The 57,008-nt window shown below is 47.9% G+C and carries 55 protein-coding genes, 1 tRNA gene and 1 rRNA gene; 27 read left to right on the top strand and 30 right to left on the bottom strand.

Going from position 1 to position 57,008, the window contains the following annotated elements; genetic code table 11:
- Positions 1 to 145: 145 nt before the first annotated feature.
- From msrA to KME11_03690, 4 genes are all read right to left on the bottom strand, one after another.
- Positions 146 to 811 carry a peptide-methionine (S)-S-oxide reductase MsrA gene (msrA, locus tag KME11_03705; protein ID MBW4514311.1) on the bottom strand — a complete coding sequence of 222 codons (666 nt, stop codon included), beginning with the start codon at positions 809 to 811 and terminating at the stop codon, positions 146 to 148.
- A gap of 110 nt (positions 812 to 921) precedes the next feature.
- Positions 922 to 2,394 (bottom strand): aminobutyraldehyde dehydrogenase, encoded by a 1,473-nt coding sequence (locus KME11_03700; GenBank protein ID MBW4514310.1) that lies wholly within the window; start codon positions 2,392 to 2,394, stop codon positions 922 to 924.
- Between the two features lie 187 nt (positions 2,395 to 2,581).
- Positions 2,582 to 2,911, bottom strand: a complete 330-nt coding sequence (locus tag KME11_03695) for a hypothetical protein (GenBank protein ID MBW4514309.1) — start codon at positions 2,909 to 2,911, stop codon at positions 2,582 to 2,584.
- Between the two features lie 270 nt (positions 2,912 to 3,181).
- On the bottom strand, positions 3,182 to 3,922 hold the full coding sequence (locus KME11_03690) for a DUF561 domain-containing protein (GenBank protein ID MBW4514308.1): 741 nt from the start codon (positions 3,920 to 3,922) through the stop codon (positions 3,182 to 3,184).
- Between KME11_03690 and KME11_03685 the strand changes: the two genes are divergently transcribed.
- Positions 3,911 to 4,588, top strand: coding sequence for a YbhB/YbcL family Raf kinase inhibitor-like protein (locus KME11_03685; protein ID MBW4514307.1), 678 nt, complete (start codon positions 3,911 to 3,913; stop codon positions 4,586 to 4,588). The genes KME11_03690 and KME11_03685 overlap by 12 nt on opposite strands.
- A 101-nt stretch (positions 4,589 to 4,689) precedes the next feature.
- Entirely contained in the window at positions 4,690 to 5,907 is a 1,218-nt protein-coding gene (locus KME11_03680; protein MBW4514306.1) for a HAMP domain-containing histidine kinase, read from the top strand.
- Positions 5,908 to 5,987: 80 nt separating this feature from the next.
- On the opposite strand, the gene KME11_03675 is transcribed toward KME11_03680, so the two are convergent.
- A complete protein-coding gene (locus tag KME11_03675; GenBank protein ID MBW4514305.1) occupies positions 5,988 to 6,860 on the bottom strand; it encodes a DMT family transporter in 873 nt (290 codons plus the stop codon).
- On the bottom strand, positions 6,857 to 7,129 hold the full coding sequence (locus KME11_03670; GenBank protein MBW4514304.1) for a hypothetical protein: 273 nt from the start codon (positions 7,127 to 7,129) through the stop codon (positions 6,857 to 6,859). The genes KME11_03675 and KME11_03670 overlap by 4 nt, the downstream gene beginning before the upstream one ends.
- A 183-nt stretch (positions 7,130 to 7,312) precedes the next feature.
- On the opposite strand from KME11_03670, the gene KME11_03665 reads away from it, so the two are divergent.
- Entirely contained in the window at positions 7,313 to 8,764 is a 1,452-nt protein-coding gene (locus tag KME11_03665; protein ID MBW4514303.1) for a PLP-dependent aminotransferase family protein, read from the top strand.
- Between the two features lie 35 nt (positions 8,765 to 8,799).
- Here KME11_03665 and KME11_03660 read toward each other — a convergent pair whose 3' ends face one another.
- A complete protein-coding gene (locus tag KME11_03660) occupies positions 8,800 to 9,531 on the bottom strand; it encodes a Uma2 family endonuclease (protein MBW4514302.1) in 732 nt (243 codons plus the stop codon).
- Between the two features lie 131 nt (positions 9,532 to 9,662).
- Between KME11_03660 and KME11_03655 the strand changes: the two genes are divergently transcribed.
- The 3 genes from KME11_03655 (at position 9,663) to KME11_03645 (ending at position 12,794) form a co-directional block, all read left to right on the top strand.
- Entirely contained in the window at positions 9,663 to 11,399 is a 1,737-nt protein-coding gene (locus KME11_03655; GenBank protein MBW4514301.1) for an ABC transporter ATP-binding protein/permease, read from the top strand.
- Positions 11,400 to 11,507: 108 nt separating this feature from the next.
- Positions 11,508 to 12,476 (top strand): sodium-dependent bicarbonate transport family permease, encoded by a 969-nt coding sequence (locus KME11_03650; protein MBW4514300.1) that lies wholly within the window; start codon positions 11,508 to 11,510, stop codon positions 12,474 to 12,476.
- A 3-nt stretch (positions 12,477 to 12,479) separates the two neighbouring features.
- A complete protein-coding gene (locus KME11_03645; GenBank protein ID MBW4514299.1) occupies positions 12,480 to 12,794 on the top strand; it encodes a P-II family nitrogen regulator in 315 nt (104 codons plus the stop codon).
- 13 nt (positions 12,795 to 12,807) lie between these two features.
- Here KME11_03645 and dnaB read toward each other — a convergent pair whose 3' ends face one another.
- Positions 12,808 to 14,160, bottom strand: coding sequence for a replicative DNA helicase (gene dnaB / locus KME11_03640; protein MBW4514298.1), 1,353 nt, complete (start codon positions 14,158 to 14,160; stop codon positions 12,808 to 12,810).
- A gap of 184 nt (positions 14,161 to 14,344) precedes the next feature.
- The gene (gene rplI / locus KME11_03635; protein MBW4514297.1) at positions 14,345 to 14,806 is read right to left on the bottom strand and encodes a 50S ribosomal protein L9; all 462 of its coding nucleotides are present in this window, start codon (positions 14,804 to 14,806) and stop codon (positions 14,345 to 14,347) included.
- A 127-nt stretch (positions 14,807 to 14,933) separates the two neighbouring features.
- Here rplI and KME11_03630 point away from each other — a divergent pair, with 127 nt between their 5' ends.
- Positions 14,934 to 15,407 carry a CRR6 family NdhI maturation factor gene (locus KME11_03630; GenBank protein MBW4514296.1) on the top strand — a complete coding sequence of 158 codons (474 nt, stop codon included), beginning with the start codon at positions 14,934 to 14,936 and terminating at the stop codon, positions 15,405 to 15,407.
- Positions 15,408 to 15,520: 113 nt separating this feature from the next.
- On the opposite strand, the gene KME11_03625 is transcribed toward KME11_03630, so the two are convergent.
- Positions 15,521 to 16,033, bottom strand: a complete 513-nt coding sequence (locus KME11_03625) for a hypothetical protein (GenBank protein ID MBW4514295.1) — start codon at positions 16,031 to 16,033, stop codon at positions 15,521 to 15,523.
- Positions 16,034 to 16,301: 268 nt separating this feature from the next.
- On the opposite strand from KME11_03625, the gene KME11_03620 reads away from it, so the two are divergent.
- The 3 genes from KME11_03620 (at position 16,302) to KME11_03610 (ending at position 18,701) form a co-directional block, all read left to right on the top strand.
- Positions 16,302 to 16,766 (top strand): CBS domain-containing protein, encoded by a 465-nt coding sequence (locus KME11_03620; GenBank protein MBW4514294.1) that lies wholly within the window; start codon positions 16,302 to 16,304, stop codon positions 16,764 to 16,766.
- Positions 16,767 to 16,852: 86 nt separating this feature from the next.
- Positions 16,853 to 17,512, top strand: coding sequence for a HEAT repeat domain-containing protein (locus tag KME11_03615; protein MBW4514293.1), 660 nt, complete (start codon positions 16,853 to 16,855; stop codon positions 17,510 to 17,512).
- Positions 17,513 to 17,633: 121 nt separating this feature from the next.
- Positions 17,634 to 18,701, top strand: coding sequence for a 3-deoxy-7-phosphoheptulonate synthase (locus tag KME11_03610; protein MBW4514292.1), 1,068 nt, complete (start codon positions 17,634 to 17,636; stop codon positions 18,699 to 18,701).
- Positions 18,702 to 18,817: 116 nt separating this feature from the next.
- Here KME11_03610 and KME11_03605 read toward each other — a convergent pair whose 3' ends face one another.
- Positions 18,818 to 18,994, bottom strand: a complete 177-nt coding sequence (locus KME11_03605; GenBank protein ID MBW4514291.1) for a hypothetical protein — start codon at positions 18,992 to 18,994, stop codon at positions 18,818 to 18,820.
- 266 nt (positions 18,995 to 19,260) lie between these two features.
- Positions 19,261 to 19,333: transfer RNA gene (locus KME11_03600), tRNA-Arg, on the bottom strand.
- 38 nt (positions 19,334 to 19,371) lie between these two features.
- On the opposite strand from KME11_03600, the gene KME11_03595 reads away from it, so the two are divergent.
- The 3 genes from KME11_03595 (at position 19,372) to KME11_03585 (ending at position 20,411) form a co-directional block, all read left to right on the top strand.
- Positions 19,372 to 19,863 (top strand): low molecular weight phosphotyrosine protein phosphatase, encoded by a 492-nt coding sequence (locus KME11_03595; GenBank protein ID MBW4514290.1) that lies wholly within the window; start codon positions 19,372 to 19,374, stop codon positions 19,861 to 19,863.
- Positions 19,864 to 20,100: 237 nt separating this feature from the next.
- The gene (locus KME11_03590) at positions 20,101 to 20,256 is read left to right on the top strand and encodes a hypothetical protein (protein ID MBW4514289.1); all 156 of its coding nucleotides are present in this window, start codon (positions 20,101 to 20,103) and stop codon (positions 20,254 to 20,256) included.
- Complete coding sequence (locus KME11_03585) at positions 20,253 to 20,411, top strand: hypothetical protein (GenBank protein MBW4514288.1); 159 nt, start codon at positions 20,253 to 20,255, stop codon at positions 20,409 to 20,411. Before KME11_03590 ends, KME11_03585 begins: the two co-directional genes overlap by 4 nt.
- A 126-nt stretch (positions 20,412 to 20,537) precedes the next feature.
- Here KME11_03585 and KME11_03580 read toward each other — a convergent pair whose 3' ends face one another.
- From KME11_03580 to thiD, 4 genes are read right to left on the bottom strand one after another with little or no spacing between them, the layout of a single operon-like run.
- Positions 20,538 to 21,719, bottom strand: coding sequence for a benzoate/H(+) symporter BenE family transporter (locus KME11_03580; GenBank protein MBW4514287.1), 1,182 nt, complete (start codon positions 21,717 to 21,719; stop codon positions 20,538 to 20,540).
- A 30-nt stretch (positions 21,720 to 21,749) separates the two neighbouring features.
- On the bottom strand, positions 21,750 to 22,550 hold the full coding sequence (rsmG, locus tag KME11_03575; protein ID MBW4514286.1) for a 16S rRNA (guanine(527)-N(7))-methyltransferase RsmG: 801 nt from the start codon (positions 22,548 to 22,550) through the stop codon (positions 21,750 to 21,752).
- 32 nt (positions 22,551 to 22,582) lie between these two features.
- Positions 22,583 to 23,251: an energy-coupling factor ABC transporter ATP-binding protein gene (locus KME11_03570; GenBank protein MBW4514285.1), complete on the bottom strand. Its 669-nt coding sequence runs from the start codon at positions 23,249 to 23,251 to the stop codon at positions 22,583 to 22,585.
- Positions 23,252 to 23,311: 60 nt separating this feature from the next.
- Complete coding sequence (gene thiD, locus KME11_03565) at positions 23,312 to 24,127, bottom strand: bifunctional hydroxymethylpyrimidine kinase/phosphomethylpyrimidine kinase (GenBank protein ID MBW4514284.1); 816 nt, start codon at positions 24,125 to 24,127, stop codon at positions 23,312 to 23,314.
- Between the two features lie 133 nt (positions 24,128 to 24,260).
- On the opposite strand from thiD, the gene map reads away from it, so the two are divergent.
- The 6 genes from map (at position 24,261) to KME11_03535 (ending at position 29,510) form a co-directional block, all read left to right on the top strand.
- Entirely contained in the window at positions 24,261 to 25,058 is a 798-nt protein-coding gene (gene map / locus KME11_03560) for a type I methionyl aminopeptidase (protein MBW4514283.1), read from the top strand.
- Between the two features lie 36 nt (positions 25,059 to 25,094).
- Complete coding sequence (locus KME11_03555) at positions 25,095 to 26,414, top strand: FAD-binding oxidoreductase (protein ID MBW4514282.1); 1,320 nt, start codon at positions 25,095 to 25,097, stop codon at positions 26,412 to 26,414.
- A gap of 2 nt (positions 26,415 to 26,416) precedes the next feature.
- The gene (locus tag KME11_03550) at positions 26,417 to 27,781 is read left to right on the top strand and encodes a 4Fe-4S dicluster domain-containing protein (protein ID MBW4514281.1); all 1,365 of its coding nucleotides are present in this window, start codon (positions 26,417 to 26,419) and stop codon (positions 27,779 to 27,781) included.
- Between the two features lie 112 nt (positions 27,782 to 27,893).
- Positions 27,894 to 28,043: a hypothetical protein gene (locus KME11_03545; GenBank protein ID MBW4514280.1), complete on the top strand. Its 150-nt coding sequence runs from the start codon at positions 27,894 to 27,896 to the stop codon at positions 28,041 to 28,043.
- A gap of 66 nt (positions 28,044 to 28,109) precedes the next feature.
- Positions 28,110 to 28,700: a TetR/AcrR family transcriptional regulator gene (locus tag KME11_03540; GenBank protein MBW4514279.1), complete on the top strand. Its 591-nt coding sequence runs from the start codon at positions 28,110 to 28,112 to the stop codon at positions 28,698 to 28,700.
- A 60-nt stretch (positions 28,701 to 28,760) separates the two neighbouring features.
- Positions 28,761 to 29,510, top strand: coding sequence for an SDR family oxidoreductase (locus KME11_03535; protein MBW4514278.1), 750 nt, complete (start codon positions 28,761 to 28,763; stop codon positions 29,508 to 29,510).
- Positions 29,511 to 30,542: 1,032 nt separating this feature from the next.
- Here the strand turns inward: KME11_03535 and KME11_03530 are convergent.
- Positions 30,543 to 30,944 carry a fasciclin domain-containing protein gene (locus KME11_03530; protein MBW4514277.1) on the bottom strand — a complete coding sequence of 134 codons (402 nt, stop codon included), beginning with the start codon at positions 30,942 to 30,944 and terminating at the stop codon, positions 30,543 to 30,545.
- Between the two features lie 538 nt (positions 30,945 to 31,482).
- Here KME11_03530 and KME11_03525 point away from each other — a divergent pair.
- Positions 31,483 to 32,205 carry a class I SAM-dependent methyltransferase gene (locus KME11_03525; protein ID MBW4514276.1) on the top strand — a complete coding sequence of 241 codons (723 nt, stop codon included), beginning with the start codon at positions 31,483 to 31,485 and terminating at the stop codon, positions 32,203 to 32,205.
- Positions 32,206 to 32,238: 33 nt separating this feature from the next.
- Here the strand turns inward: KME11_03525 and KME11_03520 are convergent, their stop codons facing one another.
- From KME11_03520 to ppc, 3 genes are all read right to left on the bottom strand, one after another.
- Positions 32,239 to 33,474: a hypothetical protein gene (locus KME11_03520; GenBank protein MBW4514275.1), complete on the bottom strand. Its 1,236-nt coding sequence runs from the start codon at positions 33,472 to 33,474 to the stop codon at positions 32,239 to 32,241.
- 19 nt (positions 33,475 to 33,493) lie between these two features.
- Positions 33,494 to 34,087: a rhomboid family intramembrane serine protease gene (locus KME11_03515; protein ID MBW4514274.1), complete on the bottom strand. Its 594-nt coding sequence runs from the start codon at positions 34,085 to 34,087 to the stop codon at positions 33,494 to 33,496.
- Between the two features lie 91 nt (positions 34,088 to 34,178).
- A complete protein-coding gene (gene ppc, locus KME11_03510; GenBank protein ID MBW4514273.1) occupies positions 34,179 to 37,283 on the bottom strand; it encodes a phosphoenolpyruvate carboxylase in 3,105 nt (1,034 codons plus the stop codon).
- A 138-nt stretch (positions 37,284 to 37,421) separates the two neighbouring features.
- Here ppc and KME11_03505 point away from each other — a divergent pair, with 138 nt between their 5' ends.
- Both KME11_03505 and KME11_03500 read left to right on the top strand, forming a co-directional pair.
- Entirely contained in the window at positions 37,422 to 38,717 is a 1,296-nt protein-coding gene (locus KME11_03505) for a recombinase family protein (protein ID MBW4514272.1), read from the top strand.
- 105 nt (positions 38,718 to 38,822) lie between these two features.
- On the top strand, positions 38,823 to 40,514 hold the full coding sequence (locus KME11_03500) for a DUF3352 domain-containing protein (protein ID MBW4514271.1): 1,692 nt from the start codon (positions 38,823 to 38,825) through the stop codon (positions 40,512 to 40,514).
- Between the two features lie 186 nt (positions 40,515 to 40,700).
- Here KME11_03500 and KME11_03495 read toward each other — a convergent pair whose 3' ends face one another.
- Complete coding sequence (locus KME11_03495; GenBank protein MBW4514270.1) at positions 40,701 to 41,294, bottom strand: hypothetical protein; 594 nt, start codon at positions 41,292 to 41,294, stop codon at positions 40,701 to 40,703.
- Positions 41,295 to 41,608: 314 nt separating this feature from the next.
- Here KME11_03495 and KME11_03490 point away from each other — a divergent pair, with 314 nt between their 5' ends.
- Together KME11_03490 and KME11_03485 are read left to right on the top strand one after the other, a co-directional pair.
- Positions 41,609 to 42,754, top strand: coding sequence for a hypothetical protein (locus tag KME11_03490; GenBank protein ID MBW4514269.1), 1,146 nt, complete (start codon positions 41,609 to 41,611; stop codon positions 42,752 to 42,754).
- 17 nt (positions 42,755 to 42,771) lie between these two features.
- Positions 42,772 to 43,737, top strand: a complete 966-nt coding sequence (locus KME11_03485) for an NAD-dependent epimerase/dehydratase family protein (protein MBW4514268.1) — start codon at positions 42,772 to 42,774, stop codon at positions 43,735 to 43,737.
- 47 nt (positions 43,738 to 43,784) lie between these two features.
- Here the strand turns inward: KME11_03485 and KME11_03480 are convergent, their stop codons facing one another.
- The 4 genes from KME11_03480 to KME11_03465 form a co-directional block, all read right to left on the bottom strand.
- A complete protein-coding gene (locus KME11_03480) occupies positions 43,785 to 44,429 on the bottom strand; it encodes an ABC transporter ATP-binding protein (GenBank protein ID MBW4514267.1) in 645 nt (214 codons plus the stop codon).
- A 423-nt stretch (positions 44,430 to 44,852) separates the two neighbouring features.
- A complete protein-coding gene (locus tag KME11_03475) occupies positions 44,853 to 46,094 on the bottom strand; it encodes an ABC transporter permease (GenBank protein MBW4514266.1) in 1,242 nt (413 codons plus the stop codon).
- A gap of 126 nt (positions 46,095 to 46,220) precedes the next feature.
- Positions 46,221 to 47,768, bottom strand: a complete 1,548-nt coding sequence (locus KME11_03470) for a mercuric reductase (protein MBW4514265.1) — start codon at positions 47,766 to 47,768, stop codon at positions 46,221 to 46,223.
- A gap of 49 nt (positions 47,769 to 47,817) precedes the next feature.
- Entirely contained in the window at positions 47,818 to 48,579 is a 762-nt protein-coding gene (locus KME11_03465) for a TVP38/TMEM64 family protein (GenBank protein MBW4514264.1), read from the bottom strand.
- 369 nt (positions 48,580 to 48,948) lie between these two features.
- On the opposite strand from KME11_03465, the gene KME11_03460 reads away from it, so the two are divergent.
- Positions 48,949 to 50,259 (top strand): hypothetical protein, encoded by a 1,311-nt coding sequence (locus KME11_03460; protein MBW4514263.1) that lies wholly within the window; start codon positions 48,949 to 48,951, stop codon positions 50,257 to 50,259.
- On the opposite strand, the gene KME11_03455 is transcribed toward KME11_03460, so the two are convergent.
- The gene (locus KME11_03455; protein ID MBW4514262.1) at positions 50,252 to 50,905 is read right to left on the bottom strand and encodes a response regulator transcription factor; all 654 of its coding nucleotides are present in this window, start codon (positions 50,903 to 50,905) and stop codon (positions 50,252 to 50,254) included. The two genes, KME11_03460 and KME11_03455, sit on opposite strands and share 8 nt — an antisense overlap.
- A 377-nt stretch (positions 50,906 to 51,282) precedes the next feature.
- Between KME11_03455 and KME11_03450 the strand changes: the two genes are divergently transcribed.
- Complete coding sequence (locus KME11_03450) at positions 51,283 to 52,278, top strand: Gfo/Idh/MocA family oxidoreductase (GenBank protein ID MBW4514261.1); 996 nt, start codon at positions 51,283 to 51,285, stop codon at positions 52,276 to 52,278.
- A gap of 93 nt (positions 52,279 to 52,371) precedes the next feature.
- On the opposite strand, the gene KME11_03445 is transcribed toward KME11_03450, so the two are convergent.
- From KME11_03445 to KME11_03430, 4 genes are all read right to left on the bottom strand, one after another.
- Positions 52,372 to 53,616: a trypsin-like peptidase domain-containing protein gene (locus tag KME11_03445; GenBank protein ID MBW4514260.1), complete on the bottom strand. Its 1,245-nt coding sequence runs from the start codon at positions 53,614 to 53,616 to the stop codon at positions 52,372 to 52,374.
- Positions 53,617 to 53,957: 341 nt separating this feature from the next.
- On the bottom strand, positions 53,958 to 54,845 hold the full coding sequence (gene glyQ / locus KME11_03440) for a glycine--tRNA ligase subunit alpha (GenBank protein ID MBW4514259.1): 888 nt from the start codon (positions 54,843 to 54,845) through the stop codon (positions 53,958 to 53,960).
- A 329-nt stretch (positions 54,846 to 55,174) separates the two neighbouring features.
- Positions 55,175 to 55,756 carry an ISAs1 family transposase gene (locus KME11_03435; protein ID MBW4514258.1) on the bottom strand — a complete coding sequence of 194 codons (582 nt, stop codon included), beginning with the start codon at positions 55,754 to 55,756 and terminating at the stop codon, positions 55,175 to 55,177.
- On the bottom strand, positions 55,681 to 56,253 hold the full coding sequence (locus KME11_03430; GenBank protein ID MBW4514257.1) for an ISAs1 family transposase: 573 nt from the start codon (positions 56,251 to 56,253) through the stop codon (positions 55,681 to 55,683). Before KME11_03430 ends, KME11_03435 begins: the two co-directional genes overlap by 76 nt.
- Before the next feature lie 388 nt (positions 56,254 to 56,641).
- On the opposite strand from KME11_03430, the gene KME11_03425 reads away from it, so the two are divergent.
- Positions 56,642 to 57,008 (top strand): 16S ribosomal RNA (locus KME11_03425); the annotation flags it as partial.

Genomic DNA, 57,008 nt, shown 5'->3' with positions numbered 1-57,008 from the left:
CCTTCTGTTGAGTATTGGTAGACACCCATATAAGCTCAAACCCAAGAATGCGGGTTATGAGGTTTTCCTCTAATCAATAGATCAGCCCTGCCCCAGAATGGGGGATTTAGGGGGCGGTTCGGGGCGTTATTTAATCGCAACTCCCTTAGCTTTCGTAACGAGTGACCATGACAGGGCAAGAAACATTCGTGCCGCCTAAGCCACAGTAACCACCGGGGTTTTTCGCCAGGTATTGCTGGTGATATTCTTCAGCGTAGTAAAAGGTGGGAGCGGCTACGATTTCGGTGGTAATCTCTCCGTATTTTGCTTCTGTCAATGCTTTTTGGTACATTTCTCTAGAAACCTCTGCTGCTTTGCGCTGAGCCTCAGAATAGGTATAGATGCCCGAACGGTACTGAGTTCCTCGATCGTTCCCCTGCTGCATTCCTTGGGTAGGATTGTGGCTTTCCCAGAAAACTTTCAGCAGATCTTCGTAGCTCACCACTTTGGGATCGAACGCCACTAAGACAACTTCATTATGTCCTGTCATGCCCGAACAAACTTCTTGATAGCTTGGGTTAGGCGTGATTCCGGCAGCATAGCCTACGGCTGTGGTGTAAACGCCTTTGACCTGCCAGAACTTACGTTCTGCTCCCCAGAAGCAGCCTAGACCAAACACAGCAGTTTCTATGCCAGCAGGAAAGGGCGGCTGGAGCGGATTGCCGTTGACAAAATGTCGAGCCGGAACAGGTATCGCTTCTGACCGTCCAGTCAGCGCTTCTTCAGGAGTAGGAAGCACTGACTTTTTGTTAAACAGTCCAAATAAAGACATGGGTTCCTCAGGTTTCGATATGTATCTTTACATTATCTCCCATGTTACGTTGCCAAGCTGAGCGATCGCTGAGGAGAGGATAAGGGATATCCGAATTTGAGCGTCGAAATTTAAGCGTCGAACACTACCGAGTGCCATGCTTTTTTAGCGTCGCCTGTAATGTCGAACATGACATGTTTAACAACGGTGTATTCTTCCAGGGCATAGTGCGACATATCTTTGCCGTAACCACTTTGCTTCAATCCGCCGTGGGGCATTTCACTGGCGATCGGCAAATGATCGTTAATCCACACCGTCCCGCACTCCATTGCCGCTGCCATGCGCATGGCTCGCTGCACGTTTAGTGTCCACACACTTCCTGCCAAGCCGTAGGGCGTATCGTTTGCTAATTGAACCGCTTCAGCCTCATTGTTAAATCGATTGACCACAATGACGGGCCCAAAGATTTCGTCCTGAACGCAGCTTGAAGACTGGGGTGCTTCCGTTAGAATAGTTGGCGGATAAAAATACCCTGCATCGGTCGGCATGACTCCACCTGCCGCAATCCTTACGCCCTGTTGCTGCGCTTCTTCAACAAAACTATGCACCTTTAGCCGATGGGTTTCGCTGGTGAGCGGCCCAATATCGGTGTCTGCGTGGGCGGGATGACCGACTTTGAGCGTATTTGTCAGTTCAATTAAGCGGTTGAGGAATTGATCAAACACTTCATCTTGCACATAAATGCGGGTGGCGGCGGTGCAGTCTTGTCCCGTGTTCATAAATGCCGCTGGAATTGCGCCTCTGGCGGCGGCTTCCAGGTCAGCATCGGCAAAGACAACGAAGGGAGCTTTGCCGCCCAGTTCCAGGCTGACGCGCTTGACGGTAGAACTGGCTAAGACGGCAATACGTTTGCCTGTACGGGTGCTGCCTGTAAAGCTAATCATGCCCACGTCGGTGTGGGTACAAAGGGCTTCACCCACTTCTGCGCCGCCCGTAACAACGTTGATTACGCCTGGGGGCAAGCCACATTCCAATGCAATTTTTGCGAGTTCAATTGTAGTTGTAGGCGTGTTGGGAGCAGGCTTGATCACGATCGCGTTACCTGCGGCGATCGCTGGGGCGATTTTCCAAATCGCCATCATAAAGGGGTAATTCCAGGGCGTAATGGCACCGATCACGCCAATGGGTTCCCGCCGGATCAGGCTGGTGTAGCCACCCACATATTCGCCTGCTGCTGTACCATCTTGCCGACGTACTACGGCTGCAAAATAGCGCAAATTATCGATCGCAAAAGGAATATCTCCGCCTGCGGCTAGCTTCATGGGTTTGCCCGCATTTTGGCTTTCTAGCTGTGCCAGCATTTCGCTTTTGGCTTCTAGCGCATCGGCAAACTTCATCAGAGCGACACTTCGTTCGCCGTAGGACATTGCGCCCCAACCGACTTGCGCTTGCTTTGCAGCAACAACGGCGCGATCGACATCAACGGGAGTTCCCCAGGCAGTGGTCGCAAAAGGTTTTCCGGTAGCAGGTTCAATCAAGTCTTCGTTGCCTGTCGTGACGAGTTCGTCACCAATCACCATAGGATAATGAGTCAGTTTGTCCATAATTACCTCTGTCAAGAGCTTCTGAGGAACTAAAATATTTAACGATAATATTTAATGATGTTGATCATCTGGAGGACAAGGACTAAGGACTATTGTACTGACTATAGACGGGCGATCGCTTATGTAAGATTAACCGACAAGATTAACCGACTTCTAGGTACCGCTGCTCTAGTTGAAGCTCATGAAATTATGAAGGTGCAGAGTAAAAGGCACTGCCGTATTTATAGCGAAAATATCGCGTAGGAATTAAGCGAATCGCGATCGCGCCTATGGTAAATAACAACACTTGCCAACCTAACTGCGGCAACTGCAAAATTCCTACAAACAATAATACAATTGCAGAACTTTCTGACCAAACGCCTTGAATTGAAAAGGTTTTGAGACTCTGACGCATGGTTTTGCGTTTGGATTTTAGAAATTGAATCAAAGTGTTCTGCGCTATCACTCGAACCTGGAATTCCACAGGCATTGACGTATATGCTGGCGACTCCTGAGCGTCAACGTTCGTATATGGCATGGTTACTAATGGGAGTAACTTTATCTTTCTCAAACTCGTGCACCAACCCATTCCAAGCTATGCCTTGTCAGAGGAGTTTATTCTTAGACGAACAGGTGATTTATTCACCGTATTACAAGTATTGAAGCGGTTTGCTGAAGTCATTTAGCTGATGAAAGTGGATCACTTTTCCAAGCTCAACTTCTTAGCTTAGATTTCTTAGCTTAGAGATAGGACAAAGATGCAGGTGAGCATTACCTACTTGCATCTTTGTCATTGCCTACAAACAGGTTACACTTTTACCTTTGCAGTGCTCAAAGCTTCAACCAAACTCCGCACTACGGCAATCATTTCAATTTCGCTGCTGAGTTTGTTGATTGCCGAGCCAACCCCAATGCCCGATGCACCTGCTGCGATCGCCATCGGTGCCGTTACGCTCGATAACCCAGAGGCACACAGTACAGGCACATTAACCACGTGAGCAATCTCAAAGGCGGCGGCTAAGGTGGGAGCAGCTTTTTCAATTAACCCTAAGGTGCCTGGGTGGGTGGGTAGGCTGCTGGTGCCGCCTTCGGTTTGAATGATGTCGGCTCCTGCTTGAACGAGGGCTTCAGCTAACTGCACTTGTTGATCGAGCGGGAGAATATGAGGGACGGTGACAGACAGGGTTGTGGTCGGGAGGAGCGATCGCGTTTGGCGAGTTAGCGCTAGGACTTCTGCCGCCTCAAATCTGCGCCCTTGAGCATAAAAGGCATCAAAGTTACCAATCTCAACCAAATCGGCTCCGGCTGCCACGGCTGCTGCCAGCTGATGGGGTTCGATCGCGGATACACAAACAGGAAGGTTAGTGAGTTGCTTCGCTAGACGCACCAAATCAACATCTGCTGCAATATCTACAAACGTTGCGCCGCCTCGATCTGCCGCTTTAACAATAGTGGCAACATTGGCTGCATCAAAGTTAGTTAAGCCACTGATGACTTTCAAAGCCTTTTTCTGCTGAAAGGCAATTTGAAGAGTGGGATGAATCGCCATAAAGTTTTCCAAATTCGACAGTTCATTTTGACATTAACCGAATGCTTTTGCGATGGAGCCGCTAGTATTGGGTCAATTAATTCAGTTGAATGGGACATGAGACAGCAAATTTTAACAGTTGGCATGGTTTTGTTGGCTAGTGTGGCGATCGCAGCCTGTGATCCTACGACTGCTGCCAATCTTAGTCCGCCTCAAGGTTCTGAACCCATCCAGATCACGAGCACTGCCTTTGCTCCAGGGGCGCTGATTCCGGTTCAACAGACCTGCGATGGCAAAGATCTGTCGCCCGACCTAGCTTGGGAAGGTATTCCGGCTGATACTAAAAGCCTTGTCATTATTGCCCAAGACCCAGATGCCCTATTTAAACCCTTTACTCACTGGGTGCTTTATGATCTGCCACCCAACACTCGCCAGATCCCGGCAGGCTTGCCGCCTCAGCCTTTTTTGACAACGGGGGGCGGACATGGCAAAAATGATTTCGGTCGCTATGGCTACGGTGGCCCCTGCCCACCAAACGGCACCCATCGTTATATATTCAAGGTGTATGCGCTCGATAAGCTGCTAGATCTGCCAGCCGGAGCAACGAAAGCAGAGGTGTTGGCGGCGATCGGCGGACATGTCAAAGCAACAGGTGAATTGATGGGAAAATACAGCCGAAAGAAATAGCCACTGCAAAAACGAAAAGATTGTTACAGGATTGAAATACGAATGTCAAAGCAACGCAAAATGCAGAAGGCAAAATAAATATAACTCCCCTTTCTTCACCCATGGCTAAAGTTGGACTGCGCGCCCGATTATTTCTTTCCCATGTCGTAGTGATGATGGTGGGGTTGCTAACGCTATTTGCGATCGCCAAAATCTCGTCTCCCCGGTTCTTTGCCCTGTCTCTGCGCCAGTTTGAGGTGGGTGGCTTTAGCGTAGGACAAGTTCGTACTCAACTCATTCGTAGCTTTGAAGATGCTTGGAACCAGGGAGCATTTTGGTCGATGGTAGTTGGTGCAACGACCGCAGGCGGGTTGAGTTATCTGGTGACTCAGCGCATTGTAAAGCCGCTGATTCAGATGGAAGAAATCACCCAAAAGTTTGCTGAAGGTCATTTGAAAGAGCGAGTTCCGGCGAACGAAATTCCAGAAGTGAATCAGCTTGCTCGCAGCTTTAACCGCATGGCGGCAACGTTAGAAGGGGTTGAGCAACGCCGTCGAGAATTAGTCAGCGACCTCACCCACGAACTGCGCACGCCGCTAACAGTGCTAAAGGGATATTTGGAAGGATTGGCAGACGGGGCGATCGAACCTTCTCCCGACACTTATCAACGTTTATCTCGTGAAATTGTGCGAATGCAACGGCTAGTTAATGATCTGCAAGAGCTTTCTAAAATGGAAGCAGGTTACTTACCCATTAATGCGCGATCGCTTGATTTAACGCCCTTACTTTCGGCAGTGGTACAAAAATTTGCTGACCAGCTTTTGGCAGAAGATAGTCCCCAAGTCTTGCTGGATTATCCTCCTAATATGCCCTTAGTTTTGGCAGATCCAGAACGGGTTGAACAAATTTTGGTGAACCTAATTGGGAACGCTTTGCGCTACACTCCCCATGGCTCTATTACCGTCCAGGTGCGCCTTCCAGTTAAGCCTGAAACAGACAAACTTTGGATTGCCGTGATCGATACTGGAGTGGGCATTGCGGCGGCAGATTTGCCCCATGTGTTTGAGCGATTTTGGCGAGCCGATCGATCGCGCGATCGCAACTCTGGGGGCACAGGCATTGGGTTAGCGATTTGTCGGCGCTTGGTGGAGTTGCAAAACGGGTCAATTGAGGTAGAAAGTCAGGTGGGGAAAGGCAGCACGTTTCGGTTTTCGCTACCGATTTCCGCTAAGAAAGGAGCGGGCGATCGCAACTTAGCGTTACGACGGCAGGATGCAAAAGAGACAGGCGGTGCAAATCCTGTTAATTCGATCATTAGAATCACAATGGATAAAGGTTAACTCATAAATATTTAGGTGAGTACACTCTTCGGGATATATTCAAGGAATCGTCTTGAGATACCTATAAAAGAGTGCTAAACTTATTCCCTGATAACCTTTGCTTTCCGCCCAAAATGAACAGAAGTCAGAACGATCGCTAATACCAAAAACATCAATGGCGAAATTTGTTCTTTGAACAGAATTGAAGATGCAAAAAACGTCACGAATGGCTGCAATAATTGCACTTGACCAATCTTGGCAATTCCACCCATTTGCAGACCTTTGTACCAAGCAAAGAACCCAAAAAACATACTAATTACGCTGACATAGATAAATCCAATCCAGGCAGGTAGCACATTGTATTGAGAATTCATTTCAGAATACAGTAGTGTAACAGGTAAAGTAATGGGAAGTGAAATGACTAAGGCATAGCAAATGACACGCCAGCTTCCTAACTCTTTTGCAAGCCTCGCCCCTTCTGCATAGCCGATCGCCGCACTAATCACAGCTAGTAACAGCGCTGCATCGGCAATGTGCAAAACGCCACCCCCTATATAAATGGAATAGCTAATAATAGTTCCACTTCCGACTAACCCTGCCACCCAATACCCAGCAGAGGGCTTTTCTTTCGCTAACAAAACGCCCAATAGTGCTGTAAAGAGCGGAATTAACCCTGTAATAATTGCCCCATGGGAAGCCGGAATAGATTTCATGGCATAGGCACTAAAAAAGGGAAAGCCAAAGACTACGCCTAATGCCACGATCGCCAGCCTCAAAAGCTGCTGTTTTGTGGGTATTTTGCTGCGGGTTGCAACCAGCAAAACTAGCCCTAAAATGCCAGCAATCACTGCCCGTCCTAAACCCACTGTGACAAATCCAAATAAGGGAACTGCGGCTTTAGTTGCGGGTAATGTTAGTCCAAATGCTACTACTCCTAACAACCCCCAGAGATAAGCTTGTGTTTCCTGTTTCATGAATAATAGCGACGCTCCAACCAAACTCTAGCTTCATGGGTCGTTTTGAAGGTGTGAGTTTTGCGAGATGCGGGATCGTACACTTCTAGGTAAGAATATCCCTGGCGATCGCGCCGATGATAAACCTTGGGTTCCCGATCGCCAGATAACAGACTGACCAGTTTTTGAGCCATTTCCCCTAGCCCAAAGCCCTTCCAAGGGCGCAACGTTGGCGTTGAATGCTCAGTACTGGTAGCGCGAATAGATGGTAATAAATTTTCTAGTTTCATCAACTCTCCCTCCAAATTCACCAGCTTCTATCTTGATCGATCTCTTTTAACCAGAACAGATGCAATTAAGCTAAATTGTTATGAATACAGTTTAATTTTTTGAAACTGTTATGGTGATAATAGCGGGTAACTGTATAGGTCACTACGAAACTGATCGATACGAAAATCTTGGAGTTATGGGACATGATTAAGGTCAAAGTGATCGAAGCATCGCCAGATCAAAATTTGTATGAACAGGTTGCCGATCGCATTCACGGATTAATTAAAGAAGGAACACTGCAACCGGGCGATCGGCTGCCTTCTGTGCGCAAACTCCGCGAACAATGGTCGGTTAGCGTTTCAACTGTCTTAGAAGCCTATCGACTTTTAGAAGATCGAGGCTTTATCAGTGCCCGCCCGCAGTCGGGATACTACGTCAAACAACCTCTTCAACAGTCCTTAGCACCTGCTGAACCCAACCCTTCAACGCCCTCCCGTCAAGCACACAGCGTTGATACCTCTCTAGCGTTCCAAGTCAGCAGAACCTGTCATAATCCTAAAGTCATTAAGTTGGGCAGCGCCATTCCCTCCTGCGAAATTTTGCCGATCGCTGCTCTTAATCGGCTCATGGGGCAAGTGTTGCGAAACCAGCCTGAGATTTCGCATTCCTACGATGTGCCGCCCGGCTGCGAACCGTTGCGCCATGAAGTTGCAAGGCGATTATTAACCGCTGGCTGCTCGGTCAGCCCTGATCAAATTGTTACCACTAACGGCACTTTTGAAGCGGTTTATTTATCCCTTAAGGCAGTCACAAAGCCCGGCGACACAGTGGCGATCGAATCTCCTACTTACTACGGTTTGTTAGAAGCTTTAGAAGTACTGCACCTTAAGGCGTTAGAACTGCCCACCCATCCTCGTGAGGGGATGTCTTTGCCCCATTTAGAAGCAGCGTTAGAGAAAAACCAAGTGGCAGCTTGTGCAGTAGTCTCCAACTTCAGTAATCCTTTAGGAAGCTGCATGGATGACCTTAAGAAGAAACAGTTAGTTGAACTGATTACGCAATATCAAGTGCCATTAATTGAAGATGATATTTATGGCGATCTTTATTTTGAAGGAACTCGCCCTAAAGCGCTTAAAGCATTTGATCGAGAGGGACTCGTTTTGTACTGCGCCTCGTACAGCAAAATTTTGTCGCCCGGAATGCGAATTGGCTGGGCATTGCCAGGACGATATCAAATGAAAGTAGAGCAATTGAAATGGGTGATTAATCAAACGACTGCGATCGCACCTCAGCTGGCGATCGCAGCATTTCTGGCTAATGGCGGCTACGATCGCCACCTCCGCCAACTGCGCCACGCCTACCAAACTCAAATGGCACATATCACCCAAGCTATCTGTACCTACTTTCCTACTGAAACTAAAGTTACGCGCCCCACAGGTGGACAAGTCCTATGGGTAGAATTACTTCCTAGCTTCGACTCAGTGATCCTGTTTCAGGAAGCTCTTCAACATCATATTAGTATTGCTCCCGGCGTTGTTTTCTCAGCTTCAGGAAGCTATCGTAACTGTTTTCGGCTTAACTGTGGTCTGCCTTGGTCTGCTGAAATTGAGCGGGCAATGCAGACATTGGGGTATTTGATTAAGCAGCAGATTTAGGAGGCCCTTTGGCTCAGCCCTCGGATAAACATTGATCAGATTAGATCTGGATCTTCTCCCAGTTCTCGTAACCTTGCCGCTAATCGATCGCCCCGCTGTTGCTCTTGATCCGCCCGCTGCTGCTCTTGCACTAACAAAGCCTCAGCCTCTTGCCGTGCCAAAGTTTCTTGCCGCAATGCTTGCACCAACTCATCTGAAGCCAATAGTTTCTCCCCAGTGTCTTCCCGGTAAAAAGCAATCAGCGACTCATCCACTTCCAGGCGCAATTGCAATGGCTCACTGCGACCATCGGTGATAGGAACATAAACGCCATCGCGTAATCGATATCCCCTCAGCTTCTCTAGAATCCACTCTCCCTTCGGGTCAAACTGCCAATACTCCGGCACATCCAGACTTTCATATAAATCTTTCTTGACGACCTCATCCCGATCCTTCGTTCCCGCAGAAGTCATTTCAAAAATGACCGAAGGCACCTGTGCTTCTTCCCAAACCTTGTAGTTGTCTCGCGCTCCGGGTGGAACGTTAAAAATTACCATGACATCAGGTGCCACACGAAACTTGGGAAACCCCTGAACGTAGTAAAGAAATTGATCAGCTAAGACGATCGCCTGCTGCCCTTCTACATAATTTCGCAACGCCACCACTGCGTTAATAATTGCGTCAATATGCACAGAAGTTTCAGCCAAAGGTTCACCATCCGAGCTTGGATAAACGACTTCAGCCCTTTGAGAGATTGCAGTTTGCGGGAGCGGTAATAGCGAAGTCATAGGGAGTATTTAGAACGCGCCTGGGCTAATTTTAACAGGTGCTAAGGGGAAGAAGACGGTAATCTAAGAGCAGCCCAATTTCTGGCGAGGTTTCCGTGGCACAGCAACTTGAAGCATCTGAAACATCATCCATGCGATCGCTCCAGCGCGTCCTCAAAAGTCTGGGGGCATACCGTTGGCTTTCCTTAGGTGCAGTGGCAAGTTTGCTGCTGTTGACGGTGGCTAATGCTGCTACGCCACAGCTTTTCCGGTGGGGCATTGACGAGGGCATTGCTAAAAAAGATTTGCAGGTGGTGCTGTATGGGGCTGGAGCAATGGTGATTGCCGCGATCGCCCGGGGCTTGTTCAACTTTGGGCAAAGCTTTTGGGCAGAAGCTGCATCACAGGGCGTAGCTTATGATTTGCGCAATAAGATTTTCAGCAAAATTCAGAACCTCAGCTTTAGCTATCATGACCAGTCTCAGACCTCGCAATTGCTGACTCGCGTGACTAGCGATATTGAACAAGTGAGAACGTTTTTGGGAACGAGTCTGGTTCAAGTTGTAAGCTCTATTGTGACGTTGGTGGCAATAGCGATCGTGCTGCTGATTATGAACTGGCAGTTAGCCATCATTACCCTCACCGTTGTACCGGCTGCCGGATGGTTACTGGCTCGATTTTTTACACAAAACGGTGATCTATTTCGACAAGTTCAAGAACAGTTAAGTGACCTTAATGCGGTACTACAAGAAAATCTAGTAGGTATTCGTGTCGTCAAAGCTTTTGTCCGAGAAAAAACCGAGGCACAGCGCTATACCGATCTCAATCATGTCCTTGTTAGGACAAACATGAAAACGATTCGGGCAATTCGCAATACCTTCCCCCTCATCTTTTTACTCAGCAACTTAGTAACGCTCGTCGTCTTTGGCTATGGCGGTTCGGAAGTTATTAACGGGCAGTTTTCTATTGGCGAACTGGTGGCGTTTAACTCTTACCTCCTGCTGATCCTTCAGCCCGTTTTGTTGCTAGGATTTGCTGCCCCCGCGATCGCCCAAGCTGCGGCTTCTGCCGAACGGATTTACGAAGTAGTTGATGCCGAAATCGAAATCCGCGATCGCCCCAACGCCACCCCGTTCACAAGCTGTAGTGGTCGAATTACCTTCGAGCACGTTTCCTTCCGCTATCCGGGAGCCACCACCGAAGCCCTCAAAGCCGTCTCTTTTGAAACCAAGCCTAAAGAACTCATTGCCGTTTTAGGCATGACGGCTTCGGGAAAAAGCACCATCATGAACCTGATTCCTCGCTTTTATGATGTGACGGCTGGCTCAGTGCGAATTGATGGGCGAGACGTGCGAGATTTTACCTTAGCAAGCCTGCGATCGCAAATTGGCATTGTGTTTCAAGAAACCACGTTATTTTCAGGCACACTTCGAGAAAATATTGCCTACGCCAAAGCCAACGCATCGTTAGAAGAAGTGATTGCGGTGGCAAAGACTGCCCAAATGCACGACTTTATTATGGGCTTGCCTGAAGGCTATGAAACCGTCGTGGGGGAACGAGGCGTGGGTTTATCGGGTGGGCAAAAACAGCGAATTGCGATCGCCCGTACCCTGCTCACAAATTACAGCATCCTAATTTTAGATGACAGCACTTCAGCAGTGGATGCCCAAACCGCCGCCCAGATCCAAGCCGCGCTTGATGATTTAATGCAGCAAAAAGCTTGCACTACGTTTGTGGTAGCACAGCGGATCAGTACCGTGCAAAACGCCGATCGCATTCTTCTAATTGACAAAGGACGGCTAGTGGCACAAGGAAATCACGAGCAACTAATGCAAACTAGTCCTCTATATGGCGCTATTTTAGAGTCTCAAGTGAAGCGATCGGAGTAACATTAGCAGCAGCAGCGTGCCCGTGCAGGTCGTCCATATTGGCGTACATTAGATCATATACAAATAAATCGTTAACTTGATCCCCTACCCAACCGGAGAAAGGCTTGAATGGATATCAATCTGATTTTGTCGAATTTTTTAAGTCCGCCCATTTTATTTTTCTTTTTAGGAATGCTGGCGGTAGCCGTAAAATCAGATTTAGAAATTCCGCAGCCGTTACCCAAGTTATTTTCCCTCTATTTGCTATTTGCCATTGGCTTCAAGGGAGGGGTTGAGCTAGCCAAAAGCGGACTCAGCCAAACCGTATTTTTAACCATTTTGGCATCTATTCTGATGGCTTGCGTGGTACCGCTCTATACCTTCTTCATCCTCAAAATAAAATTTGACACCTACAATGCAGCGGCGATCGCCTCAACTTATGGTTCCATTAGCGCAGTCACTTTCATCACCGCTAGTTCTTTTCTAGACGGACTCAACATTCCGTTCGATGGCTACATGGTTGCTGCCTTAGCGCTAATGGAATCGCCTGCGATTATTGTCGGATTGATTTTGGTTAATCTATTGAGCGATCGTAACAAAGGCGAGGTGTCTTGGTCGGAGGTTTTACGAGAAGCGTTTCTCAATAGTTCAGTGTTTTTGTTAGTAGGCAGTTTAGTAATTGGCGTATTAACAGGTGAGCATGGTCAAGAAGTCTTGAAACCATTCGCCTACGATATTTTTTACGGAGTCTTAACCTTTTTCTTGCTCGACATGGGCTTGGTAGCAGCCAGAAGAATCAAAGACTTAGGAAAATCAGGTACGTTTTTAATTTCGTTTGCTGTTCTAATTCCACTGCTTAATGCTGTGGTTGGAGTATTGTTAGCAATGATGTTAGGTATGAACAAAGGCGATGCACTGCTGTTTGCAGTTTTGTGTGCCAGTGCTTCTTACATTGCCGTTCCAGCCGCAATGCGAATGACAGTTCCAGAGGCTAACCCCAGCCTCTATGTAACGAGTGCCCTTGCCATCACTTTTCCGTTCAATATTATTATCGGCATTCCATTATACCTATCGTGTATCAACTTGCTCTGGAGATAGACTATGCAACCTGTTAAACGAATCGAAATTATTGCCAGTTCCCATGAAACCAGTCGCATTTTAGAGCGCATGGAAAAAGCAGGCGCTCCAGGCTATACCCTTATTCGAGATGTGGCTGGTAAAAGCCAGTGGGGTAGCGTCGATGATGATTTACCCGTGACCATGTTAGGCAACTCTTACATCATCTCGTTCTGCCCTGAAGAAAAGATGCAGCTGATTGTGGATGCCGTTAAGCCAATTCTTGATAAGTATGGTGGTGTTTGCTATGTTTCTGATGCTCTATCGGTGCCCACAGCGCACCGCGTCAAACCGTTTTAAGCTCAGGTTTTAATTAGGGGCGGTTAGGAGAGGCTAAGTTGCGGAATCGCGTAAACTGTGGCTCGAATAGAACTTTGACTGTTCCAACCGGACCGTTTCGATGTTTCGTAATAATCACTTCGGCAATGCCGCGATCGGGCGTATCTTCGTTATAGTATTCATCCCGATACAGCATGATAATCAGGTCTGCGTCTTGCTCAATTGAGCCACTTTCTCTCAGGTCTGACATCATGGGGCGCTTGTTGGTGCGAGATTCTACGCCTCGGCTAAGCTGAGAGAGGGCAATGATAGGCACGTTTAATTCGCGGGCAAGCCCTTTCAGCGATCGCGTAATTTTTGACAATTCTTGCACCCGGTTATCGCCGCCGCCTTCCATCAACTGCAAGTAATCAATCATAATCAGCCCCAACGCTCCGCCATTTTCGGCTTGCAATCGCCGTGCCTTAGAGCGCATTTCTGAGACGGTAATGTTGGGCGTATCATCGATAAATAAAGGCAGTTGAGATAAGACGCTGATGGCATGACCTAGTGGCTCCCACTCGGTTTGGCTAATTCTGCCTGCGCGCAGCCGTCCGCTTTCCACCTGTGCTTCACTGGATAATAAGCGGTAAACTAACTGTTCTTTAGACATTTCCAAACTAAAAACAGCGATCGGGATTTTGTGGAAAGCGGCAATGTTCCGAGCGATGTTCAAAACGAATGATGTCTTTCCCATTGCCGGACGCGCCGCTGCAATAATCAAGTCCGATCGCTGAAATCCCTGAGTCATCGCATCCAGATCATAAAACCCGCAGGAAATTCCAGGCAGCACCAATCCCAACGAGCGACTTTCAATATCCGAGAAAGTGGAGGTCAAAATATCGGCAGTAGCAGCCAGCCCCCGATTTCCTCGATCTTGAGCCAGACTAAATACTTTTTGCTCCGATTGATCTAGAACTTTCTCAAGGGAAGAATTTGTGTCGTAGCCCAGCTGGACAATTTCTGTCCCGGCTTGAATCAGCTTACGACGAGTGTATTTTTCAGTAACAAGCTGGGCGTATTGGTCAATGTTGACAGCGCTAATGGTGCGATCGACCAATTGCGCCAAACGTCCCTGCCCACCAATTTTGTCAAGAATGCCCCGATCGCTCAGCCAGCTTGTAATGCTCATCAGGTCAGTGGGTCTACCCTGAGCTTGAAGCGCGATCGCCGCCTTATAAATTTCTTGGTGAGCGCTTGTGTAGAACGCCTCAGGACGTAATAGCTCCGTAACTCGACCGATCGCCTCTGGGTCAAGTAAAATGCCGCCCAGGATCGCTTCCTCGGCATCGACGTTTTGGGGCGGGATGCGATCGCTGTAACCCTGGAAGCTGAGTTCTTGAACCATTGGAGTGAAAAAGTAAAGAATGAAGGATCGGCAGTCCGAGTATTGTAACTTGCTTACTTCCTGCGTCTCTCCCTACTCCGTTACACAACGTAATGCTAGGTCAGCATCATACCTCACCTTAAAACACCCCGACTTCTGAAAGAGGTCAGGGTGCTAAAACAAGGTTGAAACCTCGGCTGAAAGTTTAGTTAGAAACCACCTGAATCTCAATCGTAGCGCTGATTTCAGGATGCAGCTTAAGCTCAATCCGATAAGTCCCCACGCTATGAATTTCGGGAACTGTAATGCCCCGGCGATCGATTTCTAGACCTGTGACAGCTTTAATCACATCCGAAACTTCTTGATTCGTCACGGTTCCAAAAATAGCGTCATTTTCGCCCACTTGCTTCTCAATTGAGAACTGACCTGATTTTTCGAGGGTTGCCTTTTGAGCTTCAGCAACTTTTTTAAGTTCCAAAAGCCTAACCCGCTCTATTTCGCGTCTGCGCTCAACCTGCTTCAAAATGCCTGGAGTCACCCGCACTGCCAGCCCTTGAGGCATGAGGAAGTTGCGAGCATAGCCTTGAGCCACTTCTACCAAGTCACCCGAATTGCCAAGCTTACTAACATCTTTACTGAGAACTAACTGAGTCCGCTTCTTCGCCATGAACCTTACCTTACGCTATGTCCCTTGATTTTTCACACAGTCTAGTATAGTAGCGAAACGGATGGGGCGATCGCAATCCCCTATCTAGAGATTCTACCAAACGTCTTTCTACGATATTTCCATCGCCATGCCAACGACCATCACCCTCACTGCTTCTCACCTCGAAAACCTCGATCTTGCCCCTGCCCAAGCCATTATCGAGCCCTTACTGCCAGACGGTGCTACCCAAGACCCCAAGATTAGCTTTGCGATCGCTCTCCCCCGCGAACCCAACGATCCCCGCGAACTCTCCGAGATCCCTGAAGTTCGTCTCTGGTTCATTCGCCTGGATGCCCAATATCCCTGGCTTCCCTACGTTTTAGACTGGGAAGGCGGAGAACTAGCTCGCTACGTTGCCATGCTGGTGCCCCACCAGTTCAGCCCCTCTGAGGGCATTCAGTTCAACCCCGAAGCGCTAGAAATTTTCATGATGCATAAAGTCTTTGTCTTAGCCAACTGGATGCAACAACACAATATTACGAGCCGCACTAAGCTTAAATTTATGACCCAAATGTTGGGCTATGAGCTAGATGATGGCTTTTTTGAACTGGTCGGAATCTAACAGTAGTTAAGATGAAAAAGAGCCTCCGAGATCCTAGAGGCTCCTAAGTTGAAATTAAACCTAAGCCAAATTTAAGTTCTTAACACTAAGCGCTTAACACTAAGTGCTTAACACTAAGTGCTTAACACAAAGTCAACATCGCCCGTTCCTTCAGTTTCGCCTTGTCCTGAAGCCAATTTTTGACTGCCCACTTCCACAGCAAAGGGAGTCCCTGCCAAGTTGAGGTTGTAGTCAGTGGTTTGATTGGTGTATCCCACACTGGCAATCATTTTGCGACCTTCAGGCGTGTAGGTAAACGCCATCATTTGGTTTTTGTTCTTTTCGGTATCTTTAGCCCAGACAACCATGTACTGCTTGCTTTGATAGTCAAATACTTTAGCGGGTCGCACAGGAACATAGCGCCCTGGATCGCCAAAGCTCACATCTAGGAATTTCTGTAGAGAAGCATCTTCTACCTTGGCATAGCTAACTTCTTCAGCAGAAGCGGGGGCTTGATCACCCTGAGCCTCATCGGGTGTAGCTTCTTCACCTTTGTTCTTAAAATAATCGACAGCAACTTTGGTGCCGATCGCCCCAACGGTAGCGATACCTGCACCCGCCAAAATATTACGGAGAAGATTACTCATCGGTTTCTCTTGTGATGATGGATTTGAGACGCTAACGATTGTAGCTGAAAGTCTAGGTTTTTTTGTGCGCCCCTCAACACGCTTCCTACCCATGCGCCCGAAAGAAAGCGTAGGACGAAACAAACAACGGTGGATCACCTCATTCAACTGAACAAAACGCAAAACTTTTTAGTGCCCACATTCTCTAAAATATAGAAATAGAGACTGATCCCTAGATCTCAGCCTCACTTCATACTCAGATACCCGATCGTTTTCCCCTGTAACCCTCATGTCTCAAACCGTTGCCGACATCATGACACCCGATCCTATCGTGGTTAGTCCTGAAACCCCGCTCAATGAAGCCATCAAAATTTTGGCTGAAAAACGTATTAGCGGTCTACCCGTGATCAATGCCGTTGGGAAGTTAGTCGGAGTCATCTCCGAAACTGATTTGATGTGGCAAGAAACAGGAGTCACCCAGGCACCTTATTTTATGCTGCTCGATAGCGTCATTTATTTGGAAAACCCTGCCAAACACGAACGCGAACTCCATAAGGCGCTGGGGCAAACTGTGGGAGAAGTCATGACGGGGAAGGACATTGTGACCATTAAGCCCGATCGCGCTGTTCGAGATGCGGCTCAGATGATGCATGAGCACAAAATACATCGTCTACCCGTTGTTGATGCCAATGGCAAAGTGATTGGGATTTTGACCCGAGGCGACATCATTCGATTCATGGCAGCTAAGCAATAAAAGCTGCCACCCCTATAAAAAGCGACTGGCTAAAAGCAGCTGGTTAAAAAAGCATACAGCGAATAAAAATATTAAGAGAGCAACCCATGACAACCCCCGAAGCCGTTCAAGAGTTGTTAAGTTCAGAAGATTTTGGCAAACGATTAAGCGGGATTAATCAACTGCGGACGCTTGATCCAGAGTTGGCATTCGCCATGATTCAACCCGCGATCGCTGATAAAAACGTCCGAGTTCGCTATGCTGCTGTCAGCCAAGTATCAACCTTGGGCAAGCAGAACCTCACATTGGCTTTAGATATATTGCGGCGCTGCCTCCTCGAAGACCCTGAACCCGATGTTCAAGCCGCTGCCGCAGATGCTCTAGGAGGATTGCAACTAACTGCTGCCTTTGAAGACTTGCAAAACCTTTACCACCGTAGTTCTGAGTGGCTAGTTAGGTTCAGTATTATTGCTGCCTTAGGAGAACTGGGCGACACCAGAGCGTTTGAGCTTCTAGAAACTGCGCTTCACTCTGGAACAGAATTAGTTAAAGCCGCTGCGATCGGCTCTTTAGGCGAACTGGGTGACGATCGCGCCATCCCTCTGCTCCTACCCTTAGTCACTGACCCTGATTGGCAAGTCCGTCACCGCACCGCCCAAGCCTTAGGACACTTCGATCGCCCAGAAATTCGGACAGCCCTAGAAAGCCTATCTCATGATGAAGTGGAAGCCGTAGCCCAGCAAGCTCATGACTTTCTAAATCGGTAAGCAGCCTCAATCGGTAAACCGTCTGGGACGGTAAACCTCAGTAAACAAAAAAACTAACCCTCAGTACTTTTGAGTACAATGTCTGAGGTTGAGCGACGAGAAATGAACTGACTGAACCCCAATCATGCATAAGACTTTTGATCTCCATGTGGTAGAAACCCGCCCGCTGATTAGTCCAGCAACTCTCCATAGCGAATTCCCCATTACCGAGACGGCAGCGGCACTGGTGACCCAAACCCGCGATCGCATTCGCAACATCCTCCAAAACGAAGACCATCGCCTGTTGGTGATTGTGGGGCCTTGCTCGGTTCACGACATTAACGCTGCCTATGAATATGGCGAAAAGCTGATCGCGCTCCGCAAAGAATTAGAAGACGATCTCGAAATTGTTATGCGAGTTTATTTTGAGAAGCCCCGCACGACCGTAGGCTGGAAAGGGCTAATCAATGATCCTCACCTAGACGATAGCTACGACATCAACACAGGTCTACGTCTGGCGCGGCAGCTTCTAATTGGCTTAGCAGACCTGGGCTTACCTGCTGCTACCGAAATGCTCGACCCGATTACCGCGCAATACCTTGCCGATATGATTGCTTGGACGGCGATCGGCGCTCGGACGACCGAAAGCCAAACCCATCGGGAAATGGCTTCTGGGCTGTCTATGCCGATCGGCTTTAAAAATAACACCGATGGTGCTATCAGCGCCGCTACCAACGCCATGCTGAGCGCCAGCCAATCCCATAGCTTCTTAGGCATCAACACCGATGGACTTGCCAGCATTGTCACCACAACGGGCAACCCCGACTGTCACCTGGTTTTACGAGGCGGCAAGCAAGGCCCTAATTACGGTGCCGACCATGTGCAAAAGGCAGTCAATGAGCTAACTAAGCTGGGTGTGAATCCTCGCATGATGGTAGATTGTAGCCACGATAATGCCGCCAAGGATCACAATCGCCAACCTGTTGTGCTCCAAGACATTGCTGAACAATTAACGAATGGCTCCAAGTCAATTATGGGAGTCATGGTAGAAAGTCACTTGGTTGCAGGCAAGCAGTCGATTCCCAAAAACCTCAGCCAGTTGACCTACGGGCAAAGTATTACAGATGCCTGCGTTGATTTTGGAACGACAACAAGCATGTTGCGATCGCTGGCTAAATCAGTCACTCAGAACTGTTTGCAGCTTAACTAAAGGTTCAGAACTCCTAGCTTTCAAAAATAAAGGGGCAAAGATAAAGGGACATAGAATTCTATGCCCCTTTCCTTTTAATAAGCGATAACGAATAGTGATTAAAACTGCTAACATCCTCAGTTCTGAAAACGCTCCTCTGGACGGTGAAGGCGGCTCCAGCACTTTTCTAAATAACGAACTTGATACAAGTGAAAATACAAGCGAGGACTCAGGATTGCCGGACAATGTTCATCAAACAACGATTGGGTTAGATACTGCCAAACCGGGAAGTTGATTTTGTTGATTTTAGGCATGACCAATAGGCGATAGAGGAGAACTGGGCAGGAGTCCCCGCACCGCCAGTGGCTGTGCAATTGGACTATCCTGCTGTCAGTTTTCCCATATTTCTTTAACAAGTTTCTCTTGGTTGAGTGAGCTATGTCACTTAATCTTGACGCGTTTTGAGGGAAAAAGCAGGAAATTATGGGCGATCGCCCCGAAAAGATCAGTACTACCTCAATGGTTTTAATAATTCCAGAACATAGGCTATTCTGTCTTTGGCTGGCATTAAGAGCTAAAACGAGCATGGAGGGACTCGAACCCCCGACACCCAGGACCGGAACCTGGTGCTCTATCCACTGAGCTACATGCCCTCAAACCTTTAGAGAGTATAGCGCACTTTTAAGATACTATGACCCAAACGCCCTACAAGCTTCTATTCGTCTGCCTTGGCAACATCTGCCGATCGCCTTCTGCCGAAAGTATCATGAACCATTTGGTTGAGCAGAATCATCTGCAAAGCCAAATTGAATGCGACTCTGCCGGAACAGGTAGCTATCACATTGGTAATCCGCCCGATCGCCGCATGGCAGCAGCAGCAATGCGCCGAGGCATTACGCTTTTGGGACGTGCCAGACAATTTCAAAAAAGTGACTTTGAGGCGTTTGATTTAATTTTGGCAATGGATCAAGCCAATTACCAGGATATTTTGGCGCTTGACCCGCAGGGCAAGTACTGGCACAAGGTAAAACTAATGTGCGATTTTTGCGGTACGTACAATGACCAGGAAGTGCCTGATCCGTATTACGGCGGTTCTGATGGGTTTAACTATGTCATTGATCTGCTGTTAGATGCTTGCGAAGGGCTGATGCAGTACGTTGAAAAGCAAAAGCAGGTGATATAAAAAACGATGAGTTGAGTTTGGGGAACGCTCAGATTATTGAATTGTTTTAAGAGGTTGTCTGAGAAGTCTAGCTTGCTATCCAATCCGCCTCCTAAATCCCCCATTTTGGGGGACTTTGAAGAAGGAGTGGCTCGGAAGTCGCCCCAAAATGGGGGTTGGGGGGCGAGTGTAAGAATCTTTGATACTTCTCAGACATCCTTTAAGGTTAGCCTCTGCCTCTTTGTCTCCTGCTGATTCATGCAAATTCGCCTCTTTTGCTTCTATTCCTGCAAAGATGAATTTCTGCGCCAGGAACTAGAAACCCAGCTTAGTACGCTCGATCGCCAAAGCTTAGTGACGGAGTTACTGGTCATTGGTTGCGATGGTGCGATCGCCAAGGTAACTGGCTCTTGACTGACACAGAACAAGAAGAACGGGAAAGAGAACAAGCGCAACGTCAAAACGAACAGGCACAACTCGAAAAAGAACAAGCCCAACGTCAAAAAGAACAGGCGCAACTCGAAAAAGAACAAGCCCAACGTCAAAAAGAACAGGCGCAACTCGAATAAAAACCAAGCACAAGCACAATTGCGGCAGGTAACCCGAAATCTGTTAGCTACTGGGATGGCAGTATCTCAAGTGGCTGATCTCATCGGATTGTCGGAAACACAGGTGCAGGATTTTAGTCAGGAAAATTAGCAGCCAGAGGAGTTAGCTTTTTTAAGCTGCAATATTCCTAGTGCTAGTGTTCCTGCAATCAATCCCCAAAACGCGGCTCCAATGCCAAACAACGTCACGCCTGATGCCGTCACCAGGAAAGTGATAAGGGCGGGTTCTCGGTCTTTCTCATGAGCGAGGGCGGCGGCGAGTCCATTGCCAATGGTTCCTAGGAGCGCTAGACCCGCGATCGCCAACACCAATTCTTTGGGCAGTGCTGCAAACACCGCACCGACTGTTCCGCCCAAAACTCCAATCAACAGATAGAATACTCCTGCCGCGATCGCCGCCACATAGCGCTTGCCAGGATCTTCATGGGCTTCTCTGCCCATACAAATTGCAGCAGTAATGGCAGCGAGGCTAAGGGCAAAAGCTCCAAAAGGGGAGAGGGCGATCGTGGCTGCGCCTGTCCAACCAATGAGAGGCGAGATGGGCACTGAGTAGCCAGATGCGCGAATTATCGCAACCCCAGGCACATTTTGAGATGCCATTGTGACCACAAATAAAGGTAATGCCACCCCCACCAGCGCACTGACCGAGAATTGGGGCGAAGTGAAAACAGGCTGTGCCCATTGCAAGCTGACTGTCTCAAAATGCAGCAGTCCTTTAACGCCAGCAATGAGCAGCCCCAACCCTAAAGCAGAAATCACGGCATAGCGTGGAATCCAGCGACGAGCCACAAGGTACAGCAAAAACATAGCAAACGTCATCACAAACTGCGTTTTCATGGCAACAAACACATCTAAACCAAATCGCAACAGCACCCCCGATAGCATTCCTGATGCGATCGCCAGAGGAATCCGGTTAATAATGCGCTCAAACCAGCCGCTGAAGCCACAAAGGGTAATGAGTAGCCCTGAGACTAGAAACGCCCCGATCGCTTCTTCCATCGAGACTCCAGCTACCGTTGTGATCAGCATGGCGGCACCTGGCGTAGACCAGGCAGTGACGACTGGCACCCGATATCGCCAGGAGAGCAGAATGCAGGTTGACCCCATGCCCATTCCTAGGGCAAACATCCAGGAACCAATTTGAGTGGGTGAGGCGTTGAGGGTTTGGGCAGCCTGGAAAACAATGACCGCAGAGCTTGTAAAGCCAACGAGCACAGTGACGAAGCCCGCAATAATAGCAGAGGCAGAAAGATCTTTGAGGAAAGTCATGGGTTTGGCTAAAAAGGTAGAGCGATTGCCCTACTCAATATCTCGCCTCTGCGGTAACTTTTTCTGCACAGTCAAGACTTTTTTAAGATGAACACAGTGCCGAACTCCTTGACTCAGAGGTGTCGTTACCGCCTCCACTGCCTCAACCTCTCCACCCAGTTTTATAACGACAGATTTTAGAGCGATCGCCTCTTCCTCTGTCCACTGTCCTCGATAGAGCACCGCTGTACCGCCCACCTTTAACAGCGGCAAACAATACTGAGCACAAACTACTGCACTTGCCACCGCTCGAATCAGTACCAAATCATACTGCTCTCGATGCTCAGCACTTTTGCCTAACTGCTCGGCGCGTTCTACCCAAGTTTGAGCATTCGTAATGCCTAGCGAAGCTAACAATGAATCGAGGAAGACCAGTTTTTTACGCGTGGAATCTAGCAGAGTCACGAACCAGTCAGGACGAGCGATCGCCACAGGCACCCCTGGAAACCCACAACCTGTCCCAATATCAATCACCTTATAGAGAACTTGAGGATCTTCAGAAGCCACCTCTGCCTCTGCAATATCTGTTAGCCAAGGCTTAATCCCCACTAAAGAATCCCACAGATGCTTCTCCCAAAACTCTTGCGGCTCGGTAATTCGGGTCAGATTCAGCAGCCGATTCCCCTCTAGAATTTGCTCATAAAGCTTCTGAAACTGACTTTGCTGAGCCTCAGTCGGTTGCCACCCTAAAGTCTGATGCCAAACCTCATGCAGCGCTGGCAAATCAGGCTGTACTGAATCGGGCTGTGGTAAATCAGGCTCTAAAAAATCAGGCTGCGATAAATCCGACATGAACTCTCCTTTTTGCCCCACCTATCATCCCACTACCCTTGCACGACGGGTTGCTTGGTGACAAAACTTGCAGGATCAGCAGTAGCTAACTCTCCATGCTCTAGCGTCCAGCAGCGATCGGCGATCGCCATTAATTCTCCTGGCTCGTGAGACACAATAAGCAACGTCCACTCCTTTTTTAGTTCCCCTAGCAAGCTAATCAACTGCTGCCGCATCGACCAATCTAGCCCCGCTGTTGGTTCATCTAGCAAAAGGAGATAAGGCTGCCGAATTAATTGCACTGCCAAAGCCAACCGCCGCTGCTGCCCACCGCTGAGGGAACGGGGCGAAGTGCCCAGCGCAAGATGACTCAGGCGAACCGCAGCCAGCGCCTGATCAATCCGTTCCTTCCCCAATTCAGGATGTCCTAACCGGAGCTCTGACAGGATAGTGTGTCCACAAAAATGGCGTTCAGGAAATTGAAACACCAAACCGCCCAACTGCTGAAGATGATCAGGACTGAGTTCTTGATCGCGCCACAAGATTGTGCCCGATGTTTTCTTCGCCAAGCCTGCCAAAATCTCGAGAAGCGTGCTTTTCCCAGAACCACTAGGGCCCACAATTAAGCCCATTTGCTGAGGTGCTAACTCAAGGTTGATAGATTTAAGAATTGCTGATGGAGTGGCGGGCGGGTGGTAAACGAGATTCTTGAGATACAGCATTAAATAGCACTAGGATTGTTGACTCCATATTAGTGGAGGTTTTTGGGGATTTGGAAGGACTTAAGAGAGGAGCGGGAAGAAATGTCCGACGGGACCTTGCCCTTTTCCAATTCGGAGGGCATGGCGGAGAGCATGGGTGACGTAGATCTTGGCAGCCTGGGTAGCGGCGAAAGGAACATGACCCAGGGCAAGATTAGCGGCGATCGCGGCTGCTAAAGTGCAGCCTGTGCCATGGGTATCAGTGGTATCCACCGTCTCGGTTTGAAGAATCTCCAGGCGATCGCCATCAAACCACACATCTAATCCCCGTAGCTCATTCGCCATGCCGCCGCCTTTGACCAAAACGGCTTTTGCCCCCAAGGTAAATATTTTTTCGGCAGCAGTTTTCATTTCTGCCAAAGTATCAATGTCAATGCCGCTGAGAATTTGGGCTTCGTAGCGGTTGGGCGTGAGGACAGTGGCGAAGGGGATAAGACGATCGCGCAGGGTGGCGATCGCCTCATCATCAATTAACTGCGCTCCAGTGCGGGAAACCATCACCGGATCAACAACAATATTAGGTAACTCCAGCGCCTCGATTTGGCTTGCAACCGCCGCAATAATTTCCTGATTCAGCAGCATTCCAGTTTTTGCCGCCTGAATACCAATGTCCTCAACCACGGCAAGGATCTGAGCGACTACCGCAGCAGGCGGCAATGCATCAACCCGTGTCACGCCCATTGTATTTTGAGCCGTGACACAGGTGAGAGCGCAGGTACCATGAACTTGGTGAAAGGCAAAGGTTCGTAAATCAGCTTGAATGCCTGCCCCACCGCCGCTATCTGACCCCGCAATAGTCATGGCAACAGGGACGGTTGAGGAAGATATGGCAGTCATAAATAAGTAATCTGACCTGAAGAGGTAGTAGAAGGATAGTGTAAAACCTTTAGCGTTCTCAATCAACGCAGCCATTCAACATTTCCGTCTAAGATGAGTAACAGTGATAGAAAGATAGAAACATTAGAGATTCATGGATAACGAACAGATTGTCCTTTTGTCGAGCCGAGAGATTGAAAAGATGCGTCAGGCGGGGCGCGTTGCGGCTGAACTACTCGACTACTTGGAACCGATGGTTAAGCCAGGAGTGAGTACCCTAGCCCTAGATCAAGCCGCCGAAGCTTGGACGCAAGCACGAGGAGCGAAGAGTGCGCCTTTGGGTTATCCGGCAGGAAGCGATAATCCTTTCCCGCGATCGATTTGCACCAGCGTTAACGAGGTTGTTTGTCACGGCATTCCCAACGCCAAAGAAATTTTGCGAGATGGCGACATTATCAACATTGATGTTACGCCCTTGGTTGAGGGATATCATGGCGATGTCTCTCGCACCTTCTTTGTTGGAACCCCTTCACCAACAGCGCGACGGCTCGTAGAAGTGACCCAAGAGTGTTTAATGCGTGGCATTGCTGCTGTGAAACCCGGAGGCAGAGTCGGCGACATTGGGGCAGCCATTCAGGCTTATGCAGAATCCCAAGGCTTCTCGGTCGTGCGTGATTTCGTGGGACACGGAGTGAGTAGAATTTTCCATACGGCTCCCCAAATTCCTCACTATGGCATTCGTGGGAAGGGCAAAAAGTTTAGACCTGGCATGGTGTTTACTATCGAGCCAATGATTAATGAGGGCACCTGGGAAGTTGAGGTAATGCCCGACCAATGGACGGCTCTAACAAAAGATCGCAAGCTCTCAGCGCAGTTTGAACATACGATCGCCGTCACCCCCACAGGTGTCGAAATCCTCACGTTGTTACCCGCTCTCACCCCCAGCGTTTGAGCCGTTGATTTCAGAGAGCACTGGTTTATCAGGAGCATGAGTGACGTGAGCGGGATTGCCCAAACGTTAGAAAGCATTGTTGGATCATCAGGAGTAAAGACCTGGGAAAATTTGAAAGGTGAAGAGCGACTCCTTGCAGGTAGCTCGCAGAGCACGTGCCTGATCGCAGCCCTTGCCCCGAACTCCCTAGTTCAATGCATCGCCTACCCTAAAACCTTAGAAGAGCTATCGGAAGTTCTCGCTTGTGCTGATGCGAACCGCTGGCGAGTTTTGCCTTGCGGTCAGGGTAGTAAGCTGCACTGGGGCGGTTTAGGAGAGGTCGATCTAGGGGTTAGCACAGCGCGGCTAAATCGGCTGATTGACCATGCTGTGGGCGATTTGACCGTAACGGCTGAAGCGGGCATGAAGGTAGCAGACTTGCAGTTAGAACTGGCGAAAGGGGGGCAGTTTTTGGCGATCGATCCCTCATACTCTGCGACTGCAACCCTCGGTGGCATTGTGGCAACAGGCGATACTGGCGCACTACGACAACGATATGGTGGCATTCGAGATATGCTGATTGGGCTTTCCTTTGTGCGCAGTGATGGGGCGATCGCTAAAGCTGGCGGTCGCGTGGTCAAGAACGTTGCTGGGTACGACCTGATGAAGTTATTTACAGGCTCCTATGGCACCTTGGGCATTATCAATCAGGTCACTTTTCGGGTTTATCCTTTGCCAGCCGCAGCCCGGACAGTGATGTTACAGGGTGATGCGGGGGCGATCGCTGAAGTCACGAAAATCCTGCTCGCTTCGGCGTTAACACCAACTGCGATCGCCCTCCTCCCGGCTCAAATAGGGGTAGATAGCATGGGACTTTTGATCCGCTTCCAAAATATTGAGGTCAGCGTCGAACAACAAGCCGCCCGACTGCTCCAAGTGGGTGAAGCGCTAGGGCTAAAAGGGCAAGCCTGGGCAGGCATCGAGGAAGCCCAGTTATGGCAGCAATTGCAAGAACAAATAGAGACGCACACCCCCGCTTTTCCCATTGCCTGCAAAATAGGAGTACTCCCATCGAAAGCAGTCGAGACATTAGTGCAGATGAGGGCGATCGCTTCCGTCACAGGCTGTATTTACGCAGGTAGCGGTTTAGGAATGCTCCGGTTCAGCAATCTAACTGCCCCAGCCCTGCTTAGGCTTCGAGATCTCTGCCAGGCGCAAGGAGGTTTTCTCACCGTTTTAGAAGCACCCATTTCGCTCAAGCAAACCGTAGATGTTTGGGGCTACTCTGGCAATGCCCTGGAACTGATGCGAAAAATCAAAACCCAGTTCGACCCCAAAAATCTCCTCAGTCCCCGTCGGTTTGTCGGCGGAATTTAACAATGACTCAAACTGCCGATCCAACTAGCCCCAAGTTTGACCCCAATTATCCCCCCGACCCTAAGCTCATCGATGCTTGCGTTCACTGTGGCTTTTGCCTTTCCACTTGTCCCAGCTATCGGGTATTAGGCACAGAGATGGACTCCCCCAGGGGACGCATTTATTTAATGGATGCGATTAACGAAGGCGAAGCCCCTTTATCGCCCACATCGGTGCAGCATTTTGACTCTTGCCTGGGGTGTTTGGCTTGCGTCACCACTTGCCCCTCTGGTGTGCAGTACGACCAACTCATTGCCGCCACTCGCCCACAAATCGAGCGGAATCATGAACGCGGGCTGGGCGATCGCCTCTTCCGTCAACTCATCTTCTCGCTGTTTCCCTATCCCGATCGCCTTCGCCTTTTCCTCGTTCCCCTTGCCGTTTATCAATGGCTAGGACTACCCAAACTCATTCGCTCTAGCGGATTACTTCAGCGCTTATCGCCTCGTCTTGCTGCAATGGAGTCGTTGCTGCCTGCTGTCACCGCGCGATCGTTTCAAGACAACCTACCTGATGTCGTGCTGGCACAGGGCAAACAGCGTTACCGCGTCGGCATGATTTTGGGTTGCGTCCAGCGGCTATTCTTCAGCGATGTTAATGAAGCTACCGCTAGAGTCCTGAGCGCCAACGGTTGCGAGGTCGTCATTCCTAAAAGCCAAGGCTGTTGTGCGGCACTGCCCCAACACCAAGGACAAACTGACCAAGCACAGGCTTTGGCGAGACAAATGATCGATAGTTTTGAACACACAAATGTCGATGCCATCATCATTAATGCAGCAGGCTGTGGGCATACGCTAAAAGAATATGATCATATTTTGCAAGACGACCCGGAATACCGAGATAAGGCAAAGTCGTTTGTTAGCAAGGTTAGAGATGTGCAAGAGTTTCTGGCAGACGTAGGTTTAACTGCCAAGCTTTCTCCATTGCAAACAGAGCCGTTAACTATGGTTTATCAAGATGCTTGCCATCTTTTACATGGTCAAAAAATTAGTCTTCAACCGCGTCAACTCTTGCGTCAAATTCCCGGTGTAACGGTACGAGATCCTATTGATGCAGCATTATGTTGCGGAAGCGCTGGCGTTTACAATATGCTGCAACCCGAAGTGGCAGACGAGTTAGGGCAGCAGAAGGTAGATAATTTGCTGAACACAGGAGCAACATTAATCGCATCTTCTAACCCTGGATGTTCGCTACAAATCATGAAGCATTTAGAGAAGAAGGGAAAAGCGATCTCTTCGAGAAACCTGCAAGGGGTCGCTGTCATTCATCCTATTCGCTTGCTAGATTATTCCATTCGGGGAGTAATGCTAGAGGCTCAGTCTCGTTAAAAATAAAGGTTCAAAACGTTACTGCCAACTAAGTTGGGAACGTTCTTATATCATTTCTACAACAGCATCTCAATCAGCCCGTAATGATCAGTGACGGTAGTTTTAGCGGTGAGTGAAAGAGGGTAGCGATCGGCAACTAAAGCCGTCTAACGACCAAGTTCACCAGACGCAGATAACTTTTGCAACTCACCAATTAAATGGCAACGTTCCGGTGCAGCGACTTTATGCGGCGATCGCCACCAGTCAACTGATTGCATCTTAAAGGTCTGTCGTATGCCATTTACAAAAAACATTGACCATTCGGTTTAGGTAATGCTACTATGCCATCATGACCAGAGGGCCTGAGAAGCAATTTGATCCTGAAGTTGCCCTTTCAAAGGCAATGGATGTGTTTTGGGCACGAGGATATGAGGCAGCAAGCCTTTCTGAACTGCTGGAACACATGGGAATTGGCAAAAAGAGTCTCTACGATACGTTTGGCAACAAGCGATCGCTTTTTCTCAAGGCATTAGACCACTATGTCCACACAGAGGTAAAGTCCATTCGGAATCAGCTTTCGGCTCCGGGGTCGCCCCTAGCAAACCTAGAGCAAGTTCTACAAAATTTGCAGCACCGACATTCATTACCTAGAAGTCAAGGCTGTATGTTAGGCACTAATATTGCTGATTTCGATACAGAGGAGACGGAGATTGCATCCATTTTGCGTCACCATCTTCAAGGACTGGAAGATGCTTATTGCGTCGTCATTGATCGTGCTCAAAAAGCAGGTGAAATCAGTGCAGTCATCATCCCCCGCAACCTTGCCCGTCTGTTGCTTTGTACAACCCAGGGAATGGCTTTAATCGGTCGGGTCTTGGAAGATGAAACGCTTTTGCATAGCACCGTAGAGGCGACGTTGGCACTGCTCAAAACCGGTTAAATTTTTTGCCTTAACTTAGACCAATCAGTCTAAGTTTGTTATCATTTATGAGGTACAACTATGGCACGCTTGACGAACAAAACAGCCCTGATCACTGGAGGAACGACAGGGATCGGGTTTGAAACTGCCAAACAGTTTGTCGCGGAAGGGGCACAAGTGATGATTACTGGACAGAACGAGGAACGTCTGCAAACTGCTGTCAATGAACTCGGTGAAGCGGTGATTTCGGTTCAAGCAGATGTTCGCTCCCTCCGGGACTTGGACGCATTAGCAGCACGGGTCAAAGTAGAATTTGGTACGCTCGACATTCTGTTTGCAAATGCAGGCATTGGCTTGTTTGCTCCACTCGCTGCGATCGACGAAGTGTTCTATGATGACCAGTTTGACATCAACGTGAAAGGCGTGTTTTTTACCGTGCAGAAACTTGCTGAACTCCTGAATGACAGGGCAAGGGTGATTTTGAACGCATCCGCTGTGAATGAGAAGGGCGCAGCAATGGGCAGCGTATACTTTGCCACAAAGGCGGCAGTACGATCGTTGGCTCGAACTCTGGCGGCTGAACTAGCATCCCGTCAGATCCGAGTCAATGCCATCAGCCCTGGTTTTGTGCCCACGAATTTTCAAAGCAAAATGGGATTGCCACCAGAAGCACTGAATAGCTTTGGTGACTATGTTAAGCAGTCTGCCCCTTTGGGGCGGTTTGGGAAACCAGAGGAGATTGCTGCGGGTGTCGTTTTTCTTGCCAGTGATGAGTCTTCCTATATGACAGCAGCAGATCTCGTCGTTGATGGTGGGTTTATGAACGTTTGAAGCTAAGTTGGACTGTTACTTGACTAAAGCGCGATCGCTCTGCATTATTTACCGTTAGAGCGATCGCCTCTCACCCCATGGTTACGCCTTCATCAATAGCTTGAGCAGCGTAACTTCTTTTGAGAGAGTTTTTCCGTACATCACTCTAATTTAGGTCGATCGCAAGAATTCTTCTGCCGATCTCCCTAAATCCGGTGGATCGCAAGAATCTTTCCGCACATTTTCAGGTTTGTACGGTTATATGTGAGTATCATCAAGCACATAGCTATTGCTTTGGCTCAAGTGCTGATAGAGCCACACTCGAAAAAACTTTGATGGTGACAGTTTCTCTACGGGGTTAGACTGCGCCTGTGTACCTTGTGCTTGCGAGTCAAGGATGTTGATTTTGCCTACCGTTAGATGCTAAAGCGCGATCGCAATATTTCTTCGACAGGTTTGCAAATCTGCTACAAAAGCATCTGAGATAATATCAATGCCCTCCTCAACCCGTCCTCCTAGCTGCTGCAATTCCTTAGATGCAATGACGACAGACTAGAAACGACAGTTTCTTGCCGTGCTCGCAGTTGAGGGTAGTACTCATAACCAATGCCCCGATTTGCACCCGTAATTAAGTACGTTGTTATCCAAATTCCTCTCGTTTCATTGAAGCGATTTTTTCAAAAGACACTGATAGATTAGCTCAAAGTCTCGCCTTCGACTAGCATGATGTCGCTCCACAAAATGATATTTATTTCTTTGAAAATCTCATGAAACAACACTGAACTCTTCGATTACATTTCCCTTAAAAATTGATAACTAAGAATCTCAAAGCTTTAGTTTAGAAAACCTTGGGGTGAAAAGTGAATGTGATGTTGATTGCTTCGCCTTACCCTAAACACAAGTTCTAAAGTTGTTTGTGTTCTTGTACTTGCTTAGTTGCACAAGTATCCCTAAACAAAGTGGGTCAGTAGCTGCTAAAAGCTATGACCCACACTTAGTTAACGTTAACAACTTGTTAACGTTAACGAGTTTTGATGCTATTTAAGCGGTTGCTTATGCAGGAAGCAATACTGTATCAATAATATGAATAACGCCATTATCAGCAGCAACATCAGGTGTTACAACTGTAGAATCATTAATTTTAACGCCGTTAGAAGCATCAATTTTAACATCTGAGCCTTCAACTGTTGTCGCCGTTTTCAGCTTAACAACATCAGCCGCCATTACCTTGCCTGAGACAACGTGGTAAGTCAAGATCTGCTTGAGCTTAGGAATATCTCCAAGCAGACTCTCAACTGTTCCAGCAGGAAGTTTAGCGAATGCTTCATCAGAAGGAGCGAAAACAGTAAAGGGACCTGCGCCTTTAAGAGTTTCTACTAAACCAGCAGCTTTAATTGCAGTTACTAGGGTGCTAAAAGAGCCAGCACCAACAGCGGTATCAATAATATCAGCCATGCGTTTTACCTAGTTTGTTTTGCGTAGACCGTTACAATGTAACGTACTTTTAACAAAAAGTGTAACCCTAAAATTTTGCTAAATAATCTTGAGAAACTTTGAATTCTCTCCTCAGCGCCGAAGAAGAGAAAACTCTGTTGCAACAAGGGTTTTCTCTGTTAGTCCTGTAGTTAGCGCGATCGCTCTTCTGTAAAAAAGTTAGATTTTCTAGCGATCGCACAAAGTTCTTAACAAGAAATTAACAACGTCTTAAACTAGTGTTCATTCCAGCGCTTAGAGCTTTCAGAAACTTTAACTTTAATCATCCAAAGACGGTTGTATCGATTACTTAGCTACGTTGATAACGATATTTTATGTCAGTAGAAACTGTCTGGTAAAGGCGATCGCTTTAAGATCAATTTTGTGATTAGTCTGAGGGCGATCGTAGGTAATCGTCCACTATTTAGCAGAACTAATTGCAACTCCAATCTAGAATCTAGATACTACCTTTACTTCATAACCTCCTTACGATATGCACAGCAATTACCCTGTACGTAAAATGTCTGAAGAAGAGCGATTTCAGTCTGACTATTTTGCCTACTTTGAACAGCCAGAAAATGCCACTCGTTATACGCCAGCCGTTCACTTTATAGAGGAAGCATTTAGAGAGAAACCATACTCTTTGTTAGACTTGGGCTGTGGAAATGGGGCTTTGCTCAAATATTTATCTTCTCAATGCGAATACTTGGGGATTGATCATAGTGCATATGCTATTGAATACTGTTCAACTAAACATCCTGATCGAACCTTTGTTTGCCAAGACTTATGGGTCTTTCTGCGGAAACTAGCTGCGGAAGGCAGAAAGTTTGACGTAGTGCTACTAGGTGGAATGATATTCCATACCGTTGATAAGGAAAGTCAGCAGCATAAGGATGAGCAACAAATTATTCAATTTTGTTTAGATAGGATTGTCAGCGAGAGTGGATACTTAATTATTATTGTGGGATTCAATTATGGTGACCATCCAGCACATAGTCTGTTTGTTCGAGCAGAATGGCTGTATAAGTTAGTCGGAACAATGCTGAGAACCGCAAAAGCAAACATTGCTTATGAAAATATGTCGTTGCAAATTGGCTTGAACGAAAAGATTCAACAGCAAGAGGTGGTTCCTGATTGGTTTGTTCCAGACAGTACTGCTGACTACTTAAGTCAGTTTTCTGGAACATACGTGGCAAGTTGGACGTTTATTGTTTCCTCATATTCAAAAAATAAGAGGAATTAGCGGATTGAGAAGGAGACTATTTGGTATTTCTGATCAACCTTGAGTAATGTCGATCGCCCCTAAAGTTACGGTTGCTCTTCCCTGATCGGTGTTATCGCCCAGAAACAAAAAGCTAGGTAAGACGTATGGGCTAGCAGGCAGCGGCGGATTGCTAGTTGCGGGATTAAACTCGTAGGTTCGGAGTGCCCCTTTAAGGATAGAGGCGTTGTTGGCAAACAGTTCGTAGCCGTCGCCCTTCACTGCGAGTTTGTAATTAGTAAAGATATTGGTGCTAAAAATAGCGGTTTCAGATTCGGTAAAAGTGCTGGATTGAGCAAAAATGCGATCGCTCTTAAATCCTAATTCAATTCCCTTAGCATCTTCGCTAATTAAAGTAATGCTAAACCCTGCCCGATCAGGATTACTCACTTCTGAAGTCACAGCAAGCCTAAATGAGAGACTGTAACCTGCAGTGCGATCGAGCGTTGGGAAGGCTGGGTTAACCTTTGCAGATTTAAAGGTCAAAGGAAATGGAGTTGCAATCGTGGCGGTGTAGTTGCTGTAGCCTGCATAGCCTTTATTCAGATCTGCGGTTGTCGCAATACCTTCATCGGTTTTGAACGTGACACCCGTTGTACCTGAAGTTTGAACAACAGTTTTAGCAGTGTTTGACAGAAAGGGCGGTTGATTGATCAGGGAAGAGATTGGAATTTGGTTAAAGTCTAGCCAGCCTTGCGTTTTAGGCAATCCAGTGCCGCTGAAAAGGGATGTGGTGATTCCAAGAGTAGGAAGTGAATTGGGAATTGGAACTAAAACAGGGGGAATCGGAACTGGATTTGGAATGGGATTGGGATCGAAAGTCGGGAGCGGTTCAGGATCAGCGATCGCGGTCGGGCTGCTAATAGCAACGCTGTAATTTATTTTATTTTTAGACGATCGCACCCGCAAATAATAATCACCAGGATTTAATGTGGCAATACTGATTTGGGGAACGTTGCTGCTACCAGAACGAGCAACGCGGATAAGATTTTTGCGAATATCTTTTCTTTTAAGGTTGCTGAAATCTATTTTACCGATTTTTTTAATAGCTTTGCGATTCTTTAGGGTAAACAGTTCAGCCGCGATCGCTCCTGAAAAGTTCACGTTCAGCCCACTGCTGCTACCCACGCTGAAGGTATACAGATCATCGCGATCGCCTGAACCTATAGAATCTTTGAAGTTTAACGTTTTGGCACCCAAGCTGCCCAGTTTTTTAGCAGATGCCAGAGTATTACCTGCGAAATCTTTCATCTTGTTCTACCTTTTAAATTTAGTAAGCTTTGGGCGGCTTCCTAGGTGCAGCCAAAATACGGGCTGCCACTACGCCCCCAATGAACCCAAATAAGTGCCCCTGCCAGGAAATTCCTGGCTGTTGTGGTAGAACACCCCAAAGTAACCCTCCATACAATACTCCAACGGTGACAGACAATGCCATAGAGGCAAAGTTGCGCTCGAAGTATCCTCGGAAGAGCAGGAAGCCTAAGTAGCCGAAAATGATACCGCTGGCACCAATATGAATAGAGAAAGAGGGCGCAATCAACCAAGTGCCCAACCCGCCAATGAGGGCAGCGATCGCCGTTACAATCCAAAAGTCGCTAGTGCGACGCAACATCACTAACCATCCTAAAGTTAAAAAAGGCACTGTATTCGCAATTAAGTGAGGGAAGTTCCCATGTAAAAATGGCGCAAATGCAATTCCCCGCAGTCCAATGATCCTACGAGGAATAATGCCGTACAGATCCAGGTTTATACCAGGAAGCTGATCGATGATTTCGATCGCCCACATTAAAGCAACGAGTCCGCCCAAAGTTAAAAGCTGGGTTTTGAGTTCGTTCGCAAGTCCCTTCATTTCATTCCTGCTCATGGATCTCCTGGAGTAACTGCTGCTAGTGTCGTTAAGTTAAATGATGCGACGACTAGCCTAATTCTAGCCAGGATTTTTTAGAGCCGACTGCTCAGCCCGTATTGCGCATTCCGGCAGCAATGCCATTAATGGTGAGCAATGCACCTCGGAGTAATTCACCCCGGCTATAGCGAGAGCGAATGGCTCCAGAGGCGGCGTTAGTTTTGTGTTGGCGCAGACGCTTGATTAGCGAGACTTGCAAAAAGCCCAGGGGAACAATGGTGCCATTACGAAGCTGCACCGATCGCTGTAAGTCGGGGTCGCCATCGAGTAATCGTTTGTGCCCGGTGATGGCTAGCACCAGTTCGCGGGTGAGGTAAAACTCTTGAGCAATTTGGGCGAACACTGCTTCCAGGCGATCGCGGTCTTCGGTGTGGCTGAGTTCATTGACATAATGGTGAGCAATCTCCAAATCTACCTTCGAGAGCGTCATTTCGCATTTGGAAATCACCATTTTAAAGAAAGGCCATTTGTAGTAGAAATAGCGCAGTAGCTTTAAGTTCTCTTCGGGTGCTTCCGTCAAAAAGCTTTGCAGGGCAGTGCCGACTCCATACCAAGAAGGCAGCAAGAAGCGGGTTTGAGTCCAGCTAAACACCCAAGGAATAGCTCGGAGGCTAGCGAGATCTTTTTTACCGCCGCGACGAGCCGGACGAGAGCTAATTTGGAGTTGGCTGATTTCTTCAATCGGCGTGACTTGGTGGAAAAAATCAATAAAGTCAGGTTGTTCGTAGATCAGGTTGCGATAGTGACTGCGCGATCGCGTGGCAAGCTCTTCCATAATTTCGTGCCAGGGTTGAATATCATCAAACCCGTTGCGTAACAGGCTGGCTTGTAATACAGCAGTAGTCACTGTTTCCAGGTTATACAGTGCCAGTTCGGGCATATTGTACTTCGATGCCAGCACCTCCCCTTGCTCCGTAATTTTAATGCGCCCGTCAATGCTGCTACCGGGTTGCGCCAGAATTGCGTCGTATGCCGGACCACCGCCCCGACCCACCGAACCGCCCCGTCCGTGGAAAATCCGCAGGGCAACGCCATACTGCTCGGCAATTTTTTGAAGGGCTTGCTGGGCTTTATGAATTTCCCAGTTGCTGCTGAGGAAGCCTGAGTCTTTGTTGCTGTCAGAGTAACCCAGCATGACTTCTTGAATGGGCTGGGGAACTAGGGTTGGCGAATCTGGCTCACCGCTGTAGCCGCCCGACAGCATGGCGCGATAGAAGGGGAGTTCAAAAATTTCCTTCATTACGGCTGGGGCGCGCTGCAAATCTTCGACGGTTTCAAACAAGGGGACGACGTTGAGACTGCCAGAACTGGTTGATGGGTCGTAAAGTCCTGATTCTTTGGCTAGGAGCAATACCTCCAACATATCACTGGCGCTGTGGCTCATACTGATGACGTAGGTTTCGCAGATGGCAGAACCAAACTCCTGTTGCAGACGGCGCACCATGCGGAAGGTGCGGATGGTTTCGACAGTTTTTTCGGAGAAGGGCAGTTCACCTGGAATGAGTGGACGACGAGTTTGTAGCTCGGTGCAGAGCCAGACGAGACGTTGCTCTTCTGAGAGGTCGTTGTAGGAGCGGGGCAGGATTTGTAGATAGTCGGCAATTTCGCTAAGGGCATCGGAGTGGCGCGTGCTTTCTTGGCGCACGTCCAGGTATGCCAGGTTGAAGCCATACACTTCGACTTGGCAAATCAGGTTTTCTAGCTCGCGGCATTGCAGCCCGGTTTCATGGAGGTTGCGGTGGATCAAGTCGAGTTCGGCTAGGAGATCGGCACCGGAACCGTAGGTTGTAGCGGGGTTGATTTCGGGAATTTCGGTATGGAAGCAGTCACCGTTGTAAAGCTGAATGCTGCGATCGCGCGTATTTTCCAGCCGCTTTTGAATGTAAGCTAGCTTCAGTCGATAAGGCTCCTGCCGATAGCGAATTGCTAGGCTTTCGTAGACCTCTGGAAGCTGCATTTGGTCTTGCTCCAATGATTCCAGTAGCTCTGGCAAGACATCGCTCCAGTGCAGGCTAAGACTGAGCAGGTTAGTCAAATATCCCATCGAGCTAATGTACTTACCCAGTACCAGGTTGCGCTGATAGCCAGCGGTTTTCCAGGTAATTTCGGGTGTGACGGACGGGTTGCCATCGCGATCGGAACCTACCCACGAGCCGAATTTACAAAAGTTTTGGCTAGGCGGGCGAAGGCTGGGGAATGTGGCTGAGAGCGATCGACAGAAGCGATGATAAAGCTGGGGGATCGCGTCAAACAAGACCTCTTGGAAATAGTGGAGGGTGTAGTCCACTTCATCTAATACAGTAGGCTTGAACTGGTGTAGCTCGTCGGTGCGCCACCAGAGGCGAATTTCTTCGGTCAACTGCTCCCGTAGCTCGTTGGCTTCCCAAGACGCAGAATGCCCCATCGTTTGCATTCCTTCTTCTGCCTGGTCAAGCTGGCGCAAAATTTTGGCAATGCGGCGCTGCTTATCACGAATGGTGTGGCGGACAATTTCGGTAGGGTGTGCGGTAAACACGAGGCGTACATCGAGATTATCGATCAACTGCTGAATTTGGCGCGGGGGAACGTTTAGCCGCAGCAACTTGGGGAAGAGGGTTTGCAGCGTTCCGGCTTCTCGCCAACTAGTCGTATCCTGCATACTTTTTTCTAGCATGTCGGCTTGCAGAGCGCCCTGACATTCTTCAGGATCGCCTATATACTTAATCGGATTGGAGGCAAAGAACGAGGCGCTTTTACCGTTATCGTTCGCTTGCTGCTCGTAGGTAGCGCGGTATTGCTGCTGTTGTCCGCGCTGTTCGTAGTGTTGCTCGACAATGTTGATCAGCTGAAAATAGAGAGCGAAGGCGCGGGCAGCGCGAATGGCTTCATTCAGGTCAAGGTTTTCCACCACTTTGAGCGCCTCTGAACCGATCGCCGCTGGCACCTGCCCTTCAGGCGAACAGAGCGATCGCAATTGCCGTAATAGGTCTACTAACTCTTGCCCACACTCCTGCTGTAACACCGACTGCCACAGATCTTCCACAATCTTGAGGCGATGGCGCAGAAATAGCTCAGCGGCTGACGCAATTTCCAGGTTTAGATTTTGTGCGTTTAGGGGTTCTGTCACGGTGCCAATCCGAAAAGCATCATCAGAAGAGTGAAGGGTAGAACTCATGGGGTCGCCTATGATAGTTATCCGGGCAGTGTGATAATTTTATGGTCTTTGGGAGTCAAAGAATAGTGGGGATGAGCGTTGTCTATCTAGATGTCCACTAGCTAGATATCTACAGGAGAAAGCGAGGAGAAAGCAAGGATGAAGAACGATTTAAAAATCTTTGCCTACTCCTATAGCAATCCCCTGATTAGCGCTGCGCCAGATGCCTCAGCTTGGGGCTGGGAAATTGATAGAGTGTATCAGGATTTGGGGGGACGATTTCAGTTACAAAAGCTACTGCAAGATTGTCAGCAATACTCAGGAGCCTACTTATTAGTCCGACGGCTGGCAGAGTTGGGTGACTCAGTGGCAGAGGTGGGCGATCGCCTCGCCCAATTAGAAACTTTAGACATTCATTTAATTGCCATTGAAGAATCGGTGGGCAGTAATGATCAACCTTTGCGGCGATCGGACTTACTCCATGTATTAAAGACTGTACAGGACAGCCAACGCAGTCAACGATTGCAGCAAGGACACGCCCGTAATCGGGTGAAGGCACTCCCGCCGCCAGGGAAAGCGCCCTATGGCTACCGTCGGGGCAAAGATCGCTACACGCTCGATCGCAGCACGGCTCCGGTCGTCAAGGAGTTTTTTGATCATTTCCTGCTTTATGGCTCGCTTCGAGGCAGCGTCCGGTATCTGCAAAAGAAATATAGCAAGAAAATCTCAGCTTCGACGGGGCAACGGTGGCTGACCAGTCCAGTTTACCGAGGCGACTTGGCTTACCAAAATGGTGAAATAGTGCCCGATACTCACACTGCAATTCTATCGCGAGATGAGGCAGCGCAGATCGATCGGTTGCTGCGGCGCAATCGGCAAATGCCGCCCCGAACTGCCAGTGCCCCGCGATCGCTCTCTGGCTTAGTCACCTGTGGCACTTGTCAATCTCCCATGACCATTAGCCGGACGACCTCTCGCAAGGCAGAATATCTTTATCTGCGTCCAACTACTTGCCCCAACCAGCCTAAATGTCAGGCGATCGCCTACGATGAGGTGCTGGAAAAAACGATCTACCAGATTTGTCAGGATTTGCCTGTAGCAGTGGGTCATGTGCCCAGTTTTGATGGCATAAAGTCGGGGATCACGGCTCAGATTGCGTCAAAGCAAGGAATTCTAGAACAGATTCCGGCATTGGTAACGAGCGGCGTGCTGGATGGCGAAACGGCAGAGCTACGAGCTTATAAGGTGCGGACAGAGATGGCGGCGTTGCAGGCAAGAGCCGCACAGTTACCGCCCGATAACCTGAAAGCGATCGCCCAGGTCGTGTCGTTGCCGCAATTCTGGTTAGATTTATCCGAGGCAGAACGACGATTTTATTTTAGGGAATTTCTGCGGCAGATTCGGCTAGTGCGAACCGAGGAAAGCTGGAACATTCAACTCGTTTTTATTTTCTAAATAACTATCGTCCCTGCGCTAAAATTCTGTCGCAGGTGTCGCCCATCCTTTTCTGGCTAGAGACAAATGATAAAAAAATTATTTAATAAAAAGCTGAAATCTCTTGTGCCCCTGAGTGCCGCGATCGCCCTAACGGGTGGGGGTATAGCGCTGTGGTGGGTAGTGCAACAAAACACTCCGGTGGAAGGGTTGCCCGTGGGTTCGGAAATCTTGCCCCAATCCACGGCAATGACCTTAGCTTTTACCACTAACGAAACCCAATGGCAGCAGCTTCAACAGTTTGGCAATCCGGATACGAAGGCAGCTCTAGCAGAAAATTTTGCTAAATTGCGCGATCGCTACCTCACTGCCAACGGGCTGGACTATAACCGCGACATTAAGCCCTGGGTTGGGCAAGAAGTGACCGTGGCGTTTCTGCCGCCCATAGCAGAAAATAACTCACCTGCTATCCAATCCTCTAACCCGAACGGATTGGTAGATACGCCACCCGTGTTTATCCTACCGATCGCCAATCCTGCCAAAGCTCAAGCGCTGATGGCAACTCCCAAAACCGCTGCCGGACAAGAATGGGTAGAGCGCGACTATAAAGGACAAAAAATCCGAGAAGTCCACGGCAAAGAAGAACCCGCCTACGCTGCTACAGTCGTCAATAATCGCCTTGTCGTCGTATCGCCCAGCGCCAAAGCCATTGAGCAGGTCATCGACACCTTCAAAGGTAAGCCGCCTTTATCGCGCATTTCAGAGTATAACCAGTCGTTCAAGCAGCTTAAAACTGTTGCACCTTTCATGCGGCTATATGTCAACGTACCTGCCGCTGAGAACATGGCAATTAGTAACCCTGCGTTGCCGATTCCACCCCAAGCCCTCAGCTTGCTCCACAACAATCAGGGCATGATCAGCACGGTCAATTTGGGGCAAGAAGGCATGAGAATGCAGGGCTTGTCGTGGGTTGATGCTAACAGTAAAGTACGGTATCGAACCGATAACAAAGCCCAACGAATGCCCAGCCTGTTGCCTGCTCAAACTGTCATGATGACTTCGGGCGGCAGCCTTAAGCAGTTTTGGCAGGAGACAAGCCAGAAGAATGAAAAAAATCCTGCTCCTCGTACCTTAGGCTACAGCACTAACGCTGTGCAATCAGGGTTAGAAAATTTGACGGGCATGAATGTGGAAAAGGATTTTCTGCCTTGGATGGATGGAGAATTTGCGCTGGGCTTAATTACAGCGCCAGCCAACTTAGATCCCACTCCCACGGCTGGGATTATGCTGCTAATGCAGGTGAGCGATCGCCCTGCTGCTGAGCAAACGCTCAAAAAGCTTGATCAAGTGATGAGAGATCGCTACCAGTTCCAAATTAGCCAGAATGATGCTGGAGTCGTTAAATGGGTGTCTCAATTTACGGCGTTAAATGCAACCCACGGTTGGCTGGATGGGAATGTGCTGTACTTGGCGATCGGGCCGGGTGTCTCCAGCCTAGTTGCCCCCGCAGCCGGAAAAACATTGGCAGAAGCTGACCTATTCCGAAAAGCAACGGCGACTAATTTAGCAGCCAACAATGGTCATTTTTTCTTGAATGTGCAGCCGTTGGCAAATAACACAAACTTACCTTTTCCCATTTTGCCAACCGACAATCGGGCGCTTTTAAATGCAATTCGGGCGATCGGAGTAACGTCTGCGGTGCAAGATGGGCGCACCTTCCGATTTGACACCCAGGTTTTACTACAAAACTCTCAGACTAGTGAGGCAGTGCCAGCCCCGAGTGTCAGTCCAAGCATCAGCCCGTCGCCATCGCCCTAACGTTCTGGTTGAGCAGCAAATAACTTTTGCATCACCACCAAGCTCTCTCGCTGGTTCGCTCCAACAGTCCGCTCCGACCGAAGTGTCATGCCGCTTTATTGAACTTGTGGTGCTAAGCCGTTCAATACACCATTGCTTTGTCATGTTCACTGCTTTCGAGTTTCACGCAGGCTATTTGAATTCGATTTATAAGAGTTTTTGATTAGAATATTGCTTGACCATTCTCCTGAAAATTTGCAAATACAGTGCAAAACCAAAAAATGATATTAATAGATAAAGTAATGCATAAAAAATATTTGAATAACACAGAATTATGAACGGTAGAAGAGTAACGACGATAGCAAATGAAATGGTAAATGTTCTGTATGATAATTGGTAAGATGAAATAATAAATTTTGCTTCTTCTTTGCCCATATTAAAGTTAAAAATTTGTGAGTCTTCTACCTCACCTAATTCTTTTTTAATCTCCATCTCATAAGCTTGTAAATTATGCACAAAGTACCATGCATAGGATTGTTTAATTAAGTTTGATAGTGCAATTAATCCTAGAACTGTAAGCAGACTCAGAAAGCCTAAAAATAGAAATAGACTGGAATTGAGCCTTGGGCTTGCGGGTAAAGTGAGTTCAGCAATAGGCTTCCAAATAAGGATAACTGCACCTACTACTCCAAATAACTTGAAATCCTCAAAAGTGCTTTTGATAAGATCATCTGCCTTATCATTGAGTCTTACATATTCTTTGTAAAGATATTTCAATCTCTGGCTAGAGTCTGAATCCATTGTCAAGCATCCCACAAACAATCTGAAAGTATTTCCCACAGGCAATTTCAAAGTAACTTGCCTTGGGGTGGCAATAGGCAGGCTTCAAATGTTTCCTCTTCTAATAAGCTTGCGGCATAACTTCTTTTTAGAGAGAAACGTTTTGCATATCACTCTAATTAAGGTGGATCGCAAGAATCTTTTGGCATGTTACGTTAATGTTGATAGATCTCCACAAACTTTCTGCGTATCTTCGGGGTCGTGGAGGTAAATTTCGATCGCAGCTAGGGTCAGGTTGTTTGGTAAAGTCTCTAAAAGAGTTCAGCAAGTTAACCATGGTTGCAACCGCCAACGCTCAAATTGAAATCCGACCCGTTACCACAGCCGCAGATGGCGATCGCTTCCTCGATCTGCCTGCCAAAATTTATAAAAACGACCCCAACTGGGTGCCACCGTTGCGCAGCAGCATTGCTAAACAGCTTTCTCCTCAAAATACTTTCTTTCAATATGGCAGGCTACAACAATTTATTGCCGTTGTGCCCCAAACCCAAGAAGTTGTAGGGCGCATTGTTGCAGCAATTAATGATCGCCTCATTCAACGCGAAGGCGTAAACATTGGACTATTTGGCTATTTCGAGTGTATTGAAGATTTTGCAGTAGCGCAGGCATTGTTCCAAGCGGCGAGTGATTGGCTGAGAGGCGAGGGAATGGCGATCGCTCGAGGCCCGATCGATCTGTCTACCCACAACAACTGCCTCTTGTTAGTGGATGGCTTCGACTCGCCGCCGATGGTGATGATGCCTTATAACCCGTCTTACTACCCCAAATTTATGGAACAAGACGGCTGGGGAAAAGCCAAAGATGCTTATGCCTACGACCTTCCCCTTAACCACAATCTCACCGAACAGTTTGCCAAGTCCTACCGCATTGCTTGCAAATCTGGTGTTACCTTTCGCCCATTGCGTCTTAAAGGCGATGGCTTCGAGCAAGACTGCATTGCCCTCTATAACTTATTTAATAAAGCTTTTTCGGGCAATTGGAGTTCAACGCCTCGTACTCAAGCAGAATTTTTAGAAGAAGCCAAAGATCTACAAAGTTTAGTTGATCCTGATATCTTTCCGATCGCCGAATATAACGGTGAAATGATTGGCTTTTGGATGGCGCTGCCTGATTATAATATTGCTCTCAAACATATTAATGGCAAGCTGAACTGGTTAGGCGTTCTCAAATTCCTCTGGTATCGTCGGCAAATTGACCAAGGTCGAGTCATTGCTGTTTGTTCTTTGCCCGAATATCGCCGCAAACTTGTTCCTCTCGCCCTCATTTACCTCGGCATGAAAGGCGGTATTCAGAAAGGCAAGCCCTACAAACGCGCCGAACTTTCCTGGGTTTTTGAAGACAACATGCCCTCCCGAAAACTCATCGAAGCTTCTGGCGGCACCATCTATAAAACCTACCGCATTTACGAAAAAGCTCTCTAGCCCTCTCCTTTTACTTTATGAAAACTCTCATCACTGGAGCCAACGGTTTTACAGGCTCCCACTTGGTCAAAGCTCTTGTAGAGCAGAGTGAGCCGAGTCATACTATCATTGCCCTTGTCCGCAAAACTAGCGATCTTTCCCGCCTCACTCCTACCAATGTCCAACTAGCCTACGGCGATATCACCGATCGCGCCTCTCTTCAGTCCGCCATGCAAGGGGTCGATCGCGTGTTCCACACTGCCGCCTATGTAGAACTGGGAATCGTTGATGCTGCCCGGATGGAGCGCATTAATGTTGAGGGAACTCGCAATGTTTTGGAAGCGGCACAAGCTGTGGGTGTTCAAAAGATGGTCTATTGCAGCACCATTGGCGTATATGGCGATACGCAAGGTCAAATTATTGATGAAACTTTTGAGCGTCAACAACAAGGGTTTTCCTCTGCTTACGACTCGACTAAATACCAGGCACAGCAGATCGTCGATCAATTTGCCGTAGTGGGTTTTCCGGTTGTCAGCGTGATGCCATCGGGAATCTTTGGAGCCGATGATCCGCACTTTGGTCCAGTAATGGATACGTTTCTGAACGGCAAATTGAAAGTTTGGGCAGGGGGCGATCGCATTACAGGTATCGTCCATGTCGATGATTTGGTTAGTGCTATGATTCTTGCTGCCGACCATGCTCCCTCAGGTTCTCACTACATTATTTCTACTGGGGATCTTTCTACTCGTGCAATGTTCCAATTTTTGAGTCAAGAGACTGGCATTCCTGCCCCCACAGAGGTTCCTCAACCTGTCGTTCGACTGGTCGGCAATATTCTTGAACCCATTGGACACTTACTGAGTTGGCAGCCGCCTATCAGCCGGGAGCGGGTTCATTATATTTACGATCGCTGTGTTCGAGTCAGCGGTGATAAAGCCAGAAAAGAATTAGGCTGGAATCCTCGATCGGTAGAAGAAACCTTGCGGCAATCTCTAAAACGGTAGCGATAAGATACTAGCTGGCACAAATTAAGATGGCACAAATTAGCGACCTAAACAGTCTGCAAAACACCATCTTCTAAGTTTGTTACCCGATCGGCTACATCCATAATTCGTGGATCGTGGGTCACCATTAACACTGTCCGATTATGCTCTTTTGCAAGTTGACGCAAGAGCGTAATGACCGCATGACCGCTTTGAGAATCTAAGGCTGCTGTCGGTTCATCTGCCATGATGAACTGAGGACTTCCGGCGAGGGCACGGGCGATCGCCACTCGCTGCTTTTGTCCACCTGACAGATCGCGGGGAAGACTCTTCGCTTTATCGGCTAGCCCCACCTGTTCTAGTAAAAACAGCCCCTCCTTATGCACTGCTCCTCCCTTAAACCCTTTGAGCTTCAGGGCAACTTCTACGTTCTCAACTGCTGTCAGAGCCGGAAAAAGGTTAAATTCTTGAAAAATAAAGCCAATATTTTTGAGCCGGAACTTAGCAAGCTGCGATCGCGACATTTTAGTCAAGTCTTGTCCTGCTAGGCAAACGCTGCCTGATGTTGGAGTTAAAATTCCACCCAAAATTGACAAAAGCGTCGTTTTGCCAGAGCCTGAAGGGCCCATCAAGAGTTGAATATCACCTCGGTAAACATCTAGATTGATAGTTTTGAGGGCGTGATATTTCTGGTTGCCACTCTGAAAAACCATTTCTACACCCCTAGCAACAATCGCCCTTGTTCCCATGAATGGGTCAAGTATCTCGTGAGAACTTGAACTCAGAACTGTGGGAGGCTCTGTTAGATCGACTTGAAATTGAATCGGCGTGGCAGTCATTCGCGTTTAGTTGAGTAGGGGGTGCAGATATTCAGATCTTTAGTCTATCGGGCTACCGGATTTGAGGTAGATCCTTAAATTGAGTGAACCCTGTTTATTTTGACCAAGTCTCTTAAACCAATGGCTTTAGACTTATGTTTTAGTATTGAGGCAAAATGTTCAATCTCTATCTATGAATGTGCAGGACGTTAAACTGTTCCATCTAAATTTGCTGGGATGAGTTGTCAATCCTTCTAGGACGATCGCCTCCAATCCGGACTCGAAACTGAATACTACATAACATCTTCTTTTCAACGTCTATGACTTGAAAACTACCGCAGGGTCAACATGAGTTACCTTCTGAATCGCAAACACCGCCGAACCCACACACATAAAAACAGTAATTCCTAACACGCCAGTTGCCATCAGCGGCGTTACTAAAATCGTTACCCCCTGGGTCGCAAATGTCCAAGCTCCAAGCCCCAAGCAAATCGCCATACTGGGAAGATAACCCAGTACTGCCATCCACAAAGACTGTTCAATAATAATGCTGTAAAGCACCCGGTCAGATACACCCATCGCTTTCAGGGTGGCAAACTCTTTTAAGTGATCAGACACTGAGGAATAAAGAATTTGTCCGACAATCACTACCCCTACAATGAAGCCCACCGTGGCTCCTAGCCCCAAAATAAAACCCACTCCAGTTCGACGGAGCCAATAGCTGCGAGTGATCTGCGCCATTTCAGCGCGGGTGTAAGCGCGAGTGTCGGGCAGGTTGGCTTCGAGTTGGCGCTTAAGTGCTTCTAGATCTTGTCCGGGTTGGGCGCGCACTAGGATGTAGCTAATAGGATCGGTCGCGGTTAGAGGCGTTGGGGCGATCGTGGCAGGATTCGAGGCAGGCGACTGTTCATACACATTGGTGCAGAGAAACTGGTCGGCTTCCGTACGGCAGTTGAGGTTGGCAGTCCGATTTCCGGTGGCGTAAGCTTTCGTATTTTCGATGGATGCAAACAGAAAGTTGCCCGAAGCGATCGACTGAGATCCTTGGGTCATCCCGACCACCTCAAGGCTGAGTGCGCCGATGGTGGCAGTATCACCCACTTTCTCAATGTTCAGGTTTTTGAGGTTGGCACGGTCAACCATGATCGAGTAAGGCTGCTTCAGTGCATCTAAGCTGCCTTCCGTAACTTCAAAAGCGTTGAACAGTTGCCCTGCCGGATCAAAGCCAAAAATGCGAGTGGTGCTCAGTTTCCCTTCAGGGTTACGCCAAATTCCACCGCCTAACAGCAGCGGTTCGGCTCTGGCTACACCCGGAATTTTAAGCGCTTGGTTAAGATTGCCAGCAGGCATGGGCAACGTTAGTTCTAGGTAAACCATGTCTTTGCTGGTCACCCAAATATCAGCTTGGGAGCGATCGATCAAAACGCCTGTAGAGCGAGTAAAGCCGTTAAGAATTCCAGTTTGAATCGTCACCAAGCTCACTGCAAACATGATCCCTGCTTGCGCGACTAAGAAACGGGGAATGTCTTCAAATAAATTTTTGCGGGCGATAGAAGCCATGAGCCAGATGCCAACCCAACTTTACGACAAGTCTAATTTATAGTCCTTAACTTCTATGGCTTTAACTTGAATGTGCCAGAAGAATAGGCTGCCTTCAGAAAACTATCTGCAAAGCACAAAAAAACTTTAAGAAATCCTCGTCAGGATTTTTAGAAACGCTTTAATCTGGGGCGTTAGTAGAGTCCGACGATAGGCATCTGCTGCTTTTTTAATCCCTTCGGCTTGGGTTGGATACGGATGAATGACGCTTGAAAGCTTGCCAAGTCCAACGTTTCCAATCATGGCAGTGGTAATTTCGCTAATCATCTCTCCGGCGTGTCTGGCGACAATGGTTGCTCCTAAAATTTTGTCGCTGCTTTTTTGGTGAAGAATTTTGATGAAACCTTCTAATTCACCATCAACGATCGCCCGATCGACCTCCTTAAAAGGGATTTGTATTGTGCTGATCTCAATACCTTGCTGTCGTGCCTGAGACTCATAGAGTCCGACATGGGCAATCTCTGGATCGGTATAAGTAACCCAAGGCATCACTAAACCACTCAACTTTGAGCGACCTAAACCCAAGGGCGAGAAGAACATATTTTTAATCACAATTCGCGCCGCCGCATCTGCCGCATGGGTGAACTTCCAATCCATGCAAATATCGCCTGCCGCGTAGATTTTAGGATTAGTAGTTTGCAGATAATCATTGACTAATACGCCCTTTTTGGGGTCATAGTCTACCCCGACTCCTTCTAGATTAAGTCCTTCTATGTTGGGCGATCGTCCCGCCCCTACTAAAATTTCGTCTACGGTAATAGCGTCTTCTTGGTTCTGCGACTTGAATGTAATCACTTTGCCATCTGTCGTTTTTTCTACCCGCTCAATCTGAGCATTTAACATTAAGCGAACGCCTTCACGAATAAAATTTTGCTGCACAATTTCTGCCGCATCAGCATCTTCTTTGTCAAGTAGATGAGAGCCTTTGTGGATCAGAGTTACCTCGCACCCTAACCTTTGAAACGTCTGTGCTAACTCGCAGCCAATGGGCCCGCCACCGATCACAGCTAGGCGATTAGGGCGATCGGTCAAGGAAAAGACAGTTTCGTTGGTTAAGTATCCCGCTTCCTCAATGCCAGGAATGGAAGGACTGGTAGCGCGTGCGCCCGTGGCGATCGCCGCTTTTTTGAAGCGAAGGGTCTGATTACCGACTTGTATACTTCGCTCACTAGTAAACCGCCCGTCCCCTAAAAAGACATCTACTCCAATGTTCTGAAATCTTGAAGCCGAGTCATTGGGGCTGATGCCTGCTCGTATCTGTCGCATTCGAGCCATCACTGCTGGAAAATCGATCGCAATCTGATCAGGAGGCTCAATCCCAAAAGGCTTAGAATCTCGCATATCAGCCACCACTCGTGAAGATCGAATCAAGCACTTAGAAGGCACACAACCCACATTTAGGCAATCGCCACCCATCAAATGTCGTTCAATCAGCGCTACTTTCAAGCCCACTCCTAACCCTGCTGCACCTGCCGCTACAACTAACCCTGCTGTGCCTGCACCAATAACAACTAAGTCATAACAGCTTGCCGGAGCCGGGTTCACCCAATCTGGCGGATGAACCTGGGAAACCAGGGTTTGATTGTATTCATCCATTGGTAAGACGGTTACACCCTGAAAGGCAGACTGAGCCATAGTTTTTTCTCCCTGAATGGTTACTGCATTCTAATAATCAATGGGACAATTAACTTCGGTCTGGCACTCCCTCAGATATCACACTCTCTGCTAGTGCTTTTTGAGCAACTCTTGTGATATAGAAGGTGACCGCAACTGTAGCGATAAAGCTAATGAGCCGAGTTGCCCATTGCACCACAGGATCGGTCGGCTGCTCTGCTGAGCCAATCAGGGTTAAATCGTGAGCAAGTGAACCGATATAAACATACAGAATGGTGCCAGGAATCATGCCGACAGAACCAAAGAAATAGTCACGTAGAGAAACCTGGGTGATACCCAAAGCATAGTTCAACAAGTTGAATGGAAAAACAGGGGATAGGCGAGTTAGTAAGACAATTCTGAAGCCGTCTTGTCCAACAGCCCGATCGATCGCCTTGAATTTTTGATTGCCTTCAATCTTTTTAGAAACCCAACCGCGTGCAACATAGCGACCCACTAAGAAGGCAAGAGTAGCGCCTAAGGTAGCACCCACAAAGACATAGATAGAGCCTTGCACCACTCCAAATACTACGCCTGCTCCTAAGGTGAGAGCAGAGCCGGGTAAGAACAAGACTGTGGCAATAATGTACAGGACGATGAAAGCGATCGCTCCTAGTATTCCTAACCCTTCCATCTGCGCCAAGGCATCCTGTAGGAAACTTTGTGGACTAAACTCAGCACCTGCGAAAGCTGGAGCGGTTGCCGTCCCAAGCGCCACAGCTACAAATCCAAGGGTTTTCAAGATTCTTCTCAAGGTTCTTGAAAAGACAGGGAACGCAGACTGAATTCTCATGGCTAATGTCGTTGAGATGGAGGAGCACGCTTTTACTGTAAAGCATTATTTGCTGAGAGAATGATGCGCGTCTGAGTCAAACATTAAAGTTGGCTGAGAGCAAAACTTGGAGGTTGAAGAGGCTAAGGCGCTCGCTTTAGATATCACTTACCTTCTAGAGACGAAGACTCCGTAAGATTGCACAGATTAAGTATAAAAAATTATTCCTTAATCTTTACCTCGTGTCATGGATCGAGAGGCATAGATTGATCCCTGTGTTTTTATTCGCCTATCTAAAAAGCTTTAGCTGTTTTACGAGAAGGTGAGATGTCGCACCCTTGACCGTATCGGGCACTCTATTCTTAGTATTTTTTGATACTGAGGTAGAACATGTCTGGCGATCGTGTGGGAAAAACGTTGAGGCAAGCGACACTCATTAATTTAGCCAATGGCAAACAAAATATTGGCGATCGGCTCAGCGGTAGTAATAAAAACGACTTCTTTCGCTTTGTTCTAGGTAGCCGTAGCAGCATCAGCCTATCTCTGAGCAGATTAAAAGCAAATGCTAATATTCAACTTTTGGGCGATCGGGGACAGGTGATTCTGCGTCCTTCGCTTAAAAGCAATACGAGTAATAAAATAATCACCACTGTTTTAGAACAAGGAATTTACCACATTCGAGTTTTTGCAGGCGGAAGGGGAAAAAGTGGACAAAACATTCGCACTCGCTACAGGCTTCAAACATCGGCTGAACCTGCTGTACTCTCTGCGTCAAGTTCTCCTGAACCCGTTCCAGCCGCGATCGCGCTGAAGCCCGCTGGCTCTTTCAATATCCAGTTCGACTACCGATTTGACACTCAAGGCTGGTTTACTCCTGCTCGTAAAGCTTCCCTAGAAGCCGCCGCCCGCATTTGGGAAAGTATTATTGCCGATGAATTTCCTGATACTCCTATAGGCACAGCCACCCCTTTTGTCCTCAATCCTGAAACTAACGAATACGTTGGCAACAACAATATCTTCACTACCGATACCCCGATTGATGATGTCACTATTTTTGTCGGAGCCAGAGGTTTGGGTGGGGCGACTCTAGCAGTAGGCGCACCGTCAGGAAACTACACCAATGAAGCTCGCTACAATGGCAGCGATTTCGAGCCTTGGCTAGGATCAATTTCCTTTAATGACAACACCAACTGGTTCTTTGATCCCACCCCTAATACTGCAACAGACATTCCCCTAAACCAGACTGACTTTATCTCTACGGCTGTCCATGAGGTAGGTCATATTCTTGGATTTAACCGCTCTGCAAGTGCCTTTAACAACCTAGTGGTAAACGATTCCTTTGTGGGCACTAATGTATTAAGGGTCAACGGTGGAAACCCCCTTCCTCTGCAACCAGGCGGTGCGCATATCCGAGACGGCTACGAGTTTGGGGGTTCAGGCGAAACTTTGATGGATCCAACTAGCAGTTCGGGTGGACGGCAACTGCCCACAATTCTGGACGCTGCGATTTTAGATGATGTCGGCTACACCATTAATTACGATGCAGTGTATCGTAATCAATCTATGAACGCTCGGACTGCTGCTGCTATTACTTATGGACGCTGCGGGTGCCTGAGTTGCATGATATCATCTCAGATGAACACGATCGGTTCTAGTGATTTGAGTCGCCTAGTAAATTCACCAAATTTGGTGCCTAATTGACTAAGCCATGATCCATGGCAAACCGAACAAGTTCTGCTCGGTTACTGGTTTGGGTTTTGCGCAAGAGGCTACTAACATGCTTCTCAATAGTGCGGGGGCTAAGGTGGAGGCGATCGCCAATTTGTCCATTCGATAAGCCCTCAACCAATTCTGCCAAAACCTCTTGCTCTCTTTGAGTAAGTTCAAGCGCCAACATCGCATTGTTTTTATCGAACAGCGGCTGTTCTTCTGCCTCGACCGATCGCAATCGCAGTCGCCACTCCGATTCCATCATTTGCGATCGTTCTAATAAATTCCGCACGACCGCCACTAATTCGTTTAGTTCAAAGGGTTTTGGCAAGTAAGCATCACATCCCAACTGATAGCCTTTAATCCGTTCTTGGGTATTCGTTCGCGCCGTTAAAAAAATGACTGGCAATAATCGAAAGGCAGGCTGACGACGCACCCGACGAATTAATTCATACCCATCCATTTGGGGCATCGTGACATCTGTCACAATCAAATGGGGTTGATACTGACTCACCATTTCCAGCGCACTTTGACCGTTTTCGGACATCACTACCGAATAGCCTGCCATTTCCAGGGAATCGCTAACCGATAACCGTATCCCCAAGTCATCATCGACAATCAATATAGTCAAAGGCATAGACACGAGGGAGTTCAGGAACCGTTGAGAGTTAGCTATTAGCGTATCAGTAACAAGAGTTTTTTCGTGGGTAAATCTAACACACTCCCTTCCTAGCTGCTGCGATCGAGACTATGAGGAGAAAAGCGATGGACAGGATAAGAACTGACACACTGCTCCATACGGCGACATAGCTAACCTCAGAAAATATGATCGCCTGATAGGATGGGTTTGGAGGTAACTTTAGAATTCTTCATATAGATTCAAGTTATCTTTACTGTGAAGGTGTGGTGTAGGGGAGATCAGGAGTGGAGAATTTATCAGAGGGGCAGGTAACTGCTCAGGGACAGCGTTATCATTTGGAGCCTATCCGCATTGGTGTCATTGGCGTAGGCAACATGGGGCAGCACCATACTCGCATTCTAAGCTTGCTCAAAGATGTAGAATTAGTCGGCGTATCTGATATTAATGTGGAGCGAGGACTAGATACAGCCAGCAAGTACCGAGTTCGTTTTTTTGAAGATTATCGGGACATGCTGAATCATGTTGAAGCAGTTTGTATCGCTGTTCCGACTCGTCTGCATCATCCTGTGGGTATGACCTGTTTGCAAGCAGGCGTTCATGTCCTTATTGAAAAGCCGATCGCTGCCAACATTGTTGAGGCTGAGTCCTTAGTCAATGCTGCTGCTGAGTATCACTGTATCCTGCAAGTCGGTCACATCGAACGCTTTAACCCAGCTTTCCAAGAGCTTCACAAAGTTCTCAGAAATGAGGAGCTACTAGCTTTAGAGGCTCATCGCATGAGTCCTTATTCTGACCGTGCAAACGATGTCTCTGTCGTTTTGGACTTAATGATTCATGACATCGATTTAATGATGGAGCTAGCAGGCTCGCCCGTCATCAAACTGACTGCTAGTGGTAGCCGTGCCTCAGATTCAGGATATCTAGATTACGTCACCGCTATTCTAGGATTTGCCAATGGCATCGTAGCAACCCTGACTGCCAGCAAGGTCACCCATCGCAAGATTCGCCGGATTTCAGCCCACTGCAAAAACTCTTTAACAGAAGCAAATTTTCTCAACAATGAGATTCTGATACATCGCCAGACAACTTACAACTGTCTCACTGATCATGGGCAAGTTCTCTATCGCCAGGATGGTTTGATTGAGAAAGTCTACACTAGCAATATTGAACCGCTTCATGCCGAACTAGAACATTTTGTCAGCTGCGTCCGAGGTGGCAAGCAACCGTCAGTTGGGGGTGAGCAGGCTCTCAAGGCTTTACGGTTGGCAAGCCTTATTGAGCAAATGGCTTTAGATGGTAAAGTTTGGCATGAACCTGATTTGAGTTCGCTGTATCCAGAAACGGCGATCGCTCAAACTGCTCATTCCTAAATAGACCTTTACTTTAAGCAGGGCATTTTAGAGCATTAGTGAGTCAATCCTTATGCTTAAAATGCCCCTTCCTATTAAGCCTATCCTTACTCCCTATTGAGCCGGAAGGATTCCTGGCTGAATCGATAGGTCTAGGGTTTGCCCTTGACGACGTAGCTCGATCGCCAAATCCCCTCCGACTTTACTCTCTTCAACCTTCTGCTGGATCACCTCAGCACTAGCTGCATCCTGTCCTCCAATTTTCGTGATCACATCCCCTGCCTTTAACCCTGCTTTTGCGGCTGGAGAATCTGGAACGACTTTGAGGACAACAATTCCTTTGTCTTCCTGAACGCTGATTGGACTATTAGGATCATCGCTCAACCTCTGCTTTAAGTCGGGGGTAATGGTTGCCATCTGAATCCCTAAATAAGGATGATCCACCTTTCCATTGGCAATTAATAGGTCAGAAATTCGTTTGGCAGTGTTAACAGGAACTGCAAAACCTAAGCCCTGTGCGCCGCTGATGATTGCCGTATTCATGCCTACTACTTCCCCTTTTTCATTGAGGAGTGGACCTCCAGAGTTCCCTGGATTGATGGCTGCATCAGTTTGAATAAAGCCTACCCGCCGATCGCCCACGCCAATATCAGCACTTGATCGACCTGTTGCACTAATGATTCCTGCTGTGACGGTGTTGTCCAATCCCAAGGGGTTTCCAATGGCGATCGCCCATTCTCCTGGCTGAAGCAATTCTGAATTGCCTAAGCTCACTGCGGGCAGGTTACTGGCTTCAACCTTCACTACTGCAACATCAGTTACTGGATCTGCACCTAAAACTCTACCCTCCAGCCTGCGACCATCTTTCAAAAGTACGCTCACCTGATCCGCCCCATCAACAACATGGGCATTAGTTAAAATCAGACCACTCGCATCGACAATGAACCCAGAGCCAGTCCCTTCTTCAACTCTAGAGAAGGGTCGCTGGGGATTTCGATTTCCAAAGAAACGCCGCAACGTCGGGTCATTAGAAAATTCGTCTGGTACACCTCGACTGACCACTTGGCGCTTCGAGTCAATTCGCACAACTGCCGGACCCACCTTCTGAGCCGCCTCTGCGATAAAATTTGGATTTACTGCACTCAGGAGCCGTCCCGATCCACCTGAGTTATTTAGATTGCCTGAGCTTGCAGCAGGCACTTGACTAACTAATGACTGAGTCACAGACTTTTGCTCAGCTTGCGCTGTAGAAGCTAATAAACGGCTGCCTCCAAAAGCGCCTCCTGCTCCTAGCAAAACTAAAGATAGATAAGTAATAGGACGTTGGAACAGAAACTTACGAGTACTTATGTTAGTCATAGTCGGGTTGGTTACCCAGATAATTCAAAAGTGGAATATGCTTCGATAATAGCTAGAATACTTAGCCCATATGGCAAAGAAATGTCAGGGTGATTTCAAAAATGTGAATTTTTTAGAGAGGAACGATCGCCTTATCCTGCTCTAAGATTTATCTTTTAGCCCGCATAAACTCCTAACTCAACTTGTCATCTAAACTTCACATCGACATAACAGAATCGACAAACCCTACGAGTAACTTAAATGAACAGGTGAATGAATGCTGCGGAGGAGTAGTTGTACCTTAAGAGACTGAAAAGTTAATCTTAACTGCAACTACCCTCCTTTTCTGTTCACTAAACCTACTAAGCAGCTTTTCCTTCATTATCTTTTAGTAGTGGAAATCCTAGCTCTTCTCGCTGTCCCAAATATAGCCCAGCTATGTGTCGCGCCAAAGTACGAATTCGCCCGATATAGCGTGTTCGCTCTGTCACAGAAATGACACCTCTAGCATCTAATAAGTTAAAGGTATGAGAGCACTTCAATACATAATCTTGAGCAGGCAAAACTAATTTCTTCTCAATTAGCTGTCTTGCTTCCTGTTCATATAGACCGAACAAGTTGAACAGCATCTCTGCGTTTGATGCCTCAAAGTTATAAATAGAGTGTTCAATCTCTCCTTGAAGATGAACATCGCCATAGGTCACCTGCTCGTTCCATTGAATCTTAGTAAAAGCATCGACCTCCTGCAAATACATCGTTAATCGCTCTAGCCCATACGTGATTTCAATAGACACTGGGCGACAATCAATTCCACCGCACTGCTGAAAATAGGTAAACTGAGTCACCTCCATTCCATCTAGCCAGACCTCCCACCCTACCCCCCAAGCTCCTAACGTCGGTGATTCCCAATTATCTTCTACAAATCGAATGTCGTGGTCTTCAGGACGAATTCCTAAAGCCCGCAACGAGTCTAGATAAATGTCTTGAATGTTCTCAGGCGAAGGCTTAATTAAAACTTGGTACTGATAATAGGATTGATAACGGTTTGGATTTTCCCCATATCGTCCATCTGTAGGTCTACGACAAGGTTCAACATATGCTACAGCCCAAGGCTCTGGTCCAATAGCCCGTAGAAAAGTATGTGGACTCATTGTACCAGCCCCCTTTTCTGTATCGTAGGGCTGAACAATGATGCAGTTGCGATCGCTCCAGAACTGATGCAACGTAGCAATAACCGATTGGAAATTCACAAAAACCTACCTTTTATCTAGTTTCACAAAATGTCTTGTCCTCTCCAACTACCCGGGGCTGATCTAGGTTAGCTAGTAGAATTTGCTCATTTTAGTAGAAAAGGTCATCTAAGCATTTCAAAAGGTTGGTTGTGACAGGCATACTAAGCGTCACTTATTAAACCTATGAGGGCGATCGGCATCTTCTGACCCCTTTTTAGTCATATATCCTAAACTACATAGGACAAATTCTCTTAAGAATTTGTCCTATGTAGCAACTTGCCATACTTTATTTTTGAGGATGGAAAAAGTAAAGTACCTTAAACCCCCCTTAACCACGCAGGGCTGATCTATTGAAAGAAGGAAAATAGTTTCCTGACATCATGCGCTAAGAACGGTAGTCCTTTCGTGATGGAATCAAACCCATTCAGCCGAAAAAGATTGACTCCGAAAGTGCGGACAATTCCAAAATTGACCAGGGCATTGCCATCACAGAGGGGCGATTCATCCTCTTTCAACACCACATCTTTGACCCAATGCAGCCGATTCTCAATCTGCCAGTGCGCTCGAATCTGTTGGGCGAAGCCAGCCGCATCTAACCTCAAAGAACTGATGTAGAACATCGTCTCGTCATAGGGTTTGCCCGCACGGCTGCCCGTTCGCTCGACTCGAACAATCCGTTGGATGCCGACCCATTGCGGATCGATGGCTGGAATTTGGTCTAAAACGCTGACCCTGCGGTGCGTCACTCGATCCCGCGTCCGTTCACTTTGATGGTCAACACTGAGGGGCGGCAGTTGTTCAAACTGAGTCTGCAACTGGTTAAACAAAGTCTGCTGATTGCCTTTGACGGTAATTAAGTAATCATTGCCACTGGCAGTGATCTGCTGCGTTGTTTTTTTTGAGTATGGAGGGCATCGAGACTGAAGCAAACGCCTTGGAGTTGCAGTTTCTCTAGCAACACTTGAGCGGTCTTGATTTCACTACACTCACCATTACGCATTGACTCTAAACCCAGCACCACGCCTTGCTGGACACTGAAGGCGGAGACGACGCTGACAAAGTCTTGGTACGACTGGTCATAATCACGCAGGCTGGCTCTAATGCCTTTGCCATCCACTGCAACTTGCTCGGTAGGGGCGGGTGGACAGTGTTCTTGTGCCCAGCGATTAAAGGCTTCCGTAAAGGAGACAAAATCAATTCGCACCATAGTCCGCCGCAGGGTGGAAAAGCCCGGTAGTCGCTCATAAGGCAGTTCCATGATCTCGAGTAAGGTGGCTTGATGGCGACTGACAAAGTCAGCCAAGGAGCGGTATCCGGTGCAACCACTCATCGTGCCCATGAGGATTAAAACTAAGATCACCCAGAGCGGGTAATCCGGTTGAGTGCGATAATCTCGAACGGTTTGCAGATGTTGAATCAGGCTCATAAAGCTTAGAGTCCAATCAAGGGGATTTCTCTAGTGTCTATTTTCTTTGATTAAAGGATCAGCCCTGCCCTTAACCACGTATGCATAACGATTCAAAAAGAAGCATCTAAAGATTCAGAGAGAAAACTTCATAGCCAGGAGTTGACAGAGAGAGAGAAGGTGGGCTATATTCATAAAGCGGTCGAGGGAAGCCAAGCGAAAGCGAAGCGGGAGTCGACTTCCGAACCTAGAAAAATCTATATAGTTTTGAGAGTCAGAATAGCATTTAATATTCGTGAATGCAATAGAAGAGAGTATTCGTACTCAAACAATCGAGATAACAAACCGATTGAGAGATCGGAGCCGTTAAACTCAAGATGATTAATCTAGATTTATCTAAGTTAGTCACACAATGGAGAGTTTGATCCTGGCTCAGGATGAACGCTGGCGGTCTGCTTAACACATGCAAGTCGAACGGAATCTTTCGGGATTTAGTGGCGGACGGGTGAGTAACGCGTGAGGATCTGCCTTCAGGTTCGGGACAACAGTTGGAAACGACTGCTAATACCGGATGTGCCGAGAGGTGAAAGCTTTAAGTGCCTGGAGATGAGCTCGCGTCTGATTAGCTAGTAGGAGTGGTAACGGCACCCCTAGGCGACGATCAGTAGCTGGTCTGAGAGGATGATCAGCCACACTGGGACTGAGACACGGCCCAGACTCCTACGGGAGGCAGCAGTGGGGAATTTTCCGCAATGGGCGCAAGCCTGACGGAGCAA

Origin of the sequence: Timaviella obliquedivisa GSE-PSE-MK23-08B (assembly GCA_019358855.1) — a bacterium.
Lineage (GTDB): Bacteria > Cyanobacteriota > Cyanobacteriia > Elainellales > Elainellaceae > Timaviella > Timaviella obliquedivisa.
This window is presented reverse-complemented; position numbering and strand designations above follow the sequence as displayed.

Excerpts from the sequence above, each read along its gene's own strand:
- msrA (MBW4514311.1), bottom strand. The coding sequence starts at position 811 with ATGTCTTTATTTGGACTGTTTAACAAAAAGTCAGTGCTTCCTACTCCT.
- KME11_03700 (MBW4514310.1), bottom strand. The coding sequence starts at position 2,394 with ATGGACAAACTGACTCATTATCCTATGGTGATTGGTGACGAACTCGTC.
- KME11_03695 (MBW4514309.1), bottom strand. The coding sequence starts at position 2,911 with ATGCCATATACGAACGTTGACGCTCAGGAGTCGCCAGCATATACGTCA.
- KME11_03685 (MBW4514307.1), top strand. The coding sequence starts at position 3,911 with ATGAATCGCCATAAAGTTTTCCAAATTCGACAGTTCATTTTGACATTA.
- KME11_03690 (MBW4514308.1), bottom strand. The coding sequence starts at position 3,922 with ATGGCGATTCATCCCACTCTTCAAATTGCCTTTCAGCAGAAAAAGGCT.
- KME11_03680 (MBW4514306.1), top strand. The coding sequence starts at position 4,690 with ATGGCTAAAGTTGGACTGCGCGCCCGATTATTTCTTTCCCATGTCGTA.
- KME11_03675 (MBW4514305.1), bottom strand. The coding sequence starts at position 6,860 with ATGAAACAGGAAACACAAGCTTATCTCTGGGGGTTGTTAGGAGTAGTA.
- KME11_03670 (MBW4514304.1), bottom strand. The coding sequence starts at position 7,129 with ATGAAACTAGAAAATTTATTACCATCTATTCGCGCTACCAGTACTGAG.
- KME11_03665 (MBW4514303.1), top strand. The coding sequence starts at position 7,313 with ATGATTAAGGTCAAAGTGATCGAAGCATCGCCAGATCAAAATTTGTAT.
- KME11_03660 (MBW4514302.1), bottom strand. The coding sequence starts at position 9,531 with ATGACTTCGCTATTACCGCTCCCGCAAACTGCAATCTCTCAAAGGGCT.
- KME11_03655 (MBW4514301.1), top strand. The coding sequence starts at position 9,663 with ATGCGATCGCTCCAGCGCGTCCTCAAAAGTCTGGGGGCATACCGTTGG.
- KME11_03650 (MBW4514300.1), top strand. The coding sequence starts at position 11,508 with ATGGATATCAATCTGATTTTGTCGAATTTTTTAAGTCCGCCCATTTTA.
- KME11_03645 (MBW4514299.1), top strand. The coding sequence starts at position 12,480 with ATGCAACCTGTTAAACGAATCGAAATTATTGCCAGTTCCCATGAAACC.
- dnaB (MBW4514298.1), bottom strand. The coding sequence starts at position 14,160 with ATGGTTCAAGAACTCAGCTTCCAGGGTTACAGCGATCGCATCCCGCCC.
- rplI (MBW4514297.1), bottom strand. The coding sequence starts at position 14,806 with ATGGCGAAGAAGCGGACTCAGTTAGTTCTCAGTAAAGATGTTAGTAAG.
- KME11_03630 (MBW4514296.1), top strand. The coding sequence starts at position 14,934 with ATGCCAACGACCATCACCCTCACTGCTTCTCACCTCGAAAACCTCGAT.
- KME11_03625 (MBW4514295.1), bottom strand. The coding sequence starts at position 16,033 with ATGAGTAATCTTCTCCGTAATATTTTGGCGGGTGCAGGTATCGCTACC.
- KME11_03620 (MBW4514294.1), top strand. The coding sequence starts at position 16,302 with ATGTCTCAAACCGTTGCCGACATCATGACACCCGATCCTATCGTGGTT.
- KME11_03615 (MBW4514293.1), top strand. The coding sequence starts at position 16,853 with ATGACAACCCCCGAAGCCGTTCAAGAGTTGTTAAGTTCAGAAGATTTT.
- KME11_03605 (MBW4514291.1), bottom strand. The coding sequence starts at position 18,994 with ATGCCTAAAATCAACAAAATCAACTTCCCGGTTTGGCAGTATCTAACC.
- KME11_03595 (MBW4514290.1), top strand. The coding sequence starts at position 19,372 with ATGACCCAAACGCCCTACAAGCTTCTATTCGTCTGCCTTGGCAACATC.
- KME11_03590 (MBW4514289.1), top strand. The coding sequence starts at position 20,101 with ATGCAAATTCGCCTCTTTTGCTTCTATTCCTGCAAAGATGAATTTCTG.
- KME11_03580 (MBW4514287.1), bottom strand. The coding sequence starts at position 21,719 with ATGACTTTCCTCAAAGATCTTTCTGCCTCTGCTATTATTGCGGGCTTC.
- rsmG (MBW4514286.1), bottom strand. The coding sequence starts at position 22,550 with ATGTCGGATTTATCGCAGCCTGATTTTTTAGAGCCTGATTTACCACAG.
- KME11_03570 (MBW4514285.1), bottom strand. The coding sequence starts at position 23,251 with ATGCTGTATCTCAAGAATCTCGTTTACCACCCGCCCGCCACTCCATCA.
- thiD (MBW4514284.1), bottom strand. The coding sequence starts at position 24,127 with ATGACTGCCATATCTTCCTCAACCGTCCCTGTTGCCATGACTATTGCG.
- map (MBW4514283.1), top strand. The coding sequence starts at position 24,261 with ATGGATAACGAACAGATTGTCCTTTTGTCGAGCCGAGAGATTGAAAAG.
- KME11_03555 (MBW4514282.1), top strand. The coding sequence starts at position 25,095 with ATGAGTGACGTGAGCGGGATTGCCCAAACGTTAGAAAGCATTGTTGGA.
- KME11_03550 (MBW4514281.1), top strand. The coding sequence starts at position 26,417 with ATGACTCAAACTGCCGATCCAACTAGCCCCAAGTTTGACCCCAATTAT.
- KME11_03540 (MBW4514279.1), top strand. The coding sequence starts at position 28,110 with ATGACCAGAGGGCCTGAGAAGCAATTTGATCCTGAAGTTGCCCTTTCA.
- KME11_03535 (MBW4514278.1), top strand. The coding sequence starts at position 28,761 with ATGGCACGCTTGACGAACAAAACAGCCCTGATCACTGGAGGAACGACA.
- KME11_03530 (MBW4514277.1), bottom strand. The coding sequence starts at position 30,944 with ATGGCTGATATTATTGATACCGCTGTTGGTGCTGGCTCTTTTAGCACC.
- KME11_03525 (MBW4514276.1), top strand. The coding sequence starts at position 31,483 with ATGTCTGAAGAAGAGCGATTTCAGTCTGACTATTTTGCCTACTTTGAA.
- KME11_03520 (MBW4514275.1), bottom strand. The coding sequence starts at position 33,474 with ATGAAAGATTTCGCAGGTAATACTCTGGCATCTGCTAAAAAACTGGGC.
- KME11_03515 (MBW4514274.1), bottom strand. The coding sequence starts at position 34,087 with ATGAGCAGGAATGAAATGAAGGGACTTGCGAACGAACTCAAAACCCAG.
- ppc (MBW4514273.1), bottom strand. The coding sequence starts at position 37,283 with ATGAGTTCTACCCTTCACTCTTCTGATGATGCTTTTCGGATTGGCACC.
- KME11_03505 (MBW4514272.1), top strand. The coding sequence starts at position 37,422 with ATGAAGAACGATTTAAAAATCTTTGCCTACTCCTATAGCAATCCCCTG.
- KME11_03495 (MBW4514270.1), bottom strand. The coding sequence starts at position 41,294 with ATGGATTCAGACTCTAGCCAGAGATTGAAATATCTTTACAAAGAATAT.
- KME11_03490 (MBW4514269.1), top strand. The coding sequence starts at position 41,609 with ATGGTTGCAACCGCCAACGCTCAAATTGAAATCCGACCCGTTACCACA.
- KME11_03485 (MBW4514268.1), top strand. The coding sequence starts at position 42,772 with ATGAAAACTCTCATCACTGGAGCCAACGGTTTTACAGGCTCCCACTTG.
- KME11_03480 (MBW4514267.1), bottom strand. The coding sequence starts at position 44,429 with ATGGTTTTTCAGAGTGGCAACCAGAAATATCACGCCCTCAAAACTATC.
- KME11_03475 (MBW4514266.1), bottom strand. The coding sequence starts at position 46,094 with ATGGCTTCTATCGCCCGCAAAAATTTATTTGAAGACATTCCCCGTTTC.
- KME11_03470 (MBW4514265.1), bottom strand. The coding sequence starts at position 47,768 with ATGGCTCAGTCTGCCTTTCAGGGTGTAACCGTCTTACCAATGGATGAA.
- KME11_03465 (MBW4514264.1), bottom strand. The coding sequence starts at position 48,579 with ATGAGAATTCAGTCTGCGTTCCCTGTCTTTTCAAGAACCTTGAGAAGA.
- KME11_03460 (MBW4514263.1), top strand. The coding sequence starts at position 48,949 with ATGTCTGGCGATCGTGTGGGAAAAACGTTGAGGCAAGCGACACTCATT.
- KME11_03455 (MBW4514262.1), bottom strand. The coding sequence starts at position 50,905 with ATGCCTTTGACTATATTGATTGTCGATGATGACTTGGGGATACGGTTA.
- KME11_03450 (MBW4514261.1), top strand. The coding sequence starts at position 51,283 with ATGGGGCAGCACCATACTCGCATTCTAAGCTTGCTCAAAGATGTAGAA.
- KME11_03445 (MBW4514260.1), bottom strand. The coding sequence starts at position 53,616 with ATGACTAACATAAGTACTCGTAAGTTTCTGTTCCAACGTCCTATTACT.
- KME11_03430 (MBW4514257.1), bottom strand. The coding sequence starts at position 56,253 with ATGAGCCTGATTCAACATCTGCAAACCGTTCGAGATTATCGCACTCAA.